This window comes from Candidatus Enterococcus courvalinii (assembly GCF_017315945.1).
In the GTDB taxonomy this organism is placed as follows: domain Bacteria; phylum Bacillota; class Bacilli; order Lactobacillales; family Enterococcaceae; genus Enterococcus_B; species Enterococcus_B courvalinii.
Genome location: NZ_JAFLWI010000007.1, coordinates 57,672 through 115,342 on the forward strand (window position 1 = coordinate 57,672; position 57,671 = coordinate 115,342).

The following is a 57,671-nucleotide window of genomic DNA, read 5'->3' on the forward strand; positions in this document are numbered from 1 at the left end:
ATAACGTTGATTTTTCGTTGAAATACACAGGAAAATCTAAACAGGAACGTCAACAAAAAGTGACCGAATTATTGGAGTTGGTCGGTCTTTCGGATAAAGCAAACGCGTATCCAAATCAATTGTCAGGCGGTCAAAAACAACGTGTGGCAATTGCTAGAGCGTTAGCCAATGACCCTGAAATTTTATTATGTGATGAGGCAACTAGTGCTTTGGATCCGAAAACGACGCTTCAAATTTTAGCTTTATTGAAACAACTAAATCAAAAATTAGGCTTGACCATTGTGTTGATTACTCATGAAATGCAAGTAGTCAAAGAAGTTTGTAACAAAGTAGCAGTGATGGAAGAAGGGAAAATCATTGAACAAGGAAGCAGCATTCAGATTTTTAGCCGTCCAAAACAAGCTTTAACAAAAGACTTTATCCGAACAGCAACACATATCGATCAGGCATTGGAAACAATTACTGCATACCCTGATTTTGCTGAGCAAACAAATGACAAATGGCTAGTGGAATTGTCTTACGTGGGAGAGCAAACCAATGAGCCATTGATTGCACAACTTTACAGTAAGTATCAAGTAACGACTAATATTCTTTACGGAAATGTTGAACTGCTTCAAGATGTCCCGCTAGGAAGTTTGATTGTGACTTTAGCGGGTGAATTAAATCAACGACAAAAAGCTTTAGATTTTTTATTTGAACAAGGTGTGACAGTTCAAGTATTAAAGAAAAGTGAACGCAGTGAACAAATAAAAGTGATTGAGGGAGGAAGATAGCATGACCAAATTCCTAGAAACATACTTACCAAATGCTTCTGCGATTCCTGATGAATTTATTGAAGCAACAAAGCAGACACTGTATATGTCATTTTGGACGGCATTAATTTCTGGAATTATTGGGATCACGCTAGGTGTGATCCTAGTTGTGACTCGACCAAATGGGTTATTAGCACATCGGTTATTTTATGAAATTTTAGATAAAGCGATCAACGTTATTCGTTCGATTCCGTTTATTATTTTATTGTCTCTTTTAGCACTTACGACTCGCTTTTTAGTTGGAACGACAATTGGTGCGAAAGCAGCATTGGTTCCACTAATCGTTGGTGTTGTACCATTTTTTGCTAGGCAAATTGAAAATGCTTTGTTAGAGGTTGATTCTGGGGTAATCGAGGCTGCGGAGTCAATGGGAACGAGCCCGTTTGGAATCATCGTGCGTGTTTATTTATTAGAAGGTTTACCAGGAATTGTCAGAGTATCTGCTTTGACGATTATCAATGTTATTGGATTGACCACGATGGCAGGTGCGGTTGGTGCCGGAGGACTAGGCAATTTAGCCATTTCTCGAGGGTATAATCGATTCCAAACAGATGTCACGATTGTTGCGACCTTATTGATTTTGCTTTTGGTATTTTTAAGTCAATTTATTAGTAATCAAGTTATTAAAAAAATTAGTCATTAATTGGAGGAAAAAGAGATGAAAAAAATTATTCGTTTAGTAGCAGTTGCACTTATTGCCGTGGTTTGGTTAGCAGGGTGTAGTAAAGGATCAGCTGAAACCACTGATAAATCAAAGGAAACAACAGTTAAGCTAGGTGTGATTGGCGAAGACACCGATGTTTGGGATGACGTGAAAGATCGCTTGAAAAAAGAAAATATCAATTTGGAATATGTTAAGTTTACCGACTATAACCAACCAAATGCAGCATTAGCAGATGGATCAGTCGATCTGAATGCTTTTCAACATCAATTCTTTTTAGATAACTATAATGAAGAGCATGGAACAGATTTAGTTTCGATTGGAAATACAGTCAATGCACCATTAGGTATTTACTCAAATTCACTCAAAAAAATAACAGAATTGAAAGATGGCGCAAAGGTTGCTATTCCCAATGATGTGACCAACGGTGGTCGTGCATTATTGTTATTACAAACGGCTGGTTTAATCAAAGTAGATGACTCAAAAGGACCAGCACCAACTGTTTCTGATATTACTGAAAACAAAAAAAATCTAGTGATTTCTGAACTAGATGCTTCACAAACAGCACGTGCATTATCTGATGTAGATATTTCTGTCATCAATAGTGGTGTCGCAGTCGATGCAGGATTTAATCCAACGAGTGATGCTATTTTCTTAGAACCTGTTGATGAAAATGCCCGTCCTTATGTCAATATCATTGTTGCAAGAAAAGAAGATGAAAAAAATAAAACATATCAAAAAATTGTCGATGCGTACCAGACAGAAGATACAGCTAAAGTAATCGAAAAAACATCAAAAGGTTCAAGTGTTCCTGCATGGGAAACATTTGGACGTAAATAAATCAGCCAAAACTAAGGGAGGAATTTTTTATGAGTACAACACAAACGACAACATCTGTAAAAGAATTTATTACTGAAAGATTACCAGAATATCAAGAGCTCGCCTTAACGATCCACGATCATCCAGAAGTCAGTAACTATGAATTTTTCTCCTCAGAGGCGTTGATTAAACAACTGGAAAAAGAAGGATTTACTGTTGAAAAAGAAGTCGCAGGTCATCGAACAGGTTTTGATGCTCGCTATGCTTCAGGAAAACCTGGTCCAACCCTTGCTTTTTTAGCCGAATTTGACGCATTACCAGGCATTGGTCACGCATGTGGACACAACTTATTTGGAACGTATTCAGTATTAGCGGCTAGCGCAGTAAAAGAATGGATCAATGAATTTGGCGGAGAGATTCGAGTCTATGGGACGCCTGGTGAGGAAGGCGGCGAAAATGGCTCAGCGAAAGGAAGTTTTGTTCGGGAAGGATTTTTTGAAGATGTGGATGCAGCGCTTTGTGTTCATCCAGCCTATCGTTATGGAAAAACTACAGAATCTTTAGCAAATGATCCAGTTGATATCAAATTTTACGGGGTTGCTTCCCATGCTGCAGGAGCACCGGAAAAAGGGATCAATGCACTTGAAGCGTTGATTCAAGTGTTCAATGGGATCAACGGCTTAAGGTTACATTTACCAAAAGATGTCAATATTCATGGCATTATTACAGACGGTGGAGTTGCTGCTAATGTTGTACCTGAATATGCAGCTGGACGTTTCTATTTGCGAGCAGCTAACCGTGAAACGTTGAATGAAGTTTATCAAAAAGTTGAAAATATCGTGAAAGGTGCGGCACTCAGCACTGGAACTTCTTATGAATTTGGATTGTTCCAAAATGCAGTAGATGATGTGGTGGTTACGCCATCGTTTGATGCTCTCTTTTTTGATCATCTTCAAGAATTGGGGATTCCAGAAGAAGAAATTGAAACACAACAACGTACAAGTTTAGGTTCATCTGATGTTGGAAATGTTAGTCAGGTGATCCCGACAATTCAACCAACTGTCTCCATCTCTGATGCGTATATTGCAGGGCATTCAACTGAATTCAAAGCAGCAGCAAGAAGTGAAAAAGGATTAGCATCAATTGCGATTGCAGCAGAACTTTTAGCGAAGACAGCACTTGATTTGCTTCAACAACCAGAAACATTAGCTACTATCAAAAAAGAGCATCAAGAACAGCTTGCGAAGAAGAAAAAACAGGGCTCTTCTTTCTAAAATGTTATCTTTTATTTTGAGTGAAGAAAAATAAATCAGATTTTTTTGTTGACAAATTTTTCTTGAGGATGTAAACTTCATGAAAGTCATCTTTTCAACAGTAGTAACAGAGGTGTTTTGTTCAGAAAGTCGGTGGTTGCTGCGAACCGATCAAGCCTTGTTAACGAATTACATGAAAAGTTCAAACAATAAAATATGTTATTTAAAGTGAAAAACAGATCTGTTTTTAATTAAGGTGGTACCGCGGAGCAATTCGTCCTTAGTTGAAAACGGGTCTTTTTATTTTTAGCCAGAGGAGGAAGCCAAAATGAATTGTGGCGGGATGATTCGATATTATTTCTTTTTTAGTACCTAATATTTTTAACTAAAAAAGGAGAAATTATCATGGAGAAAAAAGCAAATCCGAGTTTTGTAGAAGCAACATTAGTATTAGCAGTCGTCGTATTGAGCATTGCAGTTGGGGTAGTGGGATTGAAAATCTCACCAAATATTGCCATTTTAGCAGCTATCGGGATGGTCATGATTTACTCTGTTGTAAAGAAATACCCTTCAGAATGGTTGCATGAGGGAATTATTAATGGAATCAAGCCAGGAATTATTCCAATTTTTATTTTTATTTTAGTTGGTTCATTGATCGCAGTTTGGATTCAAGCGGGAATTATCCCAACCTTGATGGTGATTGGGTTTGATTTGATCAGTGTTCAATGGTTTGTCCCATCTGTCTTTGTCGTTTGTGCGATCGTAGGGAGTGCAGTTGGTAGTGCTTTTACAGTTATGTCAACGATTGGTATTGCCTTTTTCGGTATCGGAACAACGCTAGGTCTAAGTCCAGCTTTAGTCGTGGGAGCCATTGTTTCTGGTTCTGTCTTTGGAGATAAGATGTCCCCATTGTCAGAGTCAACGAACTTGGCAGCAGCGATTGTCGATGCAGATTTATTTAAACATATCAAACATATGATGTGGTCAACTGTTCCGGCATTCGTACTTTCGTTTTTCTTATTCATGTTCTTGGGACACACGGATAAAGGTGCAAGTCTTTCAGCTATCCATGAAGTCACAGCTACGCTGGAAGCTAATTTTACAATTTCATTTTGGTCATTGATTCCACTTGTTTTAATGTTAGTATGTGCTTGGCGCAAGGTACCAGCCATCTTAACCATTTTATTGAATATTGCTGTAGCAGTAGGAATGATTTTTATTCAAAATCCACAAACATCTGTGAATCAATTAGCTTCTGTAATTGAATCAGGATTTGTGGCAAATACTGGGAATGAGCAAATTGATGCGTTACTAAGCCGCGGAGGGATCGAAAGTATGATGCCGACCGTTGCATTGATCATCTTGACCTTATCACTTGGTGGTTTGTTAATTGAATTTGGGTTGATTTCAACTGTGATGGATGTTGTTTCTAAGCGAATGACCAGCACACCAAAATTGATTTTTACAACATTGTTAACAAGTATTGGAGTCAATGTTTTCATTGGTGAACAATTCTTATCAGTTATTTTGCCAGGGAATGCGTTTAAAGATACCTTCAAAAAAGCTGGACTTGACCCAACTGTTCTAGGACGAACACTGGAAGATGGTGGAACAGTTATTAACTACTTGGTTCCTTGGGGGATTGCGGGTAGTTTCGTAGCAAGCACGTTTGGTGTTCCAACGTTAACGTACCTACCATTTGTTTTCTTTAGTTTATTATCGCCAGTCTTTTCAATGGTGAGTGCGTTTACTGGTTTAGGCATTTCAAAAATTGAACCAGAAGATGAGTCAGAATTAGTTTCTGAATAAGAGCGGCATATTTAAAAAACAGGAAGAAATAGGCCGTGAAAAATAAGATTAGAGGGTAAAATCAAAAGAGGTTGATTTTACCCTCTAATTATCTAGTAAGGTTTGGCTCCGATTGATTAGCTTCAAGCAATAAGGAACAACTTTATAAAAATAGTCTCTCATCTATTGATGCAAGTAAAACTTATTGCGAGAAGTTGTTTCTTGAACACCACCCATTAGAAAAAGGAAGGTATGACAAAAGGTTTGTCCTACCTTCCTTTTTGTTAGGATTTATCAGATAAGGCTAAAGGCTCCTTTGGTTTTCGATAGCTAAAGAAAATAATTAAGTAAAGTAAAGCAGTCAATAAAGTAACACCAAGTATATTGGTCATTAGGATACCAATGAAGATTAACGACAATGCAACTAACGCAAAAAAATTGAGACTTTTATCGAACAAAGTACCTTTCTTTAGTGAAAGAGCAAAAGCAGCAGAAACAATCATCAGCCAAATGACTAATACGGTATAAGAAAGTGAGCCCGCTAGATAACCAAATAACTCATCACCAACAAAGTAAGAAAGGATGACACCAAGGTAAAGAACACTGGTACAAAAGAACACTGAACGTTGAGGTACTTGATGTTTATTTAAGACCGCAAATGTTTTTGCAGCGCCTTTTTTGTCTTTCAATCGGAAAAACAGTGTACGTGAAGCCGCGTAGACGCCTGAATTGATAGAAGAAAACAAAGCTAGAACGATGACGAAATTGACAATGTCCGCAGCAAATGGAATATTCATTTTTTCAAAAACCATTACGAAAGGACTCACGTTACTATTAGCAAGTGTGTTCCAAGGGAAAATGATCAACAGTAAAAATAAAGGAATAATATAGAAGGAAACGATTCGACCCATCACACCTTTGACCGCTTTTGGGATGGCTTTTTTAGGGTCGTCTGCTTCACTAACCGTAATAGCAATCAATTCAGAACCACCGTAAGAATAAATCACGACTAATAAAGAACTAATGACCCCTTTCATTCCCTGTGGAGTAAAGCCACCGTGGTTCGTCATTTGTTGTAGAGTGGGGAAAACGCCATGTCCAAACATCTGTTGTCCAACTAAATAAAGACCAAAAAGAATGAGTGCAATAATGACACTGATTTTAGCAAAAGCTAACCAATATTCTGTTTCAGCAAAAAGTCGCACAGAATAAAGATTAATCAATGTTGTGAGAAACGCTAAAAGCAATACGAAAATCCAAGCAGGGACATTAGGAAACCAAAGTTGTAAAAAAGATGCTGCTGCTACAGCTTCTGCAATAATATTGATCATCCATAGTGACCAGTATACCCAGTCAATAAAGTCGGCAGAGTGATCACCAAGATAAGGGCGGATCAATCCAGACAAACCATGTTGGTTCTCGCCATCTAAGACAAGTTTTCCTAAACCAGTCATAACAATAAATAAAACAATTCCACCAATAGCAAATGCTAGTAAAACGGAAGGACCTGCGATGCTGATTGCTTCACCACTTCCCTTAAATAAACCTGCACCAATCGCGCCACCTAATGCCAGCATTGTAATATGACGTGAACTCATTTGTTTTTTTAGTTTTGTATTTTCCATAAAACAACCTCTTTTCTATACATATTTCATGAATGAAAAATAACGTTGCTTAATAATACCAAATATTCTGACAATTTCAACTATTCTAAAAATTTCTTTGGATACTTTAATCAAATCATCATAAAATTAAAAGATAAAAACGAAAAGAATTGATAAACGAGAGATTAATTTTATCAATTCAGAGCATAATATTCGCTTTTCTATTTCTATAAGAGCTATGATTAGGAAAATTCTTTATGGAAAGTGAGGAGAATGAAATGGCTGACAATCATGAAATTTTACTTGTTGCGAAAGACAAAAACTTATATTTTTTTCCCTTCATCGACTCATTTGAAGTGATTTCTGGGAAAGAGCTATTTGATGAACAGTTCCTGCAACTAAATGCTGCTAAATTTCGCCAATACCAACTGATTATTTTTTTGGATTTTGGATTTGAGGTAGCGATGGCTGTGCAAGTTCGTCCATTGACACGTGCAAAAATTGTCGTCTTTTTTTGGAATCACTTTAAAGAGGAACATTATGAATTATTGAGGCAAATACAAAATGAATCAGCAATTGATGAAGTCTATCATTTTGATGCGTTGGAAGCACATACGTTAGGTTTAAAACATAACAGCTCTTTTTACTCTGCAAATGTCCAATTACCGGAGGAACGAAGCACAACAGATTTATTCTTTGGCGCGACTGACAATGGTCGAAAGGAAATTGCAAAACAGTATCAAGAAGAATTTTCGTCAAGAGGTGTGACTACTAATTATTTTATTTTACCGTTGAGAGGTAACGAACAAGCTGGTTATTTAAGTTATTCGGAATATTTGAGATTAGTGGCAAAAAGCCGAGGAATTTTAGAATTGTTGCGTGCAGGACAACAGGGTGTGACATTGCGAACGTTTGAATCCATGTACTTCCAGAAGAAATTAGTGACTGGAAACGATGTGATTTTTGATTATCAATGCTATCATCCAGATAATATCTTTTTATTGTCGCAACGGTCGTTGGATGAGCTACCCGCATTCCTTAATCAAGCTTATCAACCAATTGCGCCAGAAATTCTTGATTTCTTTGATGCGCCAAACTGGGCACAGCGTTTCTTAACTATTGATGAATCACTTTTTGAGCGTTACGAGTACCGAGCAAATTTGTTGGCAAGATTGAAAAAGTAAGGGCAATTAAATAGATACACTAAAAAGAGCGTAAGCCACTTGGTTTACGCTCTTTTTTCTATTTTGCTCCCAAAAGACCTTCTTTTGCATGAACGAGTTGCGTTAAGAAAGCACAATAGGGTGTTTGTATACCATATTTTTGTCCTTTACGCCAAACAGCGCCGTTAATGTAGTCGATTTCGGTCAGACGGTGATTTTTGATTAAATCTTGATACATTGAAGGATAATGAAGACCGATATTTGTAGGATCATAAGTTGCTGCAATGTGCTCGTTGACTTCTGGTTGGTCAAGTTGAATGCCTTCTTCAGCGGCAACAGCGGCAAATTCTGCTACAATCGTTTCAACGATCGCATTTGCGACAGGTTGTTCCCCAAAGCCAGCGATGTTGCAGTCTAAAATCGTGCATAAGCCATTTAACGTACCGTTGACACAAGCTTTACGCCAAATCGAATAACGAACATTTCGGCTATAAACAGGATTCAAGTTTGCTTCGTCAAAAATGTGAACGACTTCATGTGCAAACGCTTCGCCTTCAGGTTCAAGGTTTTCTAATTCGATTTCACCATTTCCTAATAAAGTTACTTTTCCTGGTCCATCCAACCCGGCAGTCCACATCGTGATACCAAATAAAATATTTTTCTTAGGTACATATTTTTCTAACACGTCTTCATGTCCTAAGCCATTCAATAAACAAAGAACGTGAGTTTTTTCAGTAATGATTGATTGAATGGCATGAAACATGCCATCTAATTGATTTGCTTTGGTTAAAGCAACGATCAAATCGACTTGTGTGTGACTTTCAATCATTTCTTCAGGTGAATAAATAGGAATTTTGGCAACAATTTCTTCTCCATTGAAGTCTGCAACCAAACCATTTTTGCGAATAGCCTCAATATGTGCGGGCCAACGATCAATCAAAATCACGTCATTCCCACTTTGATGAAGCATTAATCCGATCCGGCTACCCATAGCGCCTGCACCAGCGATAGCAATTTTCATGTCAATTCTCTCCTTTGAAATTTGTTTCTTAAACAGTTCTATTCTAGTATATAGAAAAAGTGTCAAAATTAGGATTGTTTTGTTTGATAAAAACGAATAAAAGTGTCTAACTAAAAGAAAGAGGAACTAAAAATAGTACATTAGGAGGCGAAAGAAATGAACATTTTAGTTGCAATTGATTCATTTAAGGGAAGCGCAACTTCATTTGAATTAAATCAAGCAGTTGCTCGAGGTTGGCAAACTGTTCAGTCAACTGACCAGTTGGTAAACGTCCCTATTGCAGATGGCGGAGAAGGAACAGCGCAGGCTTTGTTCCACGCGCTAGGTGGAAAATGGCAAAATTTCTCTGGAATCGATTTGTTATTTAGAAAACATGAAAGTCACTATTTGATTACACAGTGGCAAGGGAAAAAAATCGCAGTGATTGAGTCAGCTGAAGTAATTGGCATTGATTTATTGGAACATGTAACCAATCAAACGATTCAGTTAGCTTCCAGCTTTGCATTAGGAGAATTGATTAAGGACGCACTAGCGCAACAAGTCGATGAAATAATTGTTACGCTAGGTGGCAGTGGCTGTTCGGACGGTGGGTTGGGTTTACTGCAATCTTTAGGTGCAAAGCTGGAAGGTGTAACGGATGGTAACCCATTGCTTACAACGAAAAAAGTCGATCTTCAAGCAAGTAAAACACGCTTTTCCCATACAAAATTACGAATTGCTGCGGATGTAACTAGTCCATATACCGGTGAATATGGAGCAGCAAGATTATTCGGAAAACAAAAAGGAGCGTCATCTGAAACAATTGAATTTTTAGATAAACAGGCAAAAAAACTAGCGGAACAATGGTCCAAGGAATATCAAATTGACCTTGAAAAAATTCCAGGAAGCGGGGCAGCTGGCGGTATAGGTGGTGCGTTATTTTTACTTGGGGCACAGATGATTAATGGTTTTGAATTAGTGAGTCAAATGATTGGACTAGAAGAAAAAGTAAAACAGGCAGATTTGATTGTGACGGGTGAAGGGAAAATTGATCAACAGACAATTCATGGAAAGGTTCCTTATGGTGTAGCCGTGTTAGCAAAAAAATACGATAAACCGATTGTTGCTTTTTGTGGTAGTCGCCAGCCGAATCTAGGTGAATTAACTAACTATTTGCCAGCTGTTTTTAGTATTCAATTAGGAACAATTCGGTTACGTGAAGCAATGGAATATGAGCGAACGATGGAAAATATTGCTATTTTGGCAGGAAATATTTGTCAACTTATCCGACGTTAATTTTTTTGATTGACAAAAATTTCAACTCTGTGTTAACGTAGAAGACAAATAAACCAAAGTGAGGGATCCGTGCATTGAAAAAATAAGTCAATTGATTGAAGCTGCATTCAGACTGTACCTTGAAAAGACAAGGGAGCAGTGTGCAGATTTTCAGGATTGGCTAGTTTTCAATGGAGGGTCTTTTTTTGTGCCCATACCTTTGTGACCAGTTCTGAGAATAGGACTGGTCTTTTTTTACGAGGTGAATGATTGATGTCTAAAATTGAAATAAAACAACTGACTTTTGGTTATGATAACCAAGAAACAACTATTTTTAATGAAGCAAACTTAAACTTTGATACACAATGGAAATTAGGATTGATTGGCCGAAATGGACGTGGTAAAACAACGCTCTTAACGATTTTACAAAACAAATTACCTTATCAAGGACAAATCATTCATCAACAAGAATTTGTCTATTTTCCGCAAAAAACACAAGATACTAGTCGCTTAACTTATTATGTCTTGAATGATGTGACTGACTTTGAGATTTGGGAAATTGAACGAGAATTGAATTTGATGGGAACAAATCCGGAAATATTATGGCGTCCATTTGATACTCTTTCTGGCGGAGAAAAAACAAAAGTTTTATTGGCATTGTTATTTGTAGATGAAACGCATTTTCCTTTGATTGATGAACCAACGAATCATTTAGATTTAGCCGGTCGGCAACAAGTAGCAAAATACTTGAAGAAGAAACATCAAGGATTTATTGTGGTTAGTCATGATCGAACGTTTATTGACGAAGTAGTGGATCATGTATTGGCAATTGAAAAAACACAGTTAGAGCTCTATCAAGGAAACTTTACTGTTTACGAAGAACAAAAACGCCTTCGTGATGAATTTGAATTGGCACAGAATGAAAAAATAAAAAAAGAAGTTAGTCGATTGAAAAAAACAGCGGCAGAAAAAGCAGAATGGTCTCGTTCACGTGAAGGCGATAAAACGAAGAAGCGTGTTGGATTTGTTGATACGGAAGATCGCCGAAAAAATCTTGGAGCAATTGGTGCAGATGCTGCTCGAACAATGAAACGTTCAAAGGCAATCGTCAATCGAATGGAAACCCAGATTGGTGAAAAAGAAAAATTGTTAAAAGATATTGAATATATCGATGCGTTGACAATGAATTATCAGCCTTCCTATCATAAGCGTTTGTTGAGTGTTGAAGATTTGCAAGTGGGCTATGAGTCACCATTGTTTGAAAAAATTAGTTTTGCGGTTGAGCAGGGGGAACGAGTTGCATTAGCAGGACCAAATGGTGCTGGAAAGTCTTCAGTAATTTACTACTTACTCAATCAATTTCAAGGAATTACTGATGGGAAAGTGAGTTATCCTCAGAATCTCCGCATCAGTTATGTGCGCCAAAATTATGAAGATAATCGTGGAACACTTAGTGACTTTGCTGAAAAAAATCAAGTGGACTATCAAGCTTTCTTGAATAATTTACGAAAATTAGGTATGGAACGCGAAGTCTTTCATAATAAAATCGAACAAATGAGTATGGGCCAACGAAAAAAAGTTGAGCTAGCAAAATCGTTAGCGCAACCTGCTGAATTGTATATTTGGGATGAACCATTGAATTATTTAGATGTGTTCAATCAAGAACAACTAGAACAATTATTACTCACAGTAAAACCAGCAATGCTCTTTGTGGAACACGACCAAACTTTCTTGAAGAAAGTCGCGAATCAAGTGATTACTTTAACGCCACTCAACTAGTTCTTGCTTTCTTGAAAGGTGGACGTTATTGCTAGCTTTTGGTATGTTGTAGGTAGTTTGTAAAAATCAAAGACAAAGAGCAAAGGGAGTTTTATAAGATGTTATATGTAACTAGGCACGGAGAAACTACTTGGAATGTTCAAGGACTTGTTTGCGGGAGAGCAGATGTTCCTTTAACAGAAAAAGGAAGACAGCAAGCAAACGCATTAGCAGATAAAGTTGCCACACTAGAGGTACCAGTAACTAAAATCATTCATTCGCCGTTACAACGAGCAAAAGATACAGCACAAGCTGTTGCTGATAAAGTAGAGTTACCGTTGATAGCTGATGCACGTTTGATGGAAATGGATTTTGGTGCATATGATGGCATGCCTAGCAATGAAACGATATTTCAAGAAGCACGTTTAGAATTTGGGGTACGATTTCCGGAAGGTGAATCACTCTTTGATATGTACGCGCGTGTTGTGCCAGTTTTGCAAGAATGCCTAGCAGATGAAGAAAATACTTATTTGTTAGTCTGTCATAATGCGTTGATTCGGGCAATCAATGCGTATTTTACGCCAATGCCAAATGATAAATTTTTTGATTTCTTTGTGGAAAATACCGAATTATTATCCTATAACTAAATGAATGAAAATAGTGTGACAGAGAATAGTCACGCTATTTTTTTACCTATCTAAGAAATAAAATTTAATTATTTTTATAAAAGTATTGAAATTTCATTTCTTAAGCGTTATACTCTGTTCATAGAAATGAAGACGGATACATAAAGTGAGGGATGAACATGTTTGGGTTTTCAATATTTATGAATGAGCCATTAACTCCGCAAAAGAAAGCGTATATTCATAAAATGGCAACTAGCGGTTTTATTGGGATCTTTACTTCGATGCATATTCCAGAAGATGATGTCAGTGCTTATCAAGCACGTCTAAGAGAACTGGGGGAGGAAGCAAAAAAAAATCACCTAGAACTAATGGTGGATATTTCAGGTGATGCGTTGAAGCGAGCCGGATTTTCTTTCACTGATCTGACACCACTAAAAGAAATCGGTGTAACTGGCTTACGAATGGACTATGAATTATCTAATGAACAGATTGCTGATTGGTCACATCAGTTGAAAATTAGTTTAAATGCCAGCACAATCACACCAGAAGATATTAGCGAGTTAAAAAGTTATCAAGCGGATTTTTCTAATCTTGAAGCGTGGCACAATTACTATCCACGTCCAGAAACGGGCTTAGCTAAATCATGGTATCAAGAAAAAAATCAATGGTTAGCTGACCAAGGCTTTACAATTCAGGGATTTGTTGCTGGTGATACTGATTTACGAGGTCCTTTATATCAAGGGTTACCTACTTTAGAAAAACATCGTGGTGTGCATCCATTAGCAGCAGCTTTAGAGTTAGCTGAGTGCAAAACGGATTTGATTTACATTGGTGATGCAGGTTTATCAGAAAGCGTTCAACAACAATTTGCAACTTATCAAAATAAACAAATGATTTCATTACAAGTAGAAGTAATTGATGAAAAATTGAGTGCATTAGTCCTGGGAACTCACGTTAATCGCCAAGACGAAGCAAGAGATGTCATTCGAAGTGCTGACGCACGATTTAAGAAAATCCCACAAATTTTACCTAATCAAACAATTGAACGAACAGTCGGAAGCGTTACGATCGACAATGAGAATTATCTTCGTTACATGGGTGAGATTCAAGTAATCAAAAGAAATTTACCAGCAGATGAAAAAGTGAATGTTGTGGCTCAAGTGATTGCAGAAGACTTACCATTGATTCAACAGATTCATGCAGGTGTCAACTATCAACTAATTCGTAAAGAGGGAAGAAAAGATGAGCAAAATTAATTTAGAGAACTTAACAACAGAACGTAGAAACCAAGAAACATTTGGACTAGATGAGATGAGCGTAACCCAAGCGGTTGAGCTGATGAATCGCGAAGATCAAAAAGTCGCAGAAGCAGTTGCAAAAGAACTAGGAAGTATTGAACCAGTGATTGCCCACACGATCGACTCATTTAAAAAAGGTGGACGTTTGATTTATATGGGTGCAGGTACAAGTGGTCGTTTAGGTGTACTAGATGCAGCAGAATGTGTACCAACATTTGGTGTTGAGCCAGAAATGGTGATTGGCTTAATCGCAGGTGGTGAAGCAGCAATGACCGTGGCTGTTGAAGGTGCAGAAGATTCATTCGAGCTTGGCGAAGAAGACTTGATTCATTTAAACTTAACGAAAAATGACATGGTCATCGGGATTGCCGCAAGCGGACGCACACCTTATGTCATTGGCGGTTTAGATTATGCACGTTCAATTGGTGCAGTAACTGCAACGATTTCTTGCAATAAAAATGCTGAAATCAGTAAACATGCAGATTTCCCAATCGAAGTCGATGCTGGACCAGAATTTTTGACTGGATCAACGCGTCTGAAGTCTGGAACAGCCCAAAAATTGATTTTGAATATGATTTCAACAATTAGCATGATCGGTATTGGAAAAGTCTTTAATAATTTAATGGTCGACGTTAAACCAACCAACGAAAAATTAGTGGAACGTTCAAAACGAATCATCATGCAAGCAACAGAAGTTGACTATGAAACAGCTGCGCGATACTTTAATGAAGCGGAACAAAATGTTAAATTAGCAATCGTTATGATTTTGACAAATAGTGACAAAGAAACGGCACAGGACAAATTAGTTGAGGCAAATGGTTTTGTAAAAGGAACCTTATAAGGGGGAGCAACTGATGGCTAAAAATGAATTGACTTTAGAAGAATTAGCAAAACGTATTTATGAAGAATCTGGTGGAATGGACAATGTTGAAAGCATTGTCCACTGCATGACACGCGTACGAATGAAAATCAAAGATGATGAACTCGTTGACACAGAAAAATTAAAAGCGATTCCAGGTGTCTTAGGTGTTGTTGAAGATGAACAACTACAAGTAATCATCGGCCCTGGGAAAGTAAACAAAGTTGCTCAGCAAATGGTTGATCTTGCAGGTGTGAAACTAGGCGAAAAATTGCCGGAGCATGCTACGGCAGAACACTCAGCAAATTCAGGCAAAGATTTGGTGAATGAGCGAGCACAAGCAATGAAAGAAGCACAAAAATCAAAACAAAAACCATCGAAAATCAAATCAATCTTAAAAGATATTTCTAATATCTTTGTTCCAATGATTCCTGCTTTTGTTGGAACTGGGATTGTTGCGGGGATTGCTGCTGTATTGGCTAACTTAGTCACAGCAGGAAGTCTTGATGCAGCAACTTGGCAACAATATATCGATGTAATGAATATCCTGAAAAACGGAATGTTCAGTTACTTAGTCATCTACACAGGGATTAACGCAGCACAAGTTTTCGGTGCAACGCCAACTCTTGGTGGGGTAATTGGTGCTGTTGTGATGCTAACTGGAATGAATCCAGAAGCCCCATTGAAAAATTTATTTACTGGTGAAGCTTTGGCAGCAGGTCAAGGTGGAATTCTTGGCGTCATCTTTGCCGTTTGGTTACTTTCAATAGTAGAAAAGAAATTGCACAAAGTGGTACCAGATTCAATTGATATCATCGTGACACCAACGTTATCTCTGATCGCAATTGGTTTAGTGGAAATCTTCTTGATTATGCCATTGGCTGGTTTCATTTCAGACGGCATGGTTGGCGGAATCGATTGGGTATTAAATGTCGGGGGAGCATTTGCAGGGTTTGTTCTAGGAACATTATTCTTACCAATGGTTATGTTTGGGTTACATCAAATTTTGACACCAATCCATGTTCAAATGATTGATGAAACAGGTCGTACACTATTGCTTCCAATTCTTGCGATGGCAGGTGCCGGACAAGTTGGTGCAGCGTTAGCTTTATGGATTCGTTGTAAAAAAGATAAAGAATTAACAGAAATGATCAAAGGTGCTTTACCAGTTGGTATCTTAGGGATTGGTGAACCACTGATTTATGGTGTGACTTTACCACTTGGTCGTCCATTTATCACCGCATGTATTGGTGGAGGTATCGGTGGTGCAGTGATTGGAATGATTGGTAATGTTGGTGCGATTGCTATTGGCCCTTCAGGTGCGGCATTGATTCCATTAATTTCAGATGGTAAATGGTGGGGCTATGTTTTAGGTTTACTTGCAGCTTATGCAGGTGGATTTGTGGCAACATTCTTCTTTGGAATTCCGAAAGAACAATTAGAAAAAGAAGCATTAGTAGAAGAAACAAGTGACAACGCAACAACAAATGAAGTTGTATTGACAGCTGTTGCTGATGGAACAGTTTTATCATTAGAAGAAGCAAGTGATCCTGTCTTTGCACAAAAGATGATGGGTGAAGGATTTTTCGTTGAACCAACTAACGGTCAAATTTATTCTCCAGTTGCCGGCACAGTTCAATCTGTCTTCCCAACAAAACACGCAATTGGGATTACCACACAAAATGGAATCGAAGTATTACTTCATATGGGGATTAATACTGTTGATCTTGGTGGTACGCCTTTTGATGTGAAAGTGACAGAAGGACAAAAGGTTACGACTGATACATTGGTAGCAAATGCTGATCTTGATGCAATCAAAGCTGCTGGAAAAGAAACGTCGATGATGGTTCTTTTGACAAATATGGATCATGTGGAAAATTTTGTTCTGGAAAAAACGGGTGAAATGAAAGCTAAGACAGCTGTGATGGATGTGAAAACGGTGTAAGAAGGTTGTGGCGCTAAGCGGTCAGCTCCAAAAAAATAATGAGCAACTGACAGAAATAGCTTTTCATATTTTTGACCAGTTGTGAATTATTTCGAGGAGTTGCTTGGAGAACACCGTAGATAAGGTTGTGGCTCCAAGCAGTTCGCTCCAAAAAATAATTGAGAAGCTACTCAAATTTTTTAACCCGAACAAACGTACAGCAGTTCCAACAAGCAACAAAGAAAAGAATCGCCCAACGGCGCTTTCATAAGCGGTGTTGGGCGATTCTTTTTATCGTTAATTGGTTAAGTTTGTTACTTAATCAATGTTCTTCTAGTTTATTGATTTATTGATTGTCGATAAACACTTGTGTCAATGTTTGATAAATTTGTGCCACATCAGTTGGTGTGCCACGTAGTTCATAATCAGCCAAGAAAGGAAAGCCAAATTGTTGCGCGTATTGTTTCGCTGTTAAGCAATATTGGTTATTGAAATTTTTGTTGCCACTACCAACAACACCTAAACAATAGCGATAATTATTTTGAAATTCTAGATATTCACGCATCGTTTCAGTCAAAATTTCAGTATCACCATTATCAACTCCGTTCCCGCCTTCCAAATAAGTCGGAACAAATGTAAAGAAGGGTTCAGTTTCTTGTTCAAAATCACTATTTTCATGAATTTCTTTCAGCGTGATTTCAGGTAAAGTGTTATCTGTTTGATGTTGTTCTTTCGCATATTCCATCAAGTGACGAGCAAAAGCACGCGTATTACCAGAGATTGAGATATATAAAATGTTCATTTGAATTCCTCCTATTCGTCTGTTTAGTATAGCATGTTTTTCAGGGAACAGAAGGAAGAAAAAGGAGAATGTTTATGCGGTGTTATGTGAATAATTAGAAAAAAATGTATAAAATAATAATTTTGTGAGAGTTTTGATGAAATGACGAAAAGCAACAGTGGTTTGTTATAATTTGATAAAAGCGGTTTTTTATTTGGAGGATACTTGCATGAATGAGATAGAGCGACAGAAAAAAGGGATCGGGCTAATTCCATTAGCTGCCATGGTCATTGGTTCGGCGATCGGAGGCGGCGTTTTTGGTATCATGACGGACATCTCAGGTTCAGCAGGAGGTGCAGCGCTCTTTAGTTGGTTACTTGTCGGCTCGGCAATGTTGATGTTATCTTTGTCTATTAACAATTTGAACAAGAAACGACCGGATTTAGAAGGCGGAATCTTTAGCTACGCAGAAGCGGGCTTTGGTCGGTTTGCAGGATTTATCAGTGGCTGGGGCTATTGGCTGACTTGTTGGTTAGGAAATGTTGCCTTTGCAACGTTACTGATGAGTGCGTTGGGCTATTTTTTCCCAGTATTTGCTGGTGGTCAAAATATTCCTTCCGTGGTGATGAGCACTCTTTTACTTTGGGGATATGCTTGGTTGGTCAATCGTGGCGTAGAAAATGCGAGTATCGTAAATGCAATCGTGACGATTTGTAAATTAGTGCCACTCTTTTTGTTCATTGTTGTAGCAATCAGTACGTTCTCGATTCAACAATTTATTGCAAACTTTTCAAGTGATATTATTTTGACAGCCAATGGACAAGTTGTTCCATTTTCAAGTCAAATTTTAAGTTGTATCATGGTAATGCTCTGGGTTTTTGTTGGAATTGAAGGAGCGTCTGTTGTTGGTTCGCGTGCAAAGAAAAAATCAGATGTTGGAAAAGCAACGATTTTAGGAATTCTGGGCTTAATTTTGATTTACGTGTTGGTTTCCATGCTTCCATATGGAACGATGCCCATGAAAGAACTTCAATCGATCCAAACACAACCAGCTATGGGGTATGTGTTTGAGAAAATGGTTGGTAAATGGGGCGCCATAGTGATAAATGGTGGTTTGATCATTTCTTTATTTGGTGTATGGCTTTCGTGGACGATTTTGCCAGTAGAAACAATGCGTAATATGGCACAAGATGGTCTGTTACCAACCAGTTGGAGTAAGGTAAATGCGCAAGGTGCGCCGACTTTCGCAATTGTTTTAACAACGTTATGTACAAATGTCTTCTTGTTATCACTTTTATTTACGGATAGCGCGTATAATTTTGCGTATACTTTGGGGACGGCAGCAATTTTCTTTACGTGGTTATTTCTTGGATTGTATCAAATGAAGCTGTCTTATCAACGTCGTGAAATTGGACAATTTTTGATTGGATTGTTAGCAAGTGCCTTTCAAGTTTGGGCAATGTTTGTTGTTGCCTTTAATGAAGTCATGCTCGTCTTAGTTCTTTTCTTGCCAGGTATTTACTTCTATCTTCAAGCTAGAAAAGAGCAGGAACAACCAGTCGATCATGTGAAAATCGATCGCTTCTTGTTGATTTTGGTCACTTTAGTAGGTGTTGTAGCTTTGATTTTATTTGGAACAGGAAGACTTCATGTGTAGTTGACAGCAAGTGCTTTAAAGTGAATGAAAAATAGTCATGAAGTCATGAATAGAAAGTTTTGAAGTAATAAATAAAGAAGGTAGCTAAGTAGAAGAACCTTAGTTACCTTCTTTTTTCTTTAAAAAGAGCCAATTTACTCGCACACTTATTAATAGCGTAATACAAATCAATAAAAATGACAGCTATTTTTTTGACGTAACGTACGCAAATTGACTCAATTCATTTTTTCTTCCTTTTTAATGCCCACTTGTCATTTTGATGCCAACGATACTAATCAATAAAAGACCGACAAAAAGCCAAGTTGCTGTATTCAATTTGTCATGGAACAAGACAACACCGATAATAACAGAACCCAGTGCCCCAATCCCTGTCCAGATAGGATAAGATAAACTCATTGGTAGGTGTTTGATGGCTTTTGATAAAAAATAAAAACTGGCAATCATGCCAATAATCGTATAAATCGAATAATTGACTTTTGAAAAGCCATCACTCCATTTCATCATTGTTGACCAAAATACTTCTAGAACTCCCGCTACAATTAATTCTAACCATGCCATAGCCAATGCTCCTTTCTAAAATTTTGAACACAAAAAAGAGGAGGACCATTCCTTCAAAGACCTAACGGAATGATCATCCTCATATACTACCCGGTGGCAGCTTTGTATTCGATTGATAGTGCCAGTATAGCACATTTTAAATACATTGGCATTTCTAACGATAAAAAAACACGATCCAACAAAATTGTAAGAGAAATAATTGTTCTTAGAATGGTGGCATCTCTTACTACTTAGTATACTTGATAAATGCTATTAAATAATGAAAATCGTTGGAGGTTCAAGAGTGGCTTTTACAGGAATAAATAGTTTTCAATTGAAATGGTTAGCAATTGTTTTTATGGCCGTGGATCACGTAAATAGTTATTTTGGGTCACAGTTAGGCTTTCCCTTGTGGGTAGCTTGGTTAGGAAGATTTGTTGCGCCATTATTTGTTTTTCTATTAGTAGAAGGGTTTAGGCATACACGGAGCCGATCAAAGTATGCGAAGCGTTTGGGCTTGGCAGCACTTGTTACAGCAAGTGGAAATGTCGTGTATCAATTGCTGACAGGCGCTTATATCGATCCCATGACACATCAGCCTAATTACTTTTTGTTTTTAGGTCCACATAATATTTTTCTTACATTATTTCTTTTGTTTTGTATGATGTGGGTGCTAGCTGTCATGAAACAAAGTAGCATGGGTCAAAAAACTATTTTGTTTCTGACATTTTTAGTTTTGCTAATGCTCACGGCAGCTTCAGAAGGAGGAATCTACCTGATTCCAATGATGCTTATGATGTTTGCTTTAAATGAAAAAAGACAAAGAAGTAAATTATTCATCGGGATTTTTGTTTATACTATGATTTTACTTGGCCTAGCTATTTCTAGTTACATGCAGATGCCGGTATATCAAAGTTTGTATGCATATTTAACTTTTGATAACGAATTTATGATGGTAACAGTTCTTCCGCTAATTGGATTGTATAATGGACAATTAGGTGGGACAGGTAGCAAATGGAATAAATATTTCTTCTATGTTTTTTATCCTGTCCACCTTTGGATCATTTATTTTATCTTCTACTTGGTAGGCTAAATTTCTTGTAAAAAACTGTAATCGTTGAGCGACTGATTACAGTTTTTTTATTTTGATAATTAATTGACAGAATTTTTGCACATTGAAGTTTTTTCATTCGATTTCAACTATATTTTCATCCAAATTTGTTTTATAATTAAGAAATATCTTGTCATTTGGGGGAGGAAAACAAATGGAGAATTATCTTAGCCTTTTAGGCGTTTTAATTGTTATTATTGGTTTTGCACTAAAATTAGATTCAATCTTGATTGTGATGGTTGCTTTAGTCGTGACTGCTTTAACAGGTGGGTTAGGGATTAATGGCATGCTTGAATTATTAGGAACCAGCTTTGTAAATAATCGAGGAATGGCTATTTTTATTATTATCATGTTAGCAACCGGAACGTTAGAAAGAAATGGGTTGAAAGAGTCTGCTGCTACTTTAATCCAACGATTTAAAAAAGTTTCAGCTGGTATGATTATCGATATTTATGGCGTTTTCCGGATGATTTTTGCTGCGTTTAATGTAAGCTTTGGGGGCGTTGCAGGATTTGTTCGTCCAATTATTTTACCAATGGCATTAGGTACAGTTGAATCAAAAGGTCTGAAAGTTCACCCAGAACATGAAGAAGAGCTTAAAGGAATGGCCTCTGCTATGGAAAATATTTGCTGGTTCTTTGGACAAGTTTTATTTATCGGTGGTGCGGGTGCCTTGCTTGTACAATCAACGCTGAAAGACTTAGGTTATGAGGTGACTTTAGGACAACTAGCCTTAGTTGAAGTACCAGTGGCCCTTACGGCATTAGTTGTTTCTAGTATTTATTTCTTTTTAAAAGAAAAGAAATTAGCGAAGAAATATTATTCTCAAGAAAAGGAGCAATAAGATGAATTTTTTTACGAATCCTGCTATTTTATTAAGTGATAAATTACTTGAAATTTTATATATCATCATGGGTCTAGTCTTGGTTTATACAGGGCTACGAAATCTACTTGATAAAACGAATCCGCATCGTTATGGCTCAGCCTTTTTTTGGGCAACATTAGGTGTCGTGATTGCAGCTGGTCGATGGTTGCCACCGCTAGTAAGTGGTATCTTGATTTTTGCTATGACGATTCCAGCCATTGCAAAAAGAGTCAGCAAAGGTGACAGTCGCTTGCCTTCAAAAGAATATATGGAAAAAATGTCAAGTAAACTAGGAATGAAAATTTTTATTCCAGCGTTAAGTATTGGGATATTTGCAATTTTGTTTGCCTTGTTCACTAAGTTAGGTGCTTTAGTTGGTGTTGGTGTCGGCGTCTTTGCAGCGATGGCAATCTTGATGTTCTTTTCCCGCGACAATCAGCCTACCACGTTCTTAGATGACGCAGCGGATATGTTAGGAACAGTTGGCCCGTTGAGTATGTTACCAATGCTACTTGCTTCATTAGGGGCGGTGTTTACCAGTGCAGGAGTAGGAACGGTGATTTCAAATGCTGTTGGTACGATTGTGCCCGAAGGAAACGTGAATATTGGGATTATTATCTATGCAGTGGGAATGGTTGTCTTCACAGTAATTATGGGGAATGCTTTCGCAGCAATTACCGTGATGACTGTTGGGATTGGTGCACCATTTGTCTTTAGTCAAGGAGCAAATCCAGCGCTGATTGGAATGGTTGCTTTGACTTGTGGTTTTTGTGGAACGCTCTTGACACCGATGGCTGCAAACTTTAATATTGTTCCAGTCGCTATGTTAGAAATGAAAGACAAGTATGGCGTAATCAAAAATCAATTATTTATTGCTTTATTTATGTTAGTATTCCAAATTGCTTATATGATTTTATTTAAATAATTAGGAGGAACAAAAGATGAAAGTATTAGTAACAGGTTTTGATCCATTTGGCGGCGATAAAGTAAATCCAGCATATGAAGCTGTAAAAAAAATGCCTGCAGAGATTGCAGGAGCAGAGATTATCAAATTAGAAGTACCAACTGTATTTGGCAAAAGTAGCCAAGTAGTTAGAGAAGCAATTAAAGAACATCAACCAGAAATTGTTATTTGTGTTGGACAAGCAGGAGGCCGTTCAGCTGTTTCATTTGAACGAGTAGCAATCAATCTAGCAGAAGCGCGTATTCCTGATAATGAAGGAAACCAACCGTTTGATACAGCATTGGAAGAAAATGGACCAGCCGCTTATTTCACTACATTGCCAATCAAAGCAATGACTAAAAATGTTCACGATCACGGACTACCAGCGTATATCTCTTATACTGCAGGAACGTTTGTCTGCAATGATATCATGTATCGTTTATTACATGTCCTTCATACAGAATTTCCAACAATTCGTGGTGGCTTTATCCATGTGCCATTTTCACCTGATCAAGTAATTGACCGTCCAGTAGGTACAGCATCTATGTCATTAGATGATATTGCCGATTCATTAACGTATGCAGTTGAAGCTGCAATTGAAAATGAGCACGATATTTCTGGTAATGCAGGTACGACTCACTAATATTTAGGAATCAAATAGTAGAGGCTGGCAACTAACGAATCGTTAGTTCTCAGCTTCTTTTTTTAAGGGGGAAACGTTATGGAAGAATGGAAAGCAGTATTTGAAGAATGGTTTCCCAAAGAATTAAACAAAAAAAGTTATCCAATCAAAGTATCAAAACAATATACCAGCAATCAACGCTTTGAAATCTATGAACGGTTGACGAAACCACAACGCCAATTAGTTGATCAATATCGTCGCTATTTAATCAATTCACGTTTCATGGAAGAAAATTATTTAGCTGCCACAGACTGGGTATTTGCCGACTTTAAAATCAATCCTTTTTTTCGGACTTCCCGAAGACAAGAAAAGTTGTATTGTGATTGTGGACGAGAATTAAAAGTTCAATACATCGTTAAATCACCAAAAACAGGGAGAATTCTGAAACTAGGAATCAATCACTTTGCCGAGCATTTGCACGTTTCACCAACAATTGCGAGTTCAATCCATCAAGGGATGACGAAAGTTGATTTAGCATTGGATGAACTACTGTGGCTAAAACAACAAAATATCGAATTTCCAGAAGAATTATGGCAAGAATATCTCTTTTCTTTGTATCACAATCGACGAGTGAAGCGTCCGTATTTGCCAGACGTTCATTTGGCTAAACGAGTAGCGGATTTTCGAGAAGCACAGATGCCTATTTATTTAGCAGACTATCAGGCATTAGAGCATGAAATCAAAAAAATCAGTGAACAGATTGCTGACCAACCAAAGAAAAGTCGAGCAAAAAAGGAATTATTTGAGGATTTTACAGAAGAGTTAACGAGGAACGTTGAAGAATTTCTGACAAATTACCGTTCATTTTTACGTAAAGATTGGCAAGCTGTCTTGCGAGATACAAAGGCAAAATTACCAGTCAGTTACTTTGACTCATTGATCGCGGAATTGCGTTCGTTTAATCGAGAACAACCAACACATCAGTTAGCTGAAGTGAGGGAGCGTGCACAACAACAGCGTTTTATCCAACCGGCTATTTACACCTTGATTTGGGAAAAGTATGCTTGTTATGGATTTACAGAAGGTTTTTTTGATAGTTTGCCGAGGGTGATCCGTAATGGGTTTTTAAAAGCCCTACGTCGAGAATCCTCGAATGACCAATTGCCGACAGCTAAAGTCAAATCAACTAGTAAAAAGGTAGGTGCACAGGAATGGCAAAGCCTTGCACACTCGCTCCACGACAAAAAAATCGCTGAAGTGCTTGTTGATTTTGAACAACGAGAGTATGTTTTTTCAGAAGAACAAAAAACAGCGTTAGATTATTATCAAAAACTAGAACATTCTCTTTACTTAGAAAAGCCAGAAGTTAAGTCACTATTGAGAGAATTACTACAAAAAAACTACTGTGACAAAAAGTCACAGTAGTTTTTTTGTGTGTTTCAAGATGTTCTCGGAGCTAACCACTTGGAGCCACAACCTGATTCACGGTGTTCCCAAAACAACTCCTTAATATAGCTTGCATTCACATCAAAATATGGAAAGCTATTTTGAGTGACTGCTCGCTATTTAGTCGGAGTTTAACGTTTTGCGCCACAACCTTTATTCACGGTATTCCCCAAGCAACTTCTTCGATAATAAGTCCACTTTTCATAAAATATGAGAAGCTATTTTTAGAGAAGCATCCTTATTATTTGAAGCTAACCGCTTGGAGCCACAACCTTTATTCACGGTGTTCCCAAAACAACTCCTTAATACAGCTTGCATTCACATCAAAATATGGAAAGCTATTTTGAGTGACTGCTCGCTATCTAGTCGGAGTTTAACGTTTTGCGCCACAACCTGATTCACGGTGTTCCCAAAACAACTCCTTAATATAGCTTGCATTCACATCAAAATATGGAAAGCTATTTTGAGTGACTGCTCGCTATCTAGTCGGAGTTTAACGTTTTGCGCCACAACCTTATGCATGTTGATGCGTCTGATAATATTCTTCTTCCATTTTTTGCATTCTTTCACGTTCTTTTTGGTTGTACCAAGGGGAAACTGTGAAGGCCAAAACATCGTTTAGCAAGTAAACAGAGCTGTTAACAAACATTGCTAGACTTGCAGAACCATGTGTAAACGATACATACCAAAGAACCATTTGAGCTAAACCAGAAGCTAACCACCAATAGTATTGATTGTTGTACCGCAAGAAGCTAATGATACCAGCTGAAAGACTGATTGAAAAAGCAATTGCATCAATCCAAGGACGAGGATCGTCAGTATAGCGACCAATCAAGAAACCTGAAACAAAATAAACAAGAATTGTGCCAATAATTGCGATGAACCAACTTTTACCAGTAAATTTACGAATTTTTGAAGCCATATTGTGATTCCATTCTTTACTTAATAAAACTGGAATGTCCAAAGTCACCATATAAGCAATCTGTTCACCAATACTTAAATAATTTTTAGCTGAAAAGCCAACAATGATGAAACAAATGGCAGATAAAATGCCTAAGATACCATTCACGGATTTCGCAGCGTTGATCGATAGAATACATAAAACACCTAAATTAGTTCCGATAAAGGCAATAATCGATAGCCAAGTAATAGGGTTATTCACGAGTGTCATGATCTGACAACCCAGACTAAAAAAGAAAAGATAATAATTTTGTTGAGGCCAGCCTTTTAGCTGGTGAGCTAGAAAATGAAAATATGATTTCATGTATAAGAACTCCTTTAAACACAAAATGTAGTGTCTTTAGATTTTTTTACCACAATCTATTGTATGCTTTTAAATGATAAAATCTAGTCTTACAATTTAAAAAAATCTATGTTATGATATTTTTATTTCAAATTTCTGAAAAAAACAGAAAACATTTCAAAGTGTAGTTCAAACAAAAAAGCCATGAGTCAATTACCTGACTCGTGGCTTTTCTTATTGAAGTGAGAATGTCATCTGAACTGGATTATGGTCTGAATAAGCAAATTGCGTATCAATTACTTGGATATCTTTGACTGAAAGATTATCAGAAACCAAAAATCCATCAATTAATGTGACAAAGGTTTTGTCTGGTTGGTAAGCTTCATTTAGATTTCTCACAGAAGGAACTGCTTTTTCGGCTAAATCTTTGCGAACGATGTGCATGCCCTTCGGTAAAAGTTCTTCAGGAAATGCGTGTGTCCAACTCAGTTCTTCTTTTGCTTCGCCAAAAGTTTTTTCACTGTCAGGCAGTAGCGTATGATTATAGTCGCCCCCTACAATGATATAATTTTTTTCTGCTTGATCTTTTTTCAATTGTGCAGCTAATTTTTTGATTTGTGCTTTTTGGATAGCAGGATCTTTTGTATAGGCCGAAAGATGTAAGTTATAAAGGGAAAGAAATCTGCCGTTTGCAACAGGAACCTTACTTACTGTAAACGCACGGTCTAAGTCAAAAAATTTATTGAATCCAGTTTCGATTGGTAAAGAATAACGTGTGCTTTCAGTAATCGTTCCTTTACTAAAAGTGACCAAACCAGATTGTGATTTACCAATTGGTTGCGTGATTGGATAAAAAAGATAAGCCGAGTTATAATTTTGACCATAAACAGATGAATAGTCGCTAAAATTTTGTGAAAGTGTGGCAACTTCATCAACGTTATATGAACGAGTTGCCTTCTTGTCAACTTCTTGAAAGAAGGCAAAGTCTGGTTGTTGTTCTTGGATAACACCCTGAATTTTCTGTAAGTTATGTTGAACATTTTGTTTACTAAATGCTCGTGACTCAGTGCCTCCATCCATGAAAAAACTATAATCAGGTGGATAGGCAGCGTAACCAATATTATAGGTCATGATTCGATAATCATGAGCTGTCTGGATATCTTTGGCTGAGCTACTTGACTGAATGGGAAGTAGCTGATCATCGGCTTCCCGGTGATAACTTAGATACACATAGCTAACATAGCCTGTTATAATAAGTGCAAGAATTGCGAATATTGATAAAAGTATTTTTAGTAATTTTTTCATTTTTCCCTCCTCGAAACATCTATATCTTAGCAGTAATTCAACTAAGAAGCGAGGAGTTTGTGATTATAATAAATGGATGAAATTATCATGATTCTAACAGTTTTTCTAACAAATTTTTGTTTTAGTTAAGAAAGGAAAAAAATAATGAACTTATCAACTATCCATCACGTAGCAATCATTGTTTCTGATTATCAAAAGTCACGAGAGTTTTACGTCGAAAAATTGGGTTTTGAAGTAATTCGCGAAAATTATCGCGCAGACAGAGATGATTACAAACTAGACTTAAAATTAGGAGAGACTGAGTTGGAAATTTTTGGGATTGCTTCTGCACCAGCAAGACCCAATTATCCAGAAGCATGTGGGTTACGCCATCTAGCTTTTAAAGTCGATCAGATTGAACAAGTTGTAGCTGAACTTCAGGAAATGGGGATTGAAACAGAACCGCTTAGAACAGATACCTTTACAGGTGAAAAAATGACGTTTTTCTTTGATCCAGATGGCTTGCCACTTGAGTTACATGAATAGATAACAAAACTGTCACTTCTTTTTCACTTGCTTCGATTTTTCCCCAAATAGAGTCTTGGTATACTGAAAAAAATTGGGGAAAGGGAGTAGGCAAATGAAAAAAATCGTTCTTACTTTGGCTGCCTTAGTGTTCGTTGGTGTTGCGGGTGGAATGGGCTTGTTAAATGCGACTTTTCAACCAGACGATCTGAGTGAGCAAGATTATCAAATTTCTCTAGAACAAGCCATTTCAATTTTTGAAGAGGAAGTACACAGTCAGAAAGTAACAAGTATCGGCTTTTTTTTACCTGATGAAGTTAAGAAAACTGCTAGTTCCGCTTATAGTTATTTATTTGTAGACAAAGAGCATGAAGTTGTTGTCAATCCAACGACAGGAAAAGCAACGATAAGAGCTGTTAGCCAACAAAAAAAACAAAATCAGAAACAATTAGATATAAAAAAACTGCGCAACGCTAAAAAACCGCAAATGGCTATGAAAGAGGCAATCGCTGTCTCTGGGATGAAACGAGCAAAAGTTCATGCTTGGGAAATTCTCGAAAAAGAAGGAAAGCTTTACTACAATATCCATCTTTTAGCTGAGAAAAAAATCCGACAATTTTTAATATCAACATAGTTCGAAAAGAGAAGGTTATCACTTCTCTTTTTTTGCATATAAGAGTAATCTAAAGGTGTGAAAACCGAAAGGAAGTTGAGATTATGGAAAAGATGGTGTGCCCACATTGTGGTAAGAGGTTTGCGTATCATGAAGTTGGAAATGTTGTAGAACACGTAGATAAAGAGGTACCAATTGTCTGTCCTTATTGTCGTGAAGAAGCAGCGAAACGCGTCTCTCACGGTTATTTTGTTACCCAAAAAATTGAAAATTATTTAAAATAACGAATTTTGCACTTTCTTTTTCCAAATGCTACAATGGCAAGAAAAGGAGAGAGAATAACTATGATTCGTTTTGCAAAAAAAGAAGACGGACCTGAAATTGCACCGTTGATTTTGGTCATTTTGAAAGACATGGAATTACCCTTTGTTCAAACCTTTGGTGAGCAAAAAACAATTGAAGTTTTAATTGATGCAATTGCTGATCCTAACTATCGTTATAGCTATACTCGTGGGATTGTTGAAGAAATAGATGGCAAAGTGGCAGGTATTGCTTTTGGTTACACAGATGAGGAAGAACCTGTTATTGATTTACCATTGGCTGATATTTTAGAAAAACATGGACTTCCACGTGATCAATATTTATTTATAGATAAAGAAACGCTTCCTAATGAATGGTATCTGGATACGATTTCTGTTTCTGAGAAATTTCGAGGAAAAGGAATTGGCTCTAAGTTGTTAGAAGCATTGCCGATGTTAGCAGAAAAAGCGGACCGAACAATTATCGGCTTGAGCGTTGATCAACAAAATCCACAAGCAAAAAAATTATATGAACGTCATGGGTTTAAGGTCGTTGAAGAAACAGAAATCAGTGGGCATCAATATGAACACATGCAAAAAACAATATAAAAGTAATTGATAGATTGACCAAAATTTGATCAATGAAAAATAATTAAACGCCCCAAAACAGTTGTTTTGGGGCGTTTAATTTTGTGGGAATTTAGCTATTCAAATATAACTTAGAATATTGAGTTGATGAATGTTTGCTCAGTTCAGCATAAGTAAAACACAAAGTACGTACTTGCCTTCGCCGAGGTCTTTTGACTAAGTTTGAAGGTTATTTTTTGTGTTCTTTTTAGTTAATGAGGTTTGCATTGTTAGTGTGATTCACGAATAAAATCATTTTTATAATCTCGGACATATTCTTGAATGGTACGTGGCGGACGATTTAATACTTGTTCAATCGTGTTCGTTATCTTTTTAGCATTACCTAACTGAGTAATTAGATAAAGCACGACCATAACGTTGACATAGTCTTTTGGTATCCCGCGTTGAATCATCACTCGGCGGAATTTAAGTAAAGTTGGCTTGCTGTAAGTAATTTTCGTATCCAAGTTCGTTGTCATTACTTCGGCTATCTCGTCATAAGTTAGTGCTTTTGCTCCAGTAAGTTCTAGCTCTTGATTCAAGTAAACTGGATTTGTTAAACAGACAGCAGCTACTTCACCAATGTCTCTGGTATCAATAAAACTTGTTTTTGAATGACCAGCTGGAATAAACAAATCATGATTGTTCTTGATATCATTTTGATGCGTCGTATTTAAATTTTGCATGAAGAAACTAGGTCGGATAAAAGTATAAGGTATCTTTGCTTCACGGATCATTTTTTCAATTTTATGATGAGGAGTCACCGGATTTTTTTCCACACCAATTAAAGAAACGAAAACGATTTGTTCGATATTTTGTTGTTTGGCATAGGTTAAAAAAGGTGCCATGTCTTCTTTTGGTTTAGATAACTGTGGTGGACGAATAAAGAAGACTTTATTCACGCCTTCAAAAGCTTTAGGGAATGTTTTTGGATCTAGAAAATCAAATGGAACAAGTGTTAGTTGGTGAAAATGTTGAAATGTTTCTTGAACTTTTGAAACAGTATGCACACCTACCGTGAGTTTTATTTTATCGTTTTTTGCTAATGTTTCAATCAAAGGGTAGCCAATATTTCCTGTACCACCAATAATAAGTATATGATCCATTACATATTCCTCTTTTCTATTCGATTATTTTCTTGGTTTATTTTTGTTAGTAAAACATTCAAGGTTTCTTGTTCCTTTGTAGACAAAATTGTTAAATAGTTTGCAAGAATCTGTTCGCTAAGTGCTTGGCATTCAGCTAAAATTTCATGCCCAGTATCGGTCAATGAAATCAAATGAGAACGAAGATCTGAAGGATTCGCTGTTTTTATGATGAATCCTTTCTTTTCAAGCCGCTTAATGATGCCTGAAATGGTTGGCTTGTCCATGTCTAATGTTTCTGATAGTAAGACCGCAGTCTGTTCGTTTTTGAGAAAGAGTTGTTGAATTACTGCCCATTGCTGGACGGTAATTCCTTTTGTATTCAATGCTTGATTTAAATTGTATTTTAGTTGTTTTGAAATATTCATCAGTAAGTAACCAGTATCCATTTAAGTCTCCCTTCAAATAAATGATCAACAAACGATATTTAGTTAGTATGCTAACTAAATTGAGAGGACTTGTCAAATTTTTTTGCTTTGGCTGTGGAAAACTACATGGAAGTTTTAATTTTGAGAGAAATTGACATTTTTTTTAGTTGTTATTTGATGGTAAACTATTTTTTGAAATCAGCTGAATTCAAAAATGAAATTCCTTCTTCAAAAGCAGTTCAAAATAATAAAAAGTACATGAGGTGTTCTACGTGAGAGGTAGTATAGACAAAAGTTTCTACTGCTTACCAGTCATCGTTTCGTTTGTTGTTGTTTTCGGAGGTTATGGAGGATTTGATCTGATTACTTCTATACTTATAACATCTTTAGATATATAAACTTGTTTATCGCTATAAACATATTCATGACAACTTACATGCTAGCAAAATTATCGAAAGAAGAAAAACAGAAAAAAAAGTGGTATTTATGAAGAGTTTTGCTATACTTTTCCTGTTTTTACCACAAATAGAACAATGTCTAATTTTATATACACTTCCATTAAACCTAAACTTATTTCTAATAACCACTAACGTTTGGTTCAGTAAAGTTGTTATTGCTGGAATTTCTTCTTTCCTTTTTCACTTACTATATATGGTATATGGTAGACGAAGTTATTCAAAAGATAGCATTATTGCTATTGTTTAAGCTAGTTCTTTAGTTAGTCAAATCATTACAAAAAGCACCCCCAAAAGGATTAACTTTTGAGAGTGCTTTTTGATTGTTGACAGGAGCTAATTCAAATCCAATCGAAAATCAAGTGGATGCTCCTTATTTTTACTTTTATGATAGAGCCAATAATCTAAAACAGCAGCAATACAAATGCAAAGTGGCGCATCTTCATCCTTGGTCACATCTAGTACATAGTAATCACCAGTAAACAACGTAGCTTTGTTCATCGCCATAATTGGCTGATTGAAATGATGGATGTGGTATCGGTGGTTGTAAATATCACCTTGAACTGTCCAATGAAGGTGACGAATATAATAAAAATCACCCGGCCAATTAAAAATTTTTTGCATGGTGCCAACTTTTTCAAAATCCTTGTAGAGTTCAAATCGAGTACCAAATGTCAGGCTGATTTGTTTGATGTGCGCAACGAGTTTTCCATTCATTGAATAAAGCGAAAGTGCATCGCCTTTCGTTCCCCAACGACCAACCATTAAGAAAAGTGATTTACCATCCTCATTTTTAACGATTGTCCGAGTCGCACGACTAAGCTGTTTTTCTTGAATGAAAAATTCTGACATCGTTATCCCTCTTTTCTAACTAAGAACTATAAGTCTTCAGCAATCGCACGTAAAATTGCTTTGCCAACGCCAGATTCTAAATTCGTTGCAGTTGTGTATTTTGCATATTCTTTCACGTCAATTTCTGCATTTCCCATAGCGAAGCTTACGCCTGCTACTTGCAACATGCTGACATCATTGAAATTATCTCCGATAGTCATGACATCGTCTAAAGAAATGCCACGGTCGTTTGCAACGTGTGCAACAGCAATGCCTTTTTGGGCGTTTTTATGATTGACTTCAATATTATTTTGACCAGAAGAAGTAACTGTTAGATTACCAAGTTCGTCAATTTGTTTGCCGACAGGGCCAAGAACACTTGGTCCTTCAGTATGGAAACAAATAATTTTTAAGACTTCAATTTCCTCATCTTGTTGCAAAAGATCACGAATACTATCAATGTAATTTATATGAAGTAATTCTAAATTTGCAGAAGCCATTGCGATGGCCATTTTGTAAGTCAAATGTGGTAAGTGCGTTGCAACCATGGAGGCAAAACTTTCAATTCTTTTTGCTTGGCTTTCAGAATATAAGCCTTTGTTTGTCGAAACTTCATAATAGATGTTGTTTTGATCTAAAATATCTAGTACAAGTGTTGCTTCTTGATGAGGAATCGCAACTGTAAAAAGAGAATTGCCTTCTTTATCAAAAACTTGCGCGCCGTTTAAAGTAATCATCGCACAATCGATACCCACTTCGTCTAACGCTGCACGCGCTTCTTGATAATTACGACCAGTAGCTACCATGAATTCGATTCCAGCTTGTGTGGCAAAGCGAATTGCTTCGGCATTTTCCGGTGTCACGCTCATGTGTGAATCTAATAATGTACCATCCATATCGGATGCAATTAGTTTGATCATAATTGTTTACCGTTCCTTTCTAATTCTTCTTCTTAGTTTACCATATTAAGGAGGCGAGGCGGGGAAGATTGTCCCTTGTTTAAGAATAATTTGTAGGTTATCCTTTGAAAAGGAGGTGAAGGATTTTGAAAGAAATCATTCATAATAGTTGGCAAGAAATCTTAGCAGATGAATTTGAAAAACCGTATTATCAATCTTTACGTGAATTTTTAAAAACAGAATATCAAACACAAAAGATACATCCCGATATGTATCATATTTATGAAGCATTAGAATTAACGCCCTATGAAAAAGTCAAAGTAGTCATTTTGGGTCAAGACCCTTATCATGGTGTAAATCAGGCACATGGTTTATCTTTTTCGGTGCAATCGGGTGTGAAGACGCCGCCGTCACTGGTAAATATTTACAAGGAAATGCAGTCGGATCTGGGAATTCCACCAGTCCAGCATGGCAATCTAGTCTCTTGGGCAAAGCAAGGCGTTTTATTGTTAAATACTGTTTTGACTGTTCGAGAAGGACAGGCCTATTCACACCGAGGGAAAGGCTGGGAACAATTGACGGATCGGATCATTGAAAAATTAAATGAACGAGAAAAACCAATTGTCTTTATTTTGTGGGGGAAACCAGCGCAAGAAAAAATCAAAATGATTGATCGTAGCCGCCATATCATTTTGACTTCTCCACATCCAAGTCCATTGTCAGCACATCGTGGTTTTTTTGGCTCGAAACCATTTTCAAAAACAAATGATGCGTTGGTAGCTTTAGGTGAAACGCCAATTGAATGGCAACTGCCTGAAACAGTGTAATAAAACAGCGCTTTCCTGTTATAGTGCAGGCTTGTATGTATGTGAAAAACTTCATTTTTATAGCGTTTATGACTAATACAGATAAAATAAACTGTTCTTTTTTTTGAGAATAGTGTATGATTGGGTATATAAAATATCTGGAGGTCATCTCGTGGAATTGTTTGATAATTTAAGATTTAAAATTGTTCGTCGTGGTATTAAAATCGTTTTTCCAGAAGCAACTGATGCAAGAATTTTAGGCGCTGCTGCTCGTTTGAAAGCAGAAGAATTGATGGAACCAATTTTGATTGGTAACCCAGAAGAAATCAAAAACGCAGCCCATGCACGCGGTATCAAGGCTTCAGGATTTACAGTCATTGACCCTGCTAATTATGCACAATGGGATGAAATGGTTGATGCTTTTGTTGAGCGTCGTAATGGAAAGGCATCCAAAGAACAAGCACAAGAAATTTTAAAAGACGTCAACTACTTTGGTACAATGTTGACTTATATGGGAATCGCTGATGGCATGGTTTCTGGTGCTATTCACTCGACTGGTGATACAGTTCGTCCGGCTTTACAAATCATCAAAACAAAACCTGGCGTGAGTCGTACAAGTGGTGCGATGATCATGGTTCGCGGAAGAGATCAAGAAAAATATGTCTTTTCTGACTGTGCAATCAATGTGAACCCAACGGCTCAAGAATTAGCTGAAATTGCTGTTGATTCAGCGAAAACAGCTGAGTTATTTGACATTGAACCAAAAGTTGCACTGATGAGTTTTTCAACAAAAGGTTCTGCTAAAGCAGCTGAAGTAGATAAAGTCGTAGAGGCAACAAAAATTGCGAAACAATTAGCACCTCAATACATGATTGATGGTGAATTACAATTTGATGCTTCTTATGTGCCAGCAGTTGCACAATTGAAAGCACCTAATTCGGATGTCGCAGGACAAGCAACTGTTTTCGTATTCCCAGAGTTACAATCTGGAAATATTGGGTACAAAATTGCGCAACGTTTTGGTAACTTTGAAGCAATCGGCCCAATCTTACAAGGACTAAACAAGCCAGTTTCTGATTTGTCACGTGGAGCAAATGAAGAAGACGTTTACAAATTGTCAATTATTACGGCAGCACAAACTTTGATGGACTAATAAGCTTGTGAAAGAAGGTTGTGGCACCAAGCGTCTAGCTTCAAGCAATAAGGAAGTTTTGCTAAAAATAGCTTCTCATATTTTTATGAGAAAAAGACGTATTGTCGAAGAAGTTGCTTGAGGAACACCGAGGAAAAGGTTGTGACGCAAAACGTTCATCTTCGAATAAATAATGAACAACTGGCTCCAACAAGCAAATCAGCGACCGTTTGACTTTCAAAAATTTGATTCTTGCTAAGGGTGTATGACCTCGGTCGTGCACCCTTATTTTTTCTTTGAAAATTGGCTATTCCACGTTATACTTGCACATAGAAGCAGGATGAAGCATAGAGTATAGAAAGTAGAGAAGAGAAATGATTGAATTAACAGGATTAGAAATGACAGAAGAACTTGCGAAGGTAATTGGTCAAGTTGCTGAAGCAGGTGATAATTTGATATTAACTGGCGATCTTGGCGCTGGAAAAACGACGATGACTAAGGGAATTGCTTTGGGATTGGGCATTGATCAAATGATCAAAAGTCCTACATATACAATCATTCGTGAGTACGGGCAGGGAAGATTGCCATTGTATCATATGGATATCTATCGTGTGGCGGCAAGTGGTGCAGACTTGGGATTAGATGAGTACTTTGAAGGCGATGGACTTTCTGTGGTTGAATGGGGAAATCTACTGGAAGAAGCTGTACCAGAAGATTATTTGGAACTGATTTTAGAAAAAAGTGATACAGATTTGAATAAACGCTATGTGAAATTCCGCGCATATGGTAGTCAAGGAGCAGATTTTGAAAAAAGAATACGAAATGGATGGGAAAAAATTAATGGCTGAGGAAATTAACGTGGTAATCCGTGAAGCTACTCCAGAGGATGCGCAAGAAATTTTGACAATGAGTAAACAAGTTGGCAGCGAAACAGAGTTTTTAGTGATGGATGAAGAGGGATTGCAGTTATCACCAGAAAGACTTGCTTTAGAACTAGGTTATTTGGCTGAAAGTAGGAATAATTTGTTGCTAGTTGCTTTGGTTGGGGAGAAAATCGTTGGGACAGCTTCTGTAAAAGCTACTAATGAATATCGAATCGCTCACATTGGAGAAATTGGAATTAGTTTACTAAAAGAGTATTGGGGATTTGGATTAGGAACACTGATGATTGAAGAGATTATTGATTGGGCAAAGAACAGTGAGAAAATTTTTCGCTTAGAGTTACAAGTTCAAGTTCGAAATGAACGAGCAGTACATTTGTATCAAAAATTGGGGTTTGAAATTGAATCAACGATGCCAAGAGGTGCGAGAAGTGATGCAGGTGAATTTTTAGATGTTTATCAAATGAGTTATTTGGATTTATAAATATTAGATGTGTTTCTGCTAAAATAATCAGATCAAATGTGGACACAAATGATGAATTTTATCAATAAGATGTTAAAAAGGAGAACAACAATTGTCAAAAGCTAAAAAAAATTTGCTTATAATAGGGATAGGAACTGCTATTTATTTGCTTACAGCATATGTTTATAGACACGTCATTTTATTTGCAGAGCCTTTAGATCAATTATATCAATCTGATTCAGGGATAATTAAAAATTTTAGTGCTATTTTGATATGGTTATTGTTTAGCCCAGCGCTTAGGGTTATGACTATTATTGTATGCATAGTTCTTCTGATTACTGTAAATAAAAAGAAGAAATAAAAAAGAACCTTGTTTATCCATTCAATAGACAAGGTTCTTTTTTTACTAGATTTCGAAGTGCATTTAGTTACTTTGGGTGTTCGGAGCTGAACGCTTGGCACCACAACCTTTATCCACGGTGTTCCCCAAGCAACTCCTCGAAATAATTCATAACTGTTCAAAAATATGAGTAGCTATTTTTGCCAGTTATTCTTTATTTTTTCAGAGCTGAACGCTTGGTCCCACAACCTTTTTCACAACTTTACTTCAAAGTAACCAATTTCTTAAGCGGCTCCGTCCCAAAATGCTTTTCTTGATAAAGCAAAATTTCAGCACAAGCTCGACTATCTTCTAGCGCATCGTGATGATGATCTAGTGAAATAGAGAGATTCTCACAAACCGTATTGAGTTTGTGGTTAGGGAATTCTGGAAATAGTTTACGACTACTTTTCACCGTACATAGGGATAAATAATTTGGTTGATCGAGGTGATAGTAGTCCAAACAGCCAGCTAACACTTTAGTATCAAAAGCGGCGTTATGCGCAACAACCAGCCGATTTTGTTGAAAATAATTTTGAATAGTTGACCAAACTTCTGGAAATTTTGGTGCATTTCGTACATCTTCTTGATGAATGCCATGAATTTGAACATTACGCCAGAAAAAAGGTGTTTCCGGCTGGATCAAAGTATAGTACTCATCAACAATCTGACTATTTTGGACCATCACTAATGCCAATGAACAGGCACTATATGGTTGATGGTTAGCTGTCTCAAAGTCCATTGCGACGAAGTTCATTTTCATAAAACCTCCTTTTTAAAAAGTATTCTAACACAGATTATCGAAAAATAATTTGTTTCTAGAAATCAAAATAAATCTTTACATGTTTAAGTCTAATTCAACTGGACAATGATCACTACCAAAAATTTCAGTATGGATTTTGGCATCGATTAAGTCGCTATCCAAAGAACGACTTGTTAAAAAATAGTCGATACGCCAGCCGGCATTATTTTTCCGTGCATTAAAGCGATAGCTCCACCAAGAATAAATACCTTCTTTTGTTGGATAAAAATGACGGAAAGTATCAGTAAATCCTGTATCAAGTAAGTATGAAAAAGCATTTCGTTCTTCAATGGTAAAGCCGGCATTCTTTTGATTTGTTTTCCAATTTTTTAAGTCGATTTTCTCATGGGCCACATTTAGATCACCACAGAGGATTACTGGCTTTTGCTTGTCTAACTCATTTAAGTAGTTTTCCAAAGCTTTTTCCCATTCAAGTCGATAAGCTAATCGCTTTAATTCGCTTTGCGAGTTTGGTGTATAGCAGGTAACTAAGAAGAAGTTTGGGTATTCTAATGTGATCAAACGACCTTCTTGATCGTGTTCATCAATGCCCATCCCGTAAGAAACGGTTAGTGCCTCTTCCTTAGCAAAAATGGCAGTACCTGAATACCCTTTTTTGACCGCATAATTCCAATATTGATGATAACCAGGCAAGTCTAACGCTATTTGTCCTTCTTGTAGTTTCGTTTCTTGTAAACAAAAGAAATCTGCATCTAGTTCATGAAAGACTTCCATAAAATTCTTTTTCATAATCGCTCTAAGGCCATTAACATTCCAAGAGATAAGTTTCAAAATAGACACTCCTTTTTACTTAAGTACGTCTTTTTTTCTGTTCTCATTGTACTTCAATTTTATCGAAATGAAAAATGGTGTAAGATTAAGTTAAGAAAGCTTTATTGGAGGAGAAAAAATGAAGATTGGTGTAATCGGCGTTGGCAACATTGCAGAAAAAGCGTATCTACCCACTTATGCAAAAAATCAAGGAACATTGACCTTTTATTTTGCAACTAGAAATGAACAAACGAAAAAAAGAATCAAAGAGATGTATGGATTTTCTCATTTGTATGAAACGGTTGATGAATTGATTGCAGAAAAAATCGAAGCATGTATGATTCACGCAGCAACAAACGTTCATTATGAACTCGCAAAAAAATGTTTAGAACATGGAATCCATGTATTTATTGATAAACCATTAAGCACTTCGTTGAGTGAAGTAGCTGAGTTACAAGCCTTAGCAGAAAAAAATCAAGTTGTGCTGATGATTGGATTTAATCGTCGTTTTGCACCAATGGTTGAAGAGTTGAAGCAACTGCCAAACAAACGTCTGATTCAGTTACAAAAAAATCGGATAGCTGCACAAGAAACAACTGAATTTGTTGTGTATGATCTCTTTTTACATTTAGTAGATACAGCTGTTTATTTATTGGATGAACCTATTACTCGAGTGAACAGTAAAATCATTGAAAAGAATGACTACTTAGAACTTGCTTTGCTTCATCTCGAAACAGCTAATCAGACTGCCATTTTAACAATGGATTTGCGAAGCGGTGCGAATACGGAACAGTATCAGGTAACAAGCGAACAAGGGACCTATGAAGTGCGCAATCTGACACAGATGACGATTCAACAAGAGGGACAAACACGCCAAAAGGAGTTTGGGGATTGGACGAATACTTTAGAAAAACGTGGATTTGAACCAATGACTATGGCATTTTTTGAACAAATCCAACACGCACAACCCAAGAATCAACAGTTAAAACAAGCAGGAGTTTATCAGAGTCACGAGCTTTGTGAACAAATGATTCGGACACATCTTCGTCATCTGCTTTAACATCGAGGGTAGTAACTTTGTTTTAAGCGTGATAGAATAATGTGGATGTTTGAAAAGAAAGGAAAATCCTCCGTGAATAAAGAAGAAGTAATGAAGCACTTACCAGAGATAACTTTGCTCTTAGATGAACCGTTGATGAATTACACATTTACCAAGACTGGTGGACCAGCAGATGTCCTTGCTTTTCCAAAAAGAAAAGAAGAAGTCAAAGAGATCGTTGATTATTGCAGAATGAATCAAGTGCCTTGGATGGTATTAGGGAACGCTAGTAATTTGATCGTTCGTGATGGCGGGATTCGCGGTGTAGTTATCATGTTGACTGAAATGAATGCTGTTCATGTAGAAGACACGGTCGTTGTAGCAGAAGCTGGTGCGAAACTAATTGATACAACTTATGCAGCTTTGGCGGAATCATTAACGGGTTTTGAATTTGCTTGTGGAATTCCAGGAAGTGTCGGTGGGGCTGTTTATATGAATGCCGGAGCATATGATGGTGAAATCAAAGATGTATTTGCAGAAGTAGATATTTTACTTGAAGATGGAACGATGCAAACACTAACCAACGAAGAAATGAATTTTTCTTACCGTCATAGCGAAATCCAAAAAATGAATGCAATCGTGTTAGAAGCACGTTTTCAATTAAAACAAGGGGACTACCCGCAAATCAAGGCACGAATGGATGAACTAACTGAATTGCGTCAATCTAAACAACCTCTTGAGTATCCTTCTTGTGGTAGTGTGTTTAAGCGTCCTGTTGGGCATTACACTGGACAATTGATTCAAGAAGCAGGTTTGCAAGGCTTAAAATGGGGTGGCGCACAAATTTCTGAAAAGCATGCAGGATTTATTGTTAATATTGATCATGCAACGGCGACAGATTATGTGGAATTGATTGGTCATATTCAGCAAGTCATCAAGGAAACGTTTGATGTGAACTTGGAAACGGAAGTTCGAATCATTGGTGAATTGGCTCCAGAAAAAAATTTAACAAAATTTTAAAAGAAGGTTGTGAAAGAAGTGCCCAGCTCCAAGAAATAAGAATAAATGACCAGAAATTGCTTCTCAAATTTTTGAGTCATTTAGACTTATTTGGAAGGAGTTACTTCTTGAACACCGTGAAGAAGGTTGTGGCGCCAAGCATTTAGCTCCGAACAAATAAAGAGTAACCAATAAGAAATAATTTCTTATATTTTTGAGTAATTATTTAAGAAAAGACACCAAAAGTTGTGACGATTGTCACAACTTTTTTTGTTGATTTAAAGTTATGTTATCTCTTTATTTGTCAGATGCTTGATAGTGTCTGTTTTTTTCTCTGTCTTTTAAATTTTTCTCATAGCTGTTGTTATTGTGATTTTGTTCACTTATAATGAGCTTTGGGAAAAAAGGAGGAAAAAAATGAAAAAATTATTAGCGAGTTTATTTATTGTTACATCTGTTATCACGATGAGTGCCTGTTCATCAGATAATTCAGCTTCAAAAGAATCATCAAACTCAAGTACAAAAGAAACAACAGATGTATCTTCTGGTGCATCTGAACAAGCATATACGGATCCAAAAGAAATGAAAGATTCCTATGACCTAGTGATTGTTGGTGCTGGTGGAGCTGGAATGACTGCTGCAATTGAAGCAAAAGATGCTGGTCTAAATCCAGTGATTTTGGAAAAAATGCCAGTTGCGGGCGGAAATACTTCAAAATCTTCAAGTGGAATGAATGCCTCTGAAACTAAATTCCAAAAAGCAGATGGCATCACAGATTCAAATGACGCGTTTTATGAAGAAACCTTAAAAGGTGGCGGAGGAACGAACGACAAAGAAATGTTACGCTACTTTGTTGATCATTCAGCAGACGCTATTGATTGGTTAGACACAAATGGTATTACTTTAGATAACTTAACGATTACTGGTGGAATGAGTGAAAAACGTACACATCGTCCATCGGATGGTTCCGCAATTGGTGGCTACTTAGTTGAAGGGCTTTTGAAAAACGTTCATGAACGTGAAATTCCAATTTTTGTAAACACTGATGTTACAGATATCAAGAAAAATGACGGTACAGTGAATGAAGTAACTGTTCAAGTGCAAGGTGAAAAACCAAAAGAAATTACTGGAAAAGCAATTGTTGTAACAACTGGTGGTTTTGGTGCAAGTAAAGAATTGATTGAAGAATATCGTCCAGATTTAAAAGGGTATGTAACAACTAACCAAGAAGGTTCAACGGGTGATGGTATCAAGATGATTGAAAAACTTGGTGGACAAGCAGTAGATATGGATAAAATTCAGATTCACCCAACTGTTCAACAAGACAAAGGTGTTTTGATTGGTGAAGTTGTCCGTGGGGAAGGTGCAATTCTTGTCAATAACGATGGTGAACGATTTGTAAATGAAATGGATACTCGTGATAAAGTGTCAGCAGCAATTACTGATTTACCAGATAAATCAGCTTACTTGATTTTTGATCAAGGTGTACGCGATCGCGCGAAAGCAATTGATTTTTATGATGAAAAAGGTTATGTTACAGCTGGTGACAGCATTGAAGATTTAGCGAAAGCAATCAACATTCCTGAAGAAACATTGGCAAAGACAGTTACTACTTGGAATAGTGAAGTAGCAGATAAAAAGGATACACAATTTAATCGTACAACTGCGATGGATAATGACCTATCAAAACCCAAATATTATGCCATCAAAATCGCACCAGGAATCCACTATACAATGGGTGGTGTGAAAATCAATACGAACACAGAAGTATTGAATGCAGATAATGAGCCAATTAAAGGTTTATATGCGGCTGGTGAAGTTACGGGTGGCTTACATGGAGATAACCGAATTGGTGGAAATTCAGTAGCAGAAATTATTATTTTCGGACGTCAAGCTGGTCAACAAGCTGCTAAATTTGTTTCTGAAAGTTAAAAATGAGCTTGGGATAACTACTATCCCAAGCTTTTTTGTTACTTAAAAAGTTACTTTAGTATTTCAATCTTACGACAGCAAACAAGCATGCAAACTAAAAAATAGTTGGCATGCTTGTTTGCTTTTTCCGAGTGAATCGATTGGAGTTTACAGCTTCTTTAAATGAACATCGAGAACAAACTTACTTTGATTACTAATAAAATAAGATTTTGAAAATTCAAATGCCCGCCCTTTTTGATCGTAACCAATTTGTTCGATTACCAATACAGGATCATTTTTTTTGATACCTAAAGAGTCACTAACTTCTTCATTTGCATGATCTGCATAAACAATTCGACGTGCATCAACTAGCTGTAACTTCGCTTCATGACCTAAATAGTCATACACAGATCCTTGCAAGATTTCTTCGGTGATTGATGCGATAGCGACAGGCATAACAACATGTTCAAAACTGTAATACTGACCATTCAATAAACGAACGCGCTTAAATTCATAGACAGGGTCCGTTTTATTTAAAGATAGATTTTGCTGTTCTTCTTCTGTAGGCAAACGAGCATCAAAAAATAAAATATTACTTTTGATTTCTTGATCACGATGGGAATAAGTTACCCCCACAGGTAAATCTAAGGGAAGTAATTCACTTGTATTATTTTCAATCGTTGGCCGAATATATGTACCAGATCCTTGCTTGCTAAATATTAATCCCTCGTTTTCTAATAAAGATAATGCTTTTTTTAATGTAATACGAGAAACATCATATTTTTCTGCAAAAAATTCTTGGGTAGGTAATAAAGTCCCAGCACGGTAATGATTTGTTAGGATATCACGCTTGATATCTGAGTAAATTTCGCGGTATTTATACAATTTGTAAACCTCACTTTTTATTATTTGTATACACATTTTAATATAAAATAGATAATTTGTATATATAATTATAAAAATTAAGTGTTTACAAATTATCTTAGTTGTATATAATTAAATCAGAAAACGTTTTCTCTAAAAAGTAGAAAAGGGAGTATTACTATGAAATTTGATGTACAAAAACTTCAAGAACCATTGTTAAAAGTTTCAGCTTGGGTTGAAGGCAATACTATTCTACAGGCTGTAAAAAATGCGTTTGTTCGCACTATCCCATTTACTGTTGTGGGGTCATTTTCAAACTTAATTAAAATGCAGATCGATGCGCTGATTAAAAATCAAGGAATCGATAATGCAATTCTAACAAATATCAGTAATTTATTTGGTTACTTAGGTAATGCTACATTAGGAATCGTTGCTATTATTGTTGTTTTTTCTTCAGCTTACTCTTATGCGATTGAATTAAAACACAAAGAAAAAAATGAACGCTTAAATCCAATTATTGCAACATTACTTGCGTTGTCTGCTTACTTTGTAATGGTACCAAATAATGTGAATTATCTCGACTCTAAGGCAGAAATAATCGAAGGTTTTGCTTCTTCTTTCTTCAGTTATGAAGGAATGTTTACTGCATTGATTGTTGGAATGATCGCAGTTGCTTTATTTGCTCGATTTACACGAAGTAAATTTACGATCAAGATGCCCGGGAATGTCCCACAAAATGTTTTTGATTCCTTTTTCTCATTGATTCCGATCAGTGAAGTATTATTGATTTTTGGTGTTCTTCGTATCGTGATCCAATCATTAGGATATGTTTCATTGTTACAAATGATTTCTGAAGTATTGATCAAACCATTGTTGACTGTTGGAACAGGATTACCTGCAATTATTATTGTCATTTTATTACAACAAATTTTATGGTTCTTAGGATTACATGGTTTTAATATCGTTTGGGGAGTTGTTTCCGCATTTTGGTTACCGGTTTTCTTAGAAAATGTTGCGAAGTTTGCAGAAACACAAAGTTTTGCTGGCATTTCAATCGCACCAAATACTATGACGAATGTCTATGCAATGATTGGTGGTTCAGGGGCAACCTTTGGCTTGATCATCGCCATGCTGATCTTTACGAGAAAAGGTGAGAAAGAACGAGAAGTTGCTAAATTAGCATTGATTCCTGGCTGTTTTGGTATTAATGAACCCGTTATTTTCGGTTTACCGATTGTATTAAATCCATTGATGTTCATTCCTTGGATCGTTGTACCAATCGTCAATGCAGTGATTGCTTATGTAGTAACTTCACTTGGTTGGGTCGTACCATTAGTTGTTTTGAATTCAGGAAATGAACCAATTTTTATTAGCACTTGGGTCTTAGGCGCATTCCATATTAGTCCAGTTATCTTGACTTTTGTATTGGTTGTCTTAGATATCATTATGTATGCACCTTTTGTTATTTTGAATCAACGACAAGAAAGAGCAGCAGATCAATTGATGGCTCGTTCAGCTGAATAATTGAATGAATTGTAGAAGAATAGAGGAGTGTCACTCATGAAAGATATTTACACAGTTGCACATACCCATTGGGATTTTGAATGGTATTTTACCCGTCAAGAAGCACGCGTTCAATTTATTTTCCATATGGATGAAGTCTTAGAAGCTTTAGAAACGAATCAATTAGATTATTATACGCTTGATGGTCAAATGTCGATTATTGAAGATTATTTAGCTTTGTTTCCAGAAAAAGAAGCAGAAATCAAAAAATTTGTGACAGCAGGACGTTTGTTTATTGGCCCATGGTTCACACAAATTGATGAAATGACCACGTCAGGTGAATCGATTGTTCGTAATCTAAAAATCGGAATTGCAGAAGCCAAAGCATTAGGTGGTGTGATGCGAGTTGGTTATCTGCCAGATTCTTTTGGACAAGGACAAGATATGCCAAAAATTTATCAAGGATTTGATATTTCTCACGCATTATTTTGGCGAGGGATGCCAAGAGAAGCGAATGCTCGGTACTTTTACTGGTCCAGCAATGATGGCTCAAAAGTCTTAACAGCAAATATCAAAAACGGATACTATGCTGGTGTGGAATTGGTTGAGCAAAATCAATTTGATGATCTTGCAGAAAAAATCAGTACACAGACATCAAGTGAAACACATTTGTTACCAGTAGGCGGTGACCAACGAGCAGTTGACTTTGATTTGAAACAACGAATCAATTTAGCCAATCAAGAGAGCGAAGAAACAACTCGATTCATTGAAAGCAACTATCCGATTTTCTTTAAATCTTTAGAAAATGAGTCTGAAAAACTTCCTGAGTTCTCTGGAGAATTTATTGAACCGTCTGATTCAAAAATCCATCGTGGCATTTATTCTTCTAGATATGATTTGAAACAGGTTTACGATCGATTAGAACGGAGCTTGACGTATCAATTAGAACCATTATCTGTCGTAGCAGCAAATCATGGTATTCCTGTCAAACAAGGACTGATCACAAGTCTGTGGAAAATCGTTGCCAGAGGACAAGCCCATGATAGTGCAGGTGGTTGTAACAGTGATAAAACGAATCAAGATATCTATATGCGTGGGATTAATGGATTACAAGAAGCTCAGTCTTGTGTGGATTATTTATTGCGAAAATTGAGCATTTCTTTGAACCAAGGACAAGAAAATCAAGTATTTCTTTGGAATCCATTACCTTTTGAATTGTCAACGATTCGTAAAGTGGCACTTTCAACTAAAACACCTGATTTTTCATTAGTTGATCAAAACGGTGAAAAAGTCGAAATTGAATTGTTAAGTCAAAAACGAGAAAATGCCGCACTCTTGCGAAGAGATCCTGACGCAATGAGTGATGAACATTACTATGTAAGTGAAGTAGCAATTGAGTGTGCATTACCTTCAATGGGGTGGCTTTGTTTTACTGTCGAAGAATCGGCTGCAAGTGTACCACAGCTTGCAAAAGCAACGGAGTTAGAAAATGACTGGTATGTGATCCAATTAAAAGAAGGAAAACTAAACCTTTACTCAAAAGAATTGAAGAAATGGTACCATGATTTCTTATGGTTTGAAGACAGTGGTGATGAAGGAGACACTTATGATTATTCACCAGCGTTTAATGACTGGTTCCTAGAACTTGATTTTGCACAGCATCAACAAGTAGTGGTTGAACAAGGCAACTTGATTAGTCGAATGACGATTGAGGGAGAATGGGCATTACCTTTTGACTTACGTTCACGAAAAGAACAAGTAACCGATGGAACAGTCAGCTATACGATGGTTCTGGAATGCAACAAACAAACGAACTTGATCGATGTGCATCTAACTTTAGATAATCAAGTCCTTGATCATCGTTTACGTTTGATGATAGCAACCAAAACAGCGGCAAATGTTTCTACAAGTGATACGCCATTTGGCATCATTCAACGGCCAATTGAAGAAAAACATCTACCTGATTGGAAAGAAATTGGCTATAAAGAAGAGCCAACAAGTATGCGACCAATGTTACATCTTGCCAATCTTCATGATGAAAAAGAAAGCTGGTCATTTTTAACTAGAGGTACGAAAGATTTCCAAGTGATCGATGGTGAAAGACAGCAATTAGCAATCACTGTTTTACGTGGTGTGGGTTACTTGGGACGTCCAGATACGTGGCGAAGACCTGGAGATGCTTCGGGACTTCAAACAAAAGTTGTTCCGACACCAGATAGCCAATTAGTGGGAACAATTGTATTTGAAGGAAGTATTGTTTTAGATGAACTTTTTGATAGCCAAAAGTTACAAACCAACTATTTAGAAACAACACAAGAAGCACTTGACTATCAAATACAGGAATTGAATCGATTTACAACACCCATCCAATATTTCCCAGTCAATCCAAAATCACTTGTTGAAGATCCGCGAGGAAAAGTGACAGCTAGTGAGTTGACTGTTGTATTTAGTAGCCTTCAATCAACAATTGATGGAACAGGGGTCGAATTACGTTTGTACAATTCAACAGATGTAGCACAAGAAATACCGGGAAAGCTCTCTTTTGATGTACCTGCGGAAGTAAAATTGCTGAATTTGGAAGGCAAAGTAATTGATTCAGTAGTCGAAAATGTGACTACTTTATCAATGAGTGCTTTCAAGCCAGGTGAGATTCGAACGTATGGCATTTTTTTCAATCAAAAAGAAATGGAGTAGTGACGTGATCAATCAAACAGACTTAATCAATGAAATCCAACAATATGCAATGACTATCAATTTAAAAGATGCAAAAGCAACAAAGTTATTTCAACAGGCGCTCGTTGATACAATTACGAATACTGTCTCTGTGAGAGAAAATGGTGAAATCTTTGTTGCTACAGGTGATATTCCCGCCATGTGGTTAAGAGATTCAACTTTTCAAGTCTTGCCTTATTTAGAAATCGTCCATGAAGTACCAGCAATCAAACAATTGATTCATGGCGTATTGAAGCAACAATTAACGTATATCAAGCATGATCCGTATTCTAATGCGTTTAATAAAGAAATTGGTGGTGGCCATTATAGTAATGACACGTCGAATATTCCAATTTCACCATTAGTTTGGGAAAGAAAATTTGAAATTGATTCGTTATGCGCACCATTTTTTTTAGCATTTCATCTATACAAAAAAACAGGCTATAAAGCGCATTTGACACCTGATTTTTGGGCGGTTGCTGAGTTGGCAATCGATACATTCATTACAGAGCAACACCATGAAACATCAGAGTATCTTTTCCAACGTACAGATTGTCCGCCATCGGATACTTTAGCGAGAGAAGGAAAAGGCGCACCGATAAGTTATACGGGAATGGTCTGGAGTGGCTTCCGTCCAAGTGATGATGCATGCACCTATGGTTACTTTGTTCCAGGAAATCTATTTATTCTAGTTATCTTGGAACAATTGCTGGAATTGTTAGCAGTGAAACCGGAAGAAAACCAGAAAGTATTACGTCAAAAAATCCAGCAGTTACAAGAAGACATCTCAAAAGGTGTCCAACAATTTGCTATTTTACATGACGAAAATGGTGAAAGTTATTATGCATATGAGGTAGATGGTTTAGGAAATCATTTATTTATGGATGATGCAAATGTTCCTAGCTTATTATCTTTACCGTTTTTAGGCTACATGAAAGAAGACGATCCACTTTATCAAACAACACGCCAGAAAATTTTAAGTGAAGAAAACCCTTATTATTATTCTGGGACTTACTTGGCAGGAATTGGCAGTCCGCATACGCCACCAAATTATGTATGGCCGATTTCACTTGCGATGGAAGGCTTGACTTCAACGAATCATGACTTTGTTGAAGAAAAAATAGACCAAATTGCTAAAACCGACGCTGGAACTTTGCAGTGTCATGAGGGAGTTGATGTGGATAATCCTGAGAATTATACGAGAGAATGGTTTTCTTGGGCGAATATGACGTATTGTGGTTTGGTTTTCCACTATTTGAAATTAAGTGGAAAATGAATTGTTAGTGAGGCTTGACGGGATGTTTTACAGAAAAAGAGGAGAAAACAAAATGAAGAAAATGAAGGTTGGATTTGCTGCACTCGTTTTTTTTGCTATGGCACTTTTTATTCCTGTAACAGTTCATGGACAAGAACAAGAACATTCAACACAGACGATGGTTTACTATCGAGCTTGGCGGGATAAAACAATGCACGGTGTCAATACTAGTTTACCTGATGAAAATTGGCTGACAATGGATGACATTCCGTATGGTATCGACATTGTAAACATCTTTAGTTATGTACCAAAAGGAGAAGAAGAAAAAGCAGCACCATTTTTTAAGGAATTGAAAGAACAGTATGTACCTAACTTACATGCACGCGGTGTGAAATTAACCAAAGCAATTGACTATTCCGAATTGTTGAAAATTCCTTATGCTGGTTCGTTTCCAACAGAACAAGAATTTGATGCGTATGCAAATCAATTACTAGATGAACACGTACGTGCTTTTGGTATTGATGGTCTTGATATTGATATGGAAACCTTCCCAAGTGCCGCAGACATTGCTCTTTCAGATGGTGTAATCAAAGCGTTAGCGAAATACATTGGGCCACTGGCGAACAATGGGACCGTTTTTGTTTACGACACGAATGGCTCTAACTTGGCACCTTTACAAAATGTTGCATCAAGTTTCACTTATTTAGGATACCAACAGTATGGATCGGATGACACACGAACACAACGCGCAATCAATGATTATGCCAATATCATTGAAAAAGAGCGCTTCATGCCAGGCTTGACTTTTCCAGAAGAACAAGACAACAATCGTTGGTATGACACAAAAGAACCTTATGAGACAAGTAACATCTATAAAGTAGCAAAATTTACCGCAGAGCATCAATTATATGGAATGTTTTTATATGCTTTGGATCGAGATGGGCGAACATATCATGCAGATGATTTGAATCATGTTGTGCCATCAAACTTTTTATGGACAAAAACGGCTATTTTGCAAGCAAAAGGATTTACTTTAGAGCAAGCGAAAAATATTGCGATTCATCATTGGAACCGAGTAAGCGAAGAAGGACCACTAAAAAATTCCGTCTTAGAAAAAATCAATTTGGCACAATCTATTTATGAAGTGAACAAAGTATTATTAGGGTCAAGTAGTGATTTTATAAACGATGGCGCAAGCATCACCTATGATCCCATTTATGAATTAACACTTATGAAATAAATAAAGGTATGGCAACTAGTTGCCATACCTTTTTTGCTATTTAGTTAGTGCGTTTGCAATTTCTTCTGTTCCTTCCGAAAGAACAATTGTCTTTCGAGAAAAAGCAGAAGTATCGACTAATTGACTTAAGAATGCAGCAACTGTTTGGCGGCTGATTGTTTTGGCAGCTGATTCACCAGGCGCAGTTAATTGAATGGGTGAAACTTTTTCCTCATTGGTCAAAGTAACGGGTTGAACAATAACATAATCTAAAGTTGTTTGATGCTTCAACCACTCGTCAGCATAGTGTTTCGTAATGTAGTAGTCGATCATTGAAGCAGGCCAGTTTGCTGGATTATCTGCAAAAACGGCACTAATCATTAGGTAACGTTTGACCTCAGCTTGTTCTGACGCACGAATGGTTTTGATTGCACCGTCAAGGTCGACTTGTAATAAGTTTTTTCCTTGAGAACCAGCTGCAAAAATAACTGTATCGATTTCTTTAAAAGTGTTGACCATTTCTGCTACAGTCCAAGTCAAATCAAATGGAACGTAAGTAACATTGTTCGCTTCGATTAGTGATTGTTTAGCAACATCTCGAACACCAGCAATGATTTGGTGATCCGTCTTTGCAAGGTCTTCGATCAAGTGGCGACCAATTTGACCATTGGCGCCGACAACAAAAATATTCATAGGAATCTTCCTTTCCAATTTCTTTCGAACTCATAGTAACACGAAGTTATTTAAATGTTCAGTGTTAACCCTTGAGAGGGGAGAAAGAATGAACGATATAGATACACCCAATACGAATGCTTGGCCACTCTGATTGTAAAAGGGGGAAATACTTGTTATAATGAACACGAAAAGAGGAGTTGCGCGAACAACTCCCCTTTGGACAGCACCGCTAAAGACGGTGGCGAAGACATTAATATATCAAAAAGAAATAGCTAGTCGTCTCGCTAAAGTGACGGCTATTTCTTTTTGTCATTTTTAAGCATAGCAACAATCAGACCAATCAATGCGATGGTAAACATACCAAAGCCGAGAATGATTTGAATTGTTTCATATGCGGACAAAAGGGTTACTCCTTTCGTAGCGTCCAGTACTTATATTCATAAGCACCACCACCTTTCGAAAATTAACCACCGTCATTCAACTTCACTGTCAAATTTGATTATAGCATAAGCCTTCCTAAGCATACATGAATGTTTGGGAAGGCTTTCTTTTTTATTACTTCTTTTATTTAATGAACATGGGGAAAGCGAGGTTGGCTGTCGAAAACAGCCATTTTTATAGTCAATTGCTTGAAGCTGACCGCTTTGCGCTACAACCTTTTTCTACGGTGTTCAAGAAGTAAATCCTTCCAAATAAGCCTAAATTACTCAAAAATTTGGGAAGCAATTTCTGGTAATTTTTTCTTATTTATTGGAGCTGGGCACTTCTTTTACAACCTTTTACACGGTGTTCCCAAAACAACTCCTCCATATAGCTTGCATCCACTTTAAAATATGAGAAGCTATTTTGAGTGTCTGCTCACTATCTCGTCGGAGCTAAGCGTTTTGCACCACAACCTTATTCACGGTGTTCCCCAAGCAGCTTCTTCGACAATAAGTCCGCTTTTCATAAAAATATTGAGAAGCTATTTTTAGAAAAGTATCCTTATTGCTTGAAGCTGACCACTTGGAGCCACAACCTTTATCTACAATTCTTGCGTAGGGTTTACCTTAATCAACTTAAGAAGAACACTTGCCACAGCTGCAGTTGCCAGTCCTGCAACAATTGCCTCAGGAATTCCACTAGTAAAGATCACAGCAAGAATCGCCGAGTAGACCGCGTTTGCATTTGCACCAATTACTTGAGCATAATCTTGTTGGAATAAAAAATAAATCAAATTCATTACTAAAATCGTATTTGTAAGTGAGCCGGCTAATCCTGCGATAAATAAGGCAACAGGAGAAGTATTTCTCTTAGAAAATCGCTTGATGCTCAAATAAACAAAGTAGGGAACGATACCAATTAAAATTCTTGGAATAAACACCACCAACAACGCTTTCCAGCTTCCTTGAGTGGTACCAATTACAGGAACTAAAGGAGAAAAAACAAAAGAAAGTGGTGTTTGGATAATTGTGCTACGGATTAAGCTGATGAAGCCAAAGACACCACCAAGAAATGCGCCTAATCTTGGGCCTAGAACGATTGACGCAATAATGACTGGAATATGCATCGTTGTTGCATTGATTGGACCAATCGGAATAAAGCCGAGTGGTGTGACTGCTAGTAAGATAAGAATGGCTAAAAACATTGCGGTTAAAGTGAAATTTTTAGTGTTTTTCATCACTTTTCCTCCTCTACGTTGTTCGTTGATTCAAGTGGAATAGCACTTGATCAATAATTATTTGGACATCTGCCAAGGCACCTTTGCCAAAATCACCACAAGCCAGTAGTGATTCCCTTGGTTCGATTTCTTGATAACCAACAGATTTCAAAGTGGATAAGTTTCGTTGGTTGATTGGATTTGTGTACATGTTTGTGTTCATGGCTGGTGCAATCAATTTAGGTGTTTTTTCAGGTAAAGCAAGTGCGACTGTAGAGAGTAAATCATCCGCAATTCCATTTGCTAGTTTTCCAATGATATTGGCAGTTGCCGGAGCAACTAAAAAGAGGTCAGCTTGCTTTGCTAATTCAATGTGGTTGATTACTTTAGGATTAGCTTCTTGCATGACATCTGTGTGAATTGGACGTTTGGCTAAAGATTGTAAAGTTAACGGTGTAATGAAATGAGTGCTGCTTTCAGTCATGATGACTTCAACTTGATAACCCAACTTCATCAATTGGTTCGTGATATCTGCACTTTTGTAGGCAGAGATACTTCCAGAAACACCAAGTAGAACAGTTTTCATTTAATCATCTCCTTTATTTTTTGAACATTTGCAACAATCAAATCCGCAATTTCTTTTTTTGTAAATGCTTCAGTAACGGTTCCGTCTGCTGCGAGTAAATACCCGTGATGGTGTTCTTGGGAAATTTCAGTTAAGTCATTAGCTAGAATGAAGTCAGTTTGATTTTTCACCAGGCTTTGTTGCGCAATACTTAGTAAGTGTTCTTTTGAAACATCCACAAGTAACTTAAACCCAACAATACATGCAGTAGGTTGCCAGTTCCGCAAATAACTAATAATTTTGGGCGTCTTTTCTAAAACAATGACTAATTGATCTGTGTCAGAAGAAATCTTTTTGGCAGAGTTACGATCAGTTTCTTTTGTTTGGGTCAGCCAGTTGTCAAAAGAAGTTTCAGTTACTTCATTTGTACCAAAACTTTCGATAAAATGCTCTTTTGACAAACTGAGACTAGGGGTGAAATCACTGACAGCCATACTATGGATGATGACGTCATATGTTTTTGTTTGTAAAAGTGTTTCTAGAGTTGTTAATAAATCATGTGTGGATTCAATCATATGCAAGTGAATCGTGGCACTCGGCTTAGGTAACACACTGTTTTTAGTGGTGACATAGTCAATGATTGTTTTGGGATTTTTCGAAAAAGCATCCGCGATTTGTTTACCTAGACGACCAGTTGAATGATTGGTTATTGCACGTACTTGATCAATTTTTTCCGTGGTTCCACCAGCAGTTATCAAAATGTTCATTACTCTTCACCTACATGAACTAAAGTTCTTCCTTGATGTGTTCCAGCTAATAATTGAGCAATTGTTTCTGGTAATTGAGCAAGTGAAATTTCTGTGACCAATAAGTCATCCGCAATTGCTAGTTCAGCCAATTGTTGCCAAATTTTTTCTCGTCGTTCATGAGGCACATTGACGGAATCAATCCCAATCAACTGAATGTTCCGCAAAATAAAAGGTAAAACGGTCGTAGTTAATTCAATCCCGCTGGCGTTGCCACACAACGCAGCGGCCCCATTATAAGAAATCAAAGGTAAAAGTTGACTCAATTGAGCGCCACCAACTGTGTCAATTACATAATCGACGGTTTGTTTTGCTAATGGTTTTGGTTTTTCTGGCAAAAAAGAATCTGGTTGAACAACTTGTGTTGCACCTAATTTTTTTAGCCAAGATTCAGCAGCCGTTTTCCGAGAAAGACCAGTGATAGTTGTAAAACCTAATTTATGTAGTAAAGCGATTGCTACACTACCTACACCGCCTGAAGCGCCTGTAACTAACACGTGATTCGTTGGTTTCATTCCTTGTTCTAACAACGCATTGACTGCAAGAGCCGCAGTCAATCCAGCTGTTCCTAACATCATTGCTTGTCGCGTACTTAATTGTTCAGGTAACTTGACTAGCCATTCACTTGGAACCGCTTGATATTGACTGTAGCCACCAGGATGAGTAACACCTAGTCCGTAACCAGTAACTAAAACTTTTTCACCGGGTGAGAAGTGTTCAGTTGAACTTTTGATAACAGTTCCAGCTAAATCAATGCCGGGTGTCATCGGATAAGTCCGAATCACATTTCCGGATTCAATGCTAGCCAAAGCATCTTTATAATTAACATCTGAGTAAGCAACTTTAACAAGCACTTCATTGTCTGCTAGGTCGATGGGTTCTTGCTCAATAATCTTTGCTTGAAATGTTGGTTCCTTTGTTACTTGAAAAGATTTAAAAGTTTCCATAATAAAATGAAACCTCCCTCAAAATTTTCTTATATCATACCATAAACGCATCATTTTTTTCGGAGTTCTTTCTCTAAGCTTTTTATAAAAAATGGTGAACGCTTCCTGAAAAATTTTTTCTCTTCTTTAGACATAAAATTATTTTTTTCTCACGTGCTTTTTTCTCAAAAAAATAAACTGAAAGGGTTGCGTTTTTTGTCAAAATTCGTATACTAATACAGGTGATTGTAAACTTTAAGTTTACTATTAGAAAACTTCCGCTGGAGGAAAAAATGGAAATTGGAGAAAAGTTACGAAATTTACGAATTCAAAAGAACTTGACACAAGAAGAACTTGGTGAACGGACAGATTTATCAAAAGGCTATATTTCTCAACTGGAAAGAGACTTGAGTTCGCCCTCAATGGAAACTTTTTTTTCCATACTTGAAGTCTTGGGTGTCTCACCAGAAGAATTTTTTCGCCAAGAAGCACCAAGCTTGCAAATCGTTTATTCAGCAGAAGATCATACGATTTATTTTGATGAAGAAAATGGGTATGAACTGGAATGGTTAGTTTCTGATTCAAATGAAAAAGAAATGGAACCCGTTCTCTTGACGTTTGAGTCAACTGGTGAGTATAAGACATTTGAACCTTCTTTATCTGAAACGTTTATTTTTGTGTTAGAAGGGGAATTAGAGTTAACCTTAGGTGAGAAGAGTTATTTTGCAAAAGCTGGTCAGTCTGTTTATTATCAAGCGACGAAGCAACATCAATTAAGAAATCACTTGACGACCAAAACGAAAGTATTGATTGTTGCGACAAAATCGTATTTATAAATTGGAGGTAGGAAGAAGTGGGGAACCCAATTATTGCGTTTGATCAAGTAGTGAAACGCTATGACGATGAAACGATTTTAAAAAAGGTTAGTTTTGAAATTGAACAAGGAAAATTTTATACATTATTAGGACCTTCGGGATGTGGGAAAACGACGATTTTACGAATTATTGCTGGTTTTACGGAAGCGACTGAAGGTGATATTTATTTTGAAGGGAAACGACTAAACGATCTTCCTGCAAATAAACGTCAAGTAAATACAGTTTTTCAAGACTATGCGTTATTTCCTCATATGAATGTATTTGATAATGTTGCTTTTGGCTTACAAATAAAAAAAATGCCTAAAAATGAAATTCGAAAAAAAGTGACAGATGCGTTAAGAATGGTTCAGCTTCCTGGCTACGAAACGAGAGAAATCAGTGAAATGTCTGGCGGACAAAGACAGCGCGTCGCAATTGCACGCGCAATCGTTAACGAGCCAAAAGTCTTGCTACTTGATGAACCCTTATCTGCTTTGGATTTAAAATTACGAACAGATATGCAATATGAATTACGTGAATTACAGCAACGTTTAGGAATCACTTTTATTTTTGTGACACATGACCAAGAAGAAGCCTTGGCAATGAGTGACGAAATTTTTGTTATGAATAAAGGAAAAATTGTTCAAAGTGGTACACCAGTAGACATTTATGATGAGCCAATCAATCATTTTGTTGCTGACTTTGTTGGAGAAAGTAATATTGTTGATGGCGTAATGATTGAGGACAACTTAGTTGAATTTGTTGGAAAACAATTTGAGTGTGTGGATGGTGGGATGCGTCCGAATGAACCGGTTGAAGTTGTTTTACGCCCAGAAGATTTGAATATTACGACACCTGACAAAGGAAAATTAGTTGTTACAGTAGACACGCAGCTATTCCGTGGCGTACATTATGAAATTATTTGTTTCGATGAACAGCACAATGAATGGATGGTTCACTCAACGAAGAAAGCCAAAGAAGGAAGCAAAGTAGGACTTTCTTTTGAACCAGAAGATATCCATGTTATGCGTTTCAATGAATCAGAGGAAGACTTTGATGCACGACTAGAAAGCTATGAAGAGTAAGGAGGCTGTGTCATGAAAACAATGCGAAGAATTTATTCAGTCCCTTATATGCTTTGGTTAGGATTATTTGTCATTGCACCAGTTATCATGATTATTTATCAATCATTTTTTGATATGAATGGACACTTTACTTTAGCAAATTATGCTACGTACTTTACTTCAGGGACATATCTTTGGATGACTTTCAACTCTGTTTGGTATGCGTTGTTGATTACAATTTTTGCGTTGTTGATTAGTTATCCAACCGCTTATTTCTTGACTAAATTGAAACATAAGCAATTGTGGTTGATGCTGATTATTCTGCCCACATGGGTCAACTTATTGCTGAAAGCCTATGCGTTTATTGGGATTTTTAGCATCAATGGAAGTGTCAATCACTTTTTTGATTTCATTGGTATTGGAACAAAACAAATCTTATTTACCGATGTGAGCTTCTTATTTGTTGCCACTTATATTGAGATTCCGTTTATGATCATGCCGATTTTTAACGCATTAGAAGAGTTGAACCCATCGTTAATTAGTGCAAGTCGAGATTTAGGAGCAAATAATCTAGAAACATTTCGTCGAGTGATTTTTCCTTTATCTTTAAACGGTGTAAAAAGCGGCGTCCAAGCAGTATTTATTCCTTCACTTTCTTTATTCATGTTGACGCGATTAATTGGAGGAAACCGGGTGATCACGTTGGGGACAGCAATTGAACAACACTTCTTGGTTACCCAGAATTGGGGAATGGGTTCGACGATTGGCGTTATTCTAATTATTGCGATGTTTGTGGTCATGCTTTTAACAGGTGAGAAGAAAAAAGGAGGGCGCTCTTAATGAAAAAATTCAAGTGGTCTTATGTTTATCTAGCCATTGTTTTTTTATTGTTGTATTTGCCAATCTTTTATTTGATTTTCTATTCCTTTAATGACGGCGGCTCTATGACAAGTTTCACTGGCTTTACTTGGGAAAATTACCAAGCAGTTTTTGAAGACACGCGGTTGATTATTATTGTGCTGAACACCTTCATGCTTGCCTTTTTGTCTGCGCTATTGGCGACAATCATTGGGACATTTGGAGCAATGGGAATCTATTACACGAAAAAAAGAAGATCACGGACAGCATTGTTGAGTATGAATAATATTTTATTGGTTTCACCAGATGTTATTATTGGTGCTAGCTTTTTGATCTTTTTCACTTTGCTTGGCTTTGGTTTAGGATTTCAAAGTGTGTTACTTTCACACATTGCGTTTAGTATCCCGATCGTTGTGTTGATGGTATTGCCAAAATTACAAGAGATGAACGATTCTAT

General features: G+C 37.0%; 57 protein-coding genes (2 of these 57 cut by a window edge). 38 read left to right on the top strand and 19 right to left on the bottom strand.

All coding sequences use genetic code 11. The features are described from left to right. From JZO71_RS06080 to nhaC, 5 genes are all read left to right on the top strand, one after another. Positions 1–773: the 3' portion of a methionine ABC transporter ATP-binding protein gene (locus JZO71_RS06080; protein WP_206898659.1), read on the top strand. It extends 301 nt beyond the left edge of the window; only the last 773 of its 1,074 coding nucleotides appear in the window; the start codon falls outside the window, past its left edge; the stop codon is at positions 771–773. Position 774: 1 nt separating this feature from the next. After that, positions 775–1,455, top strand: coding sequence for a methionine ABC transporter permease (locus JZO71_RS06085; RefSeq protein ID WP_206898660.1), 681 nt, complete (start codon positions 775–777; stop codon positions 1,453–1,455). A gap of 15 nt (positions 1,456–1,470) precedes the next feature. Beyond that, positions 1,471–2,313: a MetQ/NlpA family ABC transporter substrate-binding protein gene (locus JZO71_RS06090; RefSeq protein ID WP_075491877.1), complete on the top strand. Its 843-nt coding sequence runs from the start codon at positions 1,471–1,473 to the stop codon at positions 2,311–2,313. A 29-nt stretch (positions 2,314–2,342) separates the two neighbouring features. After that, positions 2,343–3,566, top strand: coding sequence for a M20 family metallopeptidase (locus JZO71_RS06095; protein ID WP_206898661.1), 1,224 nt, complete (start codon positions 2,343–2,345; stop codon positions 3,564–3,566). 384 nt (positions 3,567–3,950) lie between these two features. Beyond that, positions 3,951–5,354, top strand: a complete 1,404-nt coding sequence (nhaC, locus tag JZO71_RS06100; RefSeq protein ID WP_206898662.1) for a Na+/H+ antiporter NhaC — start codon at positions 3,951–3,953, stop codon at positions 5,352–5,354. A gap of 263 nt (positions 5,355–5,617) precedes the next feature. Here the strand turns inward: nhaC and JZO71_RS06105 are convergent, their stop codons facing one another. Further along, positions 5,618–6,958 (bottom strand): amino acid permease, encoded by a 1,341-nt coding sequence (locus tag JZO71_RS06105; RefSeq protein ID WP_206898663.1) that lies wholly within the window; start codon positions 6,956–6,958, stop codon positions 5,618–5,620. Between the two features lie 236 nt (positions 6,959–7,194). Here JZO71_RS06105 and JZO71_RS06110 point away from each other — a divergent pair, with 236 nt between their 5' ends. Next, positions 7,195–8,121 carry a WaaS/CpsH family glycosyltransferase gene (locus JZO71_RS06110; RefSeq protein WP_242590450.1) on the top strand — a complete coding sequence of 309 codons (927 nt, stop codon included), beginning with the start codon at positions 7,195–7,197 and terminating at the stop codon, positions 8,119–8,121. A gap of 58 nt (positions 8,122–8,179) precedes the next feature. On the opposite strand, the gene JZO71_RS06115 is transcribed toward JZO71_RS06110, so the two are convergent. Then, positions 8,180–9,121 carry a 2-dehydropantoate 2-reductase gene (locus tag JZO71_RS06115; RefSeq protein ID WP_206898664.1) on the bottom strand — a complete coding sequence of 314 codons (942 nt, stop codon included), beginning with the start codon at positions 9,119–9,121 and terminating at the stop codon, positions 8,180–8,182. A gap of 156 nt (positions 9,122–9,277) precedes the next feature. On the opposite strand from JZO71_RS06115, the gene JZO71_RS06120 reads away from it, so the two are divergent. The 6 genes from JZO71_RS06120 (at position 9,278) to JZO71_RS06145 (ending at position 16,861) form a co-directional block, all read left to right on the top strand. Beyond that, positions 9,278–10,396 (top strand): glycerate kinase, encoded by a 1,119-nt coding sequence (locus JZO71_RS06120; protein ID WP_206898665.1) that lies wholly within the window; start codon positions 9,278–9,280, stop codon positions 10,394–10,396. A 252-nt stretch (positions 10,397–10,648) separates the two neighbouring features. Next, a complete protein-coding gene (locus tag JZO71_RS06125; protein ID WP_206898666.1) occupies positions 10,649–12,154 on the top strand; it encodes an Lsa family ABC-F type ribosomal protection protein in 1,506 nt (501 codons plus the stop codon). A 98-nt stretch (positions 12,155–12,252) separates the two neighbouring features. Next, on the top strand, positions 12,253–12,780 hold the full coding sequence (locus JZO71_RS06130; RefSeq protein ID WP_206898667.1) for a histidine phosphatase family protein: 528 nt from the start codon (positions 12,253–12,255) through the stop codon (positions 12,778–12,780). A gap of 158 nt (positions 12,781–12,938) precedes the next feature. Then, entirely contained in the window at positions 12,939–14,015 is a 1,077-nt protein-coding gene (locus JZO71_RS06135) for a DUF871 domain-containing protein (protein ID WP_206898668.1), read from the top strand. Continuing rightward, positions 14,002–14,898 carry an N-acetylmuramic acid 6-phosphate etherase gene (gene murQ, locus JZO71_RS06140; protein ID WP_206898669.1) on the top strand — a complete coding sequence of 299 codons (897 nt, stop codon included), beginning with the start codon at positions 14,002–14,004 and terminating at the stop codon, positions 14,896–14,898. The genes JZO71_RS06135 and murQ overlap by 14 nt, the downstream gene beginning before the upstream one ends. A gap of 13 nt (positions 14,899–14,911) precedes the next feature. Then, positions 14,912–16,861: a glucose PTS transporter subunit IIA gene (locus JZO71_RS06145; protein ID WP_206898670.1), complete on the top strand. Its 1,950-nt coding sequence runs from the start codon at positions 14,912–14,914 to the stop codon at positions 16,859–16,861. Positions 16,862–17,186: 325 nt separating this feature from the next. Here JZO71_RS06145 and nrdI read toward each other — a convergent pair whose 3' ends face one another. Further along, positions 17,187–17,642, bottom strand: coding sequence for a class Ib ribonucleoside-diphosphate reductase assembly flavoprotein NrdI (nrdI, locus tag JZO71_RS06150; RefSeq protein ID WP_206898671.1), 456 nt, complete (start codon positions 17,640–17,642; stop codon positions 17,187–17,189). A 208-nt stretch (positions 17,643–17,850) separates the two neighbouring features. Here nrdI and JZO71_RS06155 point away from each other — a divergent pair, with 208 nt between their 5' ends. Further along, positions 17,851–19,278 carry a basic amino acid/polyamine antiporter gene (locus JZO71_RS06155; protein ID WP_206898672.1) on the top strand — a complete coding sequence of 476 codons (1,428 nt, stop codon included), beginning with the start codon at positions 17,851–17,853 and terminating at the stop codon, positions 19,276–19,278. 237 nt (positions 19,279–19,515) lie between these two features. Here JZO71_RS06155 and JZO71_RS06160 read toward each other — a convergent pair whose 3' ends face one another. Continuing rightward, positions 19,516–19,836 carry a DMT family transporter gene (locus JZO71_RS06160; protein WP_067485163.1) on the bottom strand — a complete coding sequence of 107 codons (321 nt, stop codon included), beginning with the start codon at positions 19,834–19,836 and terminating at the stop codon, positions 19,516–19,518. A 283-nt stretch (positions 19,837–20,119) separates the two neighbouring features. On the opposite strand from JZO71_RS06160, the gene JZO71_RS06165 reads away from it, so the two are divergent. The 5 genes from JZO71_RS06165 to JZO71_RS06185 all read left to right on the top strand — a co-directional run bounded on the left by JZO71_RS06165 (position 20,120) and on the right by JZO71_RS06185 (position 24,781). Beyond that, positions 20,120–20,908, top strand: coding sequence for a TraX family protein (locus JZO71_RS06165; RefSeq protein WP_206898673.1), 789 nt, complete (start codon positions 20,120–20,122; stop codon positions 20,906–20,908). Between the two features lie 172 nt (positions 20,909–21,080). Continuing rightward, positions 21,081–21,770, top strand: a complete 690-nt coding sequence (locus JZO71_RS06170) for a DUF969 domain-containing protein (protein WP_206898674.1) — start codon at positions 21,081–21,083, stop codon at positions 21,768–21,770. Between the two features lies 1 nt (position 21,771). Next, positions 21,772–22,716: a DUF979 domain-containing protein gene (locus JZO71_RS06175; RefSeq protein ID WP_206898675.1), complete on the top strand. Its 945-nt coding sequence runs from the start codon at positions 21,772–21,774 to the stop codon at positions 22,714–22,716. Between the two features lie 16 nt (positions 22,717–22,732). Beyond that, positions 22,733–23,377, top strand: a complete 645-nt coding sequence (pcp, locus tag JZO71_RS06180; protein ID WP_206898676.1) for a pyroglutamyl-peptidase I — start codon at positions 22,733–22,735, stop codon at positions 23,375–23,377. Between the two features lie 78 nt (positions 23,378–23,455). Continuing rightward, a complete protein-coding gene (locus JZO71_RS06185) occupies positions 23,456–24,781 on the top strand; it encodes a hypothetical protein (RefSeq protein ID WP_206898677.1) in 1,326 nt (441 codons plus the stop codon). 535 nt (positions 24,782–25,316) lie between these two features. On the opposite strand, the gene pnuC is transcribed toward JZO71_RS06185, so the two are convergent. Together pnuC and JZO71_RS06195 are read right to left on the bottom strand one after the other, a co-directional pair. Continuing rightward, entirely contained in the window at positions 25,317–26,066 is a 750-nt protein-coding gene (gene pnuC, locus JZO71_RS06190) for a nicotinamide riboside transporter PnuC (RefSeq protein WP_206898678.1), read from the bottom strand. A 213-nt stretch (positions 26,067–26,279) separates the two neighbouring features. Next, on the bottom strand, positions 26,280–27,350 hold the full coding sequence (locus JZO71_RS06195) for an endonuclease/exonuclease/phosphatase family protein (protein WP_206898679.1): 1,071 nt from the start codon (positions 27,348–27,350) through the stop codon (positions 26,280–26,282). A 144-nt stretch (positions 27,351–27,494) separates the two neighbouring features. Between JZO71_RS06195 and gloA2 the strand changes: the two genes are divergently transcribed. From gloA2 to JZO71_RS06215, 4 genes are all read left to right on the top strand, one after another. Further along, positions 27,495–27,875, top strand: a complete 381-nt coding sequence (gene gloA2 / locus JZO71_RS06200) for an SMU1112c/YaeR family gloxylase I-like metalloprotein (protein WP_206898680.1) — start codon at positions 27,495–27,497, stop codon at positions 27,873–27,875. A 94-nt stretch (positions 27,876–27,969) separates the two neighbouring features. Beyond that, on the top strand, positions 27,970–28,488 hold the full coding sequence (locus JZO71_RS06205) for a PepSY domain-containing protein (protein WP_206898681.1): 519 nt from the start codon (positions 27,970–27,972) through the stop codon (positions 28,486–28,488). An 83-nt stretch (positions 28,489–28,571) separates the two neighbouring features. Beyond that, a complete protein-coding gene (locus tag JZO71_RS06210) occupies positions 28,572–28,751 on the top strand; it encodes a hypothetical protein (protein ID WP_206898682.1) in 180 nt (59 codons plus the stop codon). A 60-nt stretch (positions 28,752–28,811) separates the two neighbouring features. After that, positions 28,812–29,375 carry a GNAT family N-acetyltransferase gene (locus JZO71_RS06215; RefSeq protein WP_206898683.1) on the top strand — a complete coding sequence of 188 codons (564 nt, stop codon included), beginning with the start codon at positions 28,812–28,814 and terminating at the stop codon, positions 29,373–29,375. A gap of 248 nt (positions 29,376–29,623) precedes the next feature. On the opposite strand, the gene JZO71_RS06220 is transcribed toward JZO71_RS06215, so the two are convergent. The 4 genes from JZO71_RS06220 to JZO71_RS06235 form a co-directional block, all read right to left on the bottom strand. Next, positions 29,624–30,499 carry an SDR family oxidoreductase gene (locus JZO71_RS06220; RefSeq protein ID WP_206898684.1) on the bottom strand — a complete coding sequence of 292 codons (876 nt, stop codon included), beginning with the start codon at positions 30,497–30,499 and terminating at the stop codon, positions 29,624–29,626. Then, positions 30,499–30,927, bottom strand: a complete 429-nt coding sequence (locus JZO71_RS06225) for a MarR family winged helix-turn-helix transcriptional regulator (RefSeq protein WP_206898685.1) — start codon at positions 30,925–30,927, stop codon at positions 30,499–30,501. The genes JZO71_RS06220 and JZO71_RS06225 overlap by 1 nt, the downstream gene beginning before the upstream one ends. 770 nt (positions 30,928–31,697) lie before the next feature. Next, complete coding sequence (locus tag JZO71_RS06230) at positions 31,698–32,213, bottom strand: LURP-one-related/scramblase family protein (protein ID WP_206898686.1); 516 nt, start codon at positions 32,211–32,213, stop codon at positions 31,698–31,700. A gap of 26 nt (positions 32,214–32,239) precedes the next feature. After that, positions 32,240–33,112 carry a Cof-type HAD-IIB family hydrolase gene (locus JZO71_RS06235; RefSeq protein WP_206898687.1) on the bottom strand — a complete coding sequence of 291 codons (873 nt, stop codon included), beginning with the start codon at positions 33,110–33,112 and terminating at the stop codon, positions 32,240–32,242. Positions 33,113–33,237: 125 nt separating this feature from the next. Here JZO71_RS06235 and JZO71_RS06240 point away from each other — a divergent pair, with 125 nt between their 5' ends. The 5 genes from JZO71_RS06240 to JZO71_RS06260 all read left to right on the top strand — a co-directional run bounded on the left by JZO71_RS06240 (position 33,238) and on the right by JZO71_RS06260 (position 36,734). Continuing rightward, entirely contained in the window at positions 33,238–33,918 is a 681-nt protein-coding gene (locus JZO71_RS06240) for a uracil-DNA glycosylase (RefSeq protein WP_206898688.1), read from the top strand. A 151-nt stretch (positions 33,919–34,069) separates the two neighbouring features. Further along, entirely contained in the window at positions 34,070–35,050 is a 981-nt protein-coding gene (gene pta, locus JZO71_RS06245; RefSeq protein WP_071868813.1) for a phosphate acetyltransferase, read from the top strand. A 353-nt stretch (positions 35,051–35,403) separates the two neighbouring features. Then, entirely contained in the window at positions 35,404–35,877 is a 474-nt protein-coding gene (gene tsaE, locus JZO71_RS06250) for a tRNA (adenosine(37)-N6)-threonylcarbamoyltransferase complex ATPase subunit type 1 TsaE (RefSeq protein ID WP_206898689.1), read from the top strand. Beyond that, on the top strand, positions 35,870–36,394 hold the full coding sequence (locus tag JZO71_RS06255; protein WP_206898720.1) for a GNAT family N-acetyltransferase: 525 nt from the start codon (positions 35,870–35,872) through the stop codon (positions 36,392–36,394). The genes tsaE and JZO71_RS06255 overlap by 8 nt, the downstream gene beginning before the upstream one ends. A 91-nt stretch (positions 36,395–36,485) precedes the next feature. Next, entirely contained in the window at positions 36,486–36,734 is a 249-nt protein-coding gene (locus JZO71_RS06260) for a hypothetical protein (RefSeq protein ID WP_206898690.1), read from the top strand. Positions 36,735–36,975: 241 nt separating this feature from the next. Here the strand turns inward: JZO71_RS06260 and JZO71_RS06265 are convergent, their stop codons facing one another. After that, entirely contained in the window at positions 36,976–37,509 is a 534-nt protein-coding gene (locus JZO71_RS06265; RefSeq protein WP_206898691.1) for a 3'-5' exonuclease, read from the bottom strand. An 81-nt stretch (positions 37,510–37,590) separates the two neighbouring features. Continuing rightward, positions 37,591–38,346: an exodeoxyribonuclease III gene (locus JZO71_RS06270; protein WP_206898692.1), complete on the bottom strand. Its 756-nt coding sequence runs from the start codon at positions 38,344–38,346 to the stop codon at positions 37,591–37,593. Positions 38,347–38,464: 118 nt separating this feature from the next. Between JZO71_RS06270 and JZO71_RS06275 the strand changes: the two genes are divergently transcribed. From JZO71_RS06275 to JZO71_RS06285, 3 genes are all read left to right on the top strand, one after another. Then, positions 38,465–39,385 (top strand): Gfo/Idh/MocA family protein, encoded by a 921-nt coding sequence (locus tag JZO71_RS06275; RefSeq protein ID WP_206898693.1) that lies wholly within the window; start codon positions 38,465–38,467, stop codon positions 39,383–39,385. Positions 39,386–39,457: 72 nt separating this feature from the next. Beyond that, positions 39,458–40,384: a UDP-N-acetylmuramate dehydrogenase gene (gene murB / locus JZO71_RS06280; protein ID WP_206898694.1), complete on the top strand. Its 927-nt coding sequence runs from the start codon at positions 39,458–39,460 to the stop codon at positions 40,382–40,384. Between the two features lie 396 nt (positions 40,385–40,780). Beyond that, positions 40,781–42,295 carry a flavocytochrome c gene (locus tag JZO71_RS06285; RefSeq protein WP_206898695.1) on the top strand — a complete coding sequence of 505 codons (1,515 nt, stop codon included), beginning with the start codon at positions 40,781–40,783 and terminating at the stop codon, positions 42,293–42,295. Between the two features lie 147 nt (positions 42,296–42,442). Here the strand turns inward: JZO71_RS06285 and JZO71_RS06290 are convergent, their stop codons facing one another. Next, on the bottom strand, positions 42,443–43,159 hold the full coding sequence (locus JZO71_RS06290; RefSeq protein ID WP_206898696.1) for a GntR family transcriptional regulator: 717 nt from the start codon (positions 43,157–43,159) through the stop codon (positions 42,443–42,445). A 159-nt stretch (positions 43,160–43,318) separates the two neighbouring features. Here JZO71_RS06290 and JZO71_RS06295 point away from each other — a divergent pair, with 159 nt between their 5' ends. Genes JZO71_RS06295 through JZO71_RS06310 form a run of 4 tightly spaced genes read left to right on the top strand, consistent with a single transcriptional unit; the run spans position 43,319 to position 49,848 of the window. Next, entirely contained in the window at positions 43,319–44,662 is a 1,344-nt protein-coding gene (locus tag JZO71_RS06295) for a PTS sugar transporter subunit IIC (RefSeq protein WP_206898697.1), read from the top strand. 36 nt (positions 44,663–44,698) lie between these two features. Beyond that, a complete protein-coding gene (locus tag JZO71_RS06300) occupies positions 44,699–47,335 on the top strand; it encodes a glycoside hydrolase family 38 N-terminal domain-containing protein (RefSeq protein WP_206898698.1) in 2,637 nt (878 codons plus the stop codon). Beyond that, positions 47,301–48,629, top strand: coding sequence for a glycoside hydrolase family 125 protein (locus JZO71_RS06305; protein ID WP_206898699.1), 1,329 nt, complete (start codon positions 47,301–47,303; stop codon positions 48,627–48,629). The genes JZO71_RS06300 and JZO71_RS06305 overlap by 35 nt, the downstream gene beginning before the upstream one ends. A gap of 52 nt (positions 48,630–48,681) precedes the next feature. Next, positions 48,682–49,848, top strand: coding sequence for an EndoS/ChiA family endoglycosidase (locus JZO71_RS06310; protein ID WP_242590456.1), 1,167 nt, complete (start codon positions 48,682–48,684; stop codon positions 49,846–49,848). Between the two features lie 36 nt (positions 49,849–49,884). Here JZO71_RS06310 and JZO71_RS06315 read toward each other — a convergent pair whose 3' ends face one another. From JZO71_RS06315 to JZO71_RS06340, 6 genes are all read right to left on the bottom strand, one after another. Next, a complete protein-coding gene (locus JZO71_RS06315) occupies positions 49,885–50,520 on the bottom strand; it encodes an SDR family oxidoreductase (protein WP_206898700.1) in 636 nt (211 codons plus the stop codon). Between the two features lie 278 nt (positions 50,521–50,798). Continuing rightward, complete coding sequence (locus JZO71_RS06320) at positions 50,799–50,930, bottom strand: putative holin-like toxin (protein ID WP_206898722.1); 132 nt, start codon at positions 50,928–50,930, stop codon at positions 50,799–50,801. 596 nt (positions 50,931–51,526) lie between these two features. Beyond that, the gene (locus JZO71_RS06325) at positions 51,527–52,162 is read right to left on the bottom strand and encodes an ECF transporter S component (RefSeq protein WP_206898701.1); all 636 of its coding nucleotides are present in this window, start codon (positions 52,160–52,162) and stop codon (positions 51,527–51,529) included. 13 nt (positions 52,163–52,175) lie between these two features. Then, on the bottom strand, positions 52,176–52,727 hold the full coding sequence (gene coaC / locus JZO71_RS06330; RefSeq protein ID WP_206898702.1) for a phosphopantothenoylcysteine decarboxylase: 552 nt from the start codon (positions 52,725–52,727) through the stop codon (positions 52,176–52,178). After that, the gene (locus JZO71_RS06335) at positions 52,724–53,473 is read right to left on the bottom strand and encodes a phosphopantothenate--cysteine ligase (RefSeq protein ID WP_206898703.1); all 750 of its coding nucleotides are present in this window, start codon (positions 53,471–53,473) and stop codon (positions 52,724–52,726) included. Before JZO71_RS06335 ends, coaC begins: the two co-directional genes overlap by 4 nt. Beyond that, positions 53,473–54,459 carry an acrylyl-CoA reductase family protein gene (locus JZO71_RS06340; RefSeq protein ID WP_206898704.1) on the bottom strand — a complete coding sequence of 329 codons (987 nt, stop codon included), beginning with the start codon at positions 54,457–54,459 and terminating at the stop codon, positions 53,473–53,475. Before JZO71_RS06340 ends, JZO71_RS06335 begins: the two co-directional genes overlap by 1 nt. A 272-nt stretch (positions 54,460–54,731) precedes the next feature. On the opposite strand from JZO71_RS06340, the gene JZO71_RS06345 reads away from it, so the two are divergent. The 4 genes in view from JZO71_RS06345 to JZO71_RS06360 are tightly spaced (at most 17 nt apart) and all read left to right on the top strand, a layout consistent with a single transcriptional unit that may run on beyond the window. After that, positions 54,732–55,274, top strand: a complete 543-nt coding sequence (locus JZO71_RS06345) for a helix-turn-helix domain-containing protein (protein ID WP_206898705.1) — start codon at positions 54,732–54,734, stop codon at positions 55,272–55,274. Between the two features lie 17 nt (positions 55,275–55,291). Then, positions 55,292–56,377, top strand: coding sequence for a polyamine ABC transporter ATP-binding protein (locus JZO71_RS06350; RefSeq protein ID WP_206898706.1), 1,086 nt, complete (start codon positions 55,292–55,294; stop codon positions 56,375–56,377). A 12-nt stretch (positions 56,378–56,389) separates the two neighbouring features. Then, positions 56,390–57,196 carry an ABC transporter permease gene (locus JZO71_RS06355; protein ID WP_206898707.1) on the top strand — a complete coding sequence of 269 codons (807 nt, stop codon included), beginning with the start codon at positions 56,390–56,392 and terminating at the stop codon, positions 57,194–57,196. Continuing rightward, positions 57,196–57,671: the 5' portion of an ABC transporter permease gene (locus tag JZO71_RS06360; protein ID WP_206898708.1), read on the top strand. It continues 352 nt past the right edge of the window; the window shows 476 of its 828 coding nt (coding positions 1–476); it begins with the start codon at positions 57,196–57,198; its stop codon lies beyond the right edge, outside the window. The genes JZO71_RS06355 and JZO71_RS06360 overlap by 1 nt, the downstream gene beginning before the upstream one ends.

Excerpts from the sequence above, each read along its gene's own strand:
- JZO71_RS06085 (WP_206898660.1), top strand. The coding sequence starts at position 775 with ATGACCAAATTCCTAGAAACATACTTACCAAATGCTTCTGCGATTCCT.
- JZO71_RS06090 (WP_075491877.1), top strand. The coding sequence starts at position 1,471 with ATGAAAAAAATTATTCGTTTAGTAGCAGTTGCACTTATTGCCGTGGTT.
- JZO71_RS06095 (WP_206898661.1), top strand. The coding sequence starts at position 2,343 with ATGAGTACAACACAAACGACAACATCTGTAAAAGAATTTATTACTGAA.
- nhaC (WP_206898662.1), top strand. The coding sequence starts at position 3,951 with ATGGAGAAAAAAGCAAATCCGAGTTTTGTAGAAGCAACATTAGTATTA.
- JZO71_RS06105 (WP_206898663.1), bottom strand. The coding sequence starts at position 6,958 with ATGGAAAATACAAAACTAAAAAAACAAATGAGTTCACGTCATATTACA.
- JZO71_RS06110 (WP_242590450.1), top strand. The coding sequence starts at position 7,195 with ATGGAAAGTGAGGAGAATGAAATGGCTGACAATCATGAAATTTTACTT.
- JZO71_RS06115 (WP_206898664.1), bottom strand. The coding sequence starts at position 9,121 with ATGAAAATTGCTATCGCTGGTGCAGGCGCTATGGGTAGCCGGATCGGA.
- JZO71_RS06120 (WP_206898665.1), top strand. The coding sequence starts at position 9,278 with ATGAACATTTTAGTTGCAATTGATTCATTTAAGGGAAGCGCAACTTCA.
- JZO71_RS06125 (WP_206898666.1), top strand. The coding sequence starts at position 10,649 with ATGTCTAAAATTGAAATAAAACAACTGACTTTTGGTTATGATAACCAA.
- JZO71_RS06130 (WP_206898667.1), top strand. The coding sequence starts at position 12,253 with ATGTTATATGTAACTAGGCACGGAGAAACTACTTGGAATGTTCAAGGA.
- JZO71_RS06135 (WP_206898668.1), top strand. The coding sequence starts at position 12,939 with ATGTTTGGGTTTTCAATATTTATGAATGAGCCATTAACTCCGCAAAAG.
- murQ (WP_206898669.1), top strand. The coding sequence starts at position 14,002 with ATGAGCAAAATTAATTTAGAGAACTTAACAACAGAACGTAGAAACCAA.
- JZO71_RS06145 (WP_206898670.1), top strand. The coding sequence starts at position 14,912 with ATGGCTAAAAATGAATTGACTTTAGAAGAATTAGCAAAACGTATTTAT.
- nrdI (WP_206898671.1), bottom strand. The coding sequence starts at position 17,642 with ATGAACATTTTATATATCTCAATCTCTGGTAATACGCGTGCTTTTGCT.
- JZO71_RS06155 (WP_206898672.1), top strand. The coding sequence starts at position 17,851 with ATGAATGAGATAGAGCGACAGAAAAAAGGGATCGGGCTAATTCCATTA.
- JZO71_RS06160 (WP_067485163.1), bottom strand. The coding sequence starts at position 19,836 with ATGGCATGGTTAGAATTAATTGTAGCGGGAGTTCTAGAAGTATTTTGG.
- JZO71_RS06170 (WP_206898674.1), top strand. The coding sequence starts at position 21,081 with ATGGAGAATTATCTTAGCCTTTTAGGCGTTTTAATTGTTATTATTGGT.
- JZO71_RS06175 (WP_206898675.1), top strand. The coding sequence starts at position 21,772 with ATGAATTTTTTTACGAATCCTGCTATTTTATTAAGTGATAAATTACTT.
- pcp (WP_206898676.1), top strand. The coding sequence starts at position 22,733 with ATGAAAGTATTAGTAACAGGTTTTGATCCATTTGGCGGCGATAAAGTA.
- JZO71_RS06185 (WP_206898677.1), top strand. The coding sequence starts at position 23,456 with ATGGAAGAATGGAAAGCAGTATTTGAAGAATGGTTTCCCAAAGAATTA.
- pnuC (WP_206898678.1), bottom strand. The coding sequence starts at position 26,066 with ATGAAATCATATTTTCATTTTCTAGCTCACCAGCTAAAAGGCTGGCCT.
- JZO71_RS06195 (WP_206898679.1), bottom strand. The coding sequence starts at position 27,350 with ATGAAAAAATTACTAAAAATACTTTTATCAATATTCGCAATTCTTGCA.
- gloA2 (WP_206898680.1), top strand. The coding sequence starts at position 27,495 with ATGAACTTATCAACTATCCATCACGTAGCAATCATTGTTTCTGATTAT.
- JZO71_RS06205 (WP_206898681.1), top strand. The coding sequence starts at position 27,970 with ATGAAAAAAATCGTTCTTACTTTGGCTGCCTTAGTGTTCGTTGGTGTT.
- JZO71_RS06210 (WP_206898682.1), top strand. The coding sequence starts at position 28,572 with ATGGAAAAGATGGTGTGCCCACATTGTGGTAAGAGGTTTGCGTATCAT.
- JZO71_RS06215 (WP_206898683.1), top strand. The coding sequence starts at position 28,812 with ATGATTCGTTTTGCAAAAAAAGAAGACGGACCTGAAATTGCACCGTTG.
- JZO71_RS06220 (WP_206898684.1), bottom strand. The coding sequence starts at position 30,499 with ATGGATCATATACTTATTATTGGTGGTACAGGAAATATTGGCTACCCT.
- JZO71_RS06225 (WP_206898685.1), bottom strand. The coding sequence starts at position 30,927 with ATGGATACTGGTTACTTACTGATGAATATTTCAAAACAACTAAAATAC.
- JZO71_RS06230 (WP_206898686.1), bottom strand. The coding sequence starts at position 32,213 with ATGTCAGAATTTTTCATTCAAGAAAAACAGCTTAGTCGTGCGACTCGG.
- JZO71_RS06235 (WP_206898687.1), bottom strand. The coding sequence starts at position 33,112 with ATGATCAAACTAATTGCATCCGATATGGATGGTACATTATTAGATTCA.
- tsaE (WP_206898689.1), top strand. The coding sequence starts at position 35,404 with ATGATTGAATTAACAGGATTAGAAATGACAGAAGAACTTGCGAAGGTA.
- JZO71_RS06255 (WP_206898720.1), top strand. The coding sequence starts at position 35,870 with ATGGCTGAGGAAATTAACGTGGTAATCCGTGAAGCTACTCCAGAGGAT.
- JZO71_RS06265 (WP_206898691.1), bottom strand. The coding sequence starts at position 37,509 with ATGAACTTCGTCGCAATGGACTTTGAGACAGCTAACCATCAACCATAT.
- JZO71_RS06275 (WP_206898693.1), top strand. The coding sequence starts at position 38,465 with ATGAAGATTGGTGTAATCGGCGTTGGCAACATTGCAGAAAAAGCGTAT.
- JZO71_RS06285 (WP_206898695.1), top strand. The coding sequence starts at position 40,781 with ATGAAAAAATTATTAGCGAGTTTATTTATTGTTACATCTGTTATCACG.
- JZO71_RS06295 (WP_206898697.1), top strand. The coding sequence starts at position 43,319 with ATGAAATTTGATGTACAAAAACTTCAAGAACCATTGTTAAAAGTTTCA.
- JZO71_RS06300 (WP_206898698.1), top strand. The coding sequence starts at position 44,699 with ATGAAAGATATTTACACAGTTGCACATACCCATTGGGATTTTGAATGG.
- JZO71_RS06305 (WP_206898699.1), top strand. The coding sequence starts at position 47,301 with ATGGCATTTTTTTCAATCAAAAAGAAATGGAGTAGTGACGTGATCAAT.
- JZO71_RS06310 (WP_242590456.1), top strand. The coding sequence starts at position 48,682 with ATGAAGAAAATGAAGGTTGGATTTGCTGCACTCGTTTTTTTTGCTATG.
- JZO71_RS06315 (WP_206898700.1), bottom strand. The coding sequence starts at position 50,520 with ATGAATATTTTTGTTGTCGGCGCCAATGGTCAAATTGGTCGCCACTTG.
- JZO71_RS06325 (WP_206898701.1), bottom strand. The coding sequence starts at position 52,162 with ATGAAAAACACTAAAAATTTCACTTTAACCGCAATGTTTTTAGCCATT.
- coaC (WP_206898702.1), bottom strand. The coding sequence starts at position 52,727 with ATGAAAACTGTTCTACTTGGTGTTTCTGGAAGTATCTCTGCCTACAAA.
- JZO71_RS06335 (WP_206898703.1), bottom strand. The coding sequence starts at position 53,473 with ATGAACATTTTGATAACTGCTGGTGGAACCACGGAAAAAATTGATCAA.
- JZO71_RS06340 (WP_206898704.1), bottom strand. The coding sequence starts at position 54,459 with ATGGAAACTTTTAAATCTTTTCAAGTAACAAAGGAACCAACATTTCAA.
- JZO71_RS06345 (WP_206898705.1), top strand. The coding sequence starts at position 54,732 with ATGGAAATTGGAGAAAAGTTACGAAATTTACGAATTCAAAAGAACTTG.
- JZO71_RS06355 (WP_206898707.1), top strand. The coding sequence starts at position 56,390 with ATGAAAACAATGCGAAGAATTTATTCAGTCCCTTATATGCTTTGGTTA.